At 44.4% G+C, this 57,671-nt stretch carries 48 protein-coding genes and 6 tRNA genes (2 of these 54 running past the window's edge); 23 read left to right on the top strand and 31 right to left on the bottom strand.

Going from position 1 to position 57,671, the window contains the following annotated elements; all coding sequences use genetic code 11:
• The 6 genes from RT034_RS02075 to RT034_RS02050 form a co-directional block, all read left to right on the top strand.
• On the top strand, window positions 1-1,559 hold the 3' portion of the coding sequence (locus RT034_RS02075) for a hypothetical protein (RefSeq protein ID WP_313013005.1). 118 nt of this gene lie to the left of the window's left edge; only the last 1,559 of its 1,677 coding nucleotides appear in the window; its start codon lies off the left edge, out of view; its stop codon occupies window positions 1,557-1,559.
• 18 nt (window positions 1,560-1,577) lie between these two features.
• Window positions 1,578-2,387, top strand: coding sequence for an NAD(+) diphosphatase (nudC, locus tag RT034_RS02070; protein WP_313013002.1), 810 nt, complete (start codon window positions 1,578-1,580; stop codon window positions 2,385-2,387).
• 126 nt (window positions 2,388-2,513) lie between these two features.
• Window positions 2,514-3,323, top strand: a complete 810-nt coding sequence (locus RT034_RS02065) for an RnfABCDGE type electron transport complex subunit B (RefSeq protein ID WP_313012999.1) — start codon at window positions 2,514-2,516, stop codon at window positions 3,321-3,323.
• A gap of 81 nt (window positions 3,324-3,404) precedes the next feature.
• The gene (gene nth / locus RT034_RS02060) at window positions 3,405-4,049 is read left to right on the top strand and encodes an endonuclease III (protein ID WP_313013341.1); all 645 of its coding nucleotides are present in this window, start codon (window positions 3,405-3,407) and stop codon (window positions 4,047-4,049) included.
• 212 nt (window positions 4,050-4,261) lie between these two features.
• Entirely contained in the window at window positions 4,262-4,795 is a 534-nt protein-coding gene (locus RT034_RS02055) for an inorganic diphosphatase (RefSeq protein ID WP_065252420.1), read from the top strand.
• A 132-nt stretch (window positions 4,796-4,927) separates the two neighbouring features.
• A complete protein-coding gene (locus RT034_RS02050; protein WP_313012995.1) occupies window positions 4,928-6,301 on the top strand; it encodes a 3-deoxy-D-manno-octulosonic acid transferase in 1,374 nt (457 codons plus the stop codon).
• 136 nt (window positions 6,302-6,437) lie between these two features.
• On the opposite strand, the gene RT034_RS02045 is transcribed toward RT034_RS02050, so the two are convergent.
• From RT034_RS02045 to RT034_RS02030, 4 genes are all read right to left on the bottom strand, one after another.
• Complete coding sequence (locus RT034_RS02045) at window positions 6,438-7,238, bottom strand: 3-hydroxybutyrate dehydrogenase (RefSeq protein ID WP_313012992.1); 801 nt, start codon at window positions 7,236-7,238, stop codon at window positions 6,438-6,440.
• A 66-nt stretch (window positions 7,239-7,304) separates the two neighbouring features.
• Window positions 7,305-8,087 carry an acetoacetate decarboxylase gene (locus tag RT034_RS02040; protein WP_313012990.1) on the bottom strand — a complete coding sequence of 261 codons (783 nt, stop codon included), beginning with the start codon at window positions 8,085-8,087 and terminating at the stop codon, window positions 7,305-7,307.
• A gap of 219 nt (window positions 8,088-8,306) precedes the next feature.
• On the bottom strand, window positions 8,307-9,023 hold the full coding sequence (locus RT034_RS02035) for a 16S rRNA (uracil(1498)-N(3))-methyltransferase (RefSeq protein ID WP_313012988.1): 717 nt from the start codon (window positions 9,021-9,023) through the stop codon (window positions 8,307-8,309).
• Between the two features lie 63 nt (window positions 9,024-9,086).
• A tRNA-Ser gene (locus RT034_RS02030) sits at window positions 9,087-9,176 on the bottom strand.
• A gap of 466 nt (window positions 9,177-9,642) precedes the next feature.
• Here RT034_RS02030 and RT034_RS02025 point away from each other — a divergent pair.
• Entirely contained in the window at window positions 9,643-10,980 is a 1,338-nt protein-coding gene (locus RT034_RS02025) for a dicarboxylate/amino acid:cation symporter (RefSeq protein ID WP_160002139.1), read from the top strand.
• 106 nt (window positions 10,981-11,086) lie between these two features.
• Here the strand turns inward: RT034_RS02025 and RT034_RS02020 are convergent, their stop codons facing one another.
• The 4 genes from RT034_RS02020 to RT034_RS02005 form a co-directional block, all read right to left on the bottom strand.
• Complete coding sequence (locus RT034_RS02020) at window positions 11,087-11,389, bottom strand: CopG family transcriptional regulator (RefSeq protein WP_313012985.1); 303 nt, start codon at window positions 11,387-11,389, stop codon at window positions 11,087-11,089.
• Between the two features lie 214 nt (window positions 11,390-11,603).
• Entirely contained in the window at window positions 11,604-12,092 is a 489-nt protein-coding gene (locus RT034_RS02015; RefSeq protein WP_313012983.1) for a hypothetical protein, read from the bottom strand.
• A 159-nt stretch (window positions 12,093-12,251) separates the two neighbouring features.
• Window positions 12,252-12,327 (bottom strand) — tRNA-Asn (locus RT034_RS02010).
• A 192-nt stretch (window positions 12,328-12,519) separates the two neighbouring features.
• Window positions 12,520-12,595, bottom strand: a tRNA-Asn gene (locus RT034_RS02005).
• Between the two features lie 394 nt (window positions 12,596-12,989).
• Here RT034_RS02005 and RT034_RS02000 point away from each other — a divergent pair.
• The 4 genes from RT034_RS02000 (at window position 12,990) to RT034_RS01985 (ending at window position 14,398) form a co-directional block, all read left to right on the top strand.
• Window positions 12,990-13,439, top strand: coding sequence for an acyl-CoA thioesterase (locus RT034_RS02000; RefSeq protein WP_313013336.1), 450 nt, complete (start codon window positions 12,990-12,992; stop codon window positions 13,437-13,439).
• A gap of 8 nt (window positions 13,440-13,447) precedes the next feature.
• Window positions 13,448-14,122, top strand: a complete 675-nt coding sequence (locus RT034_RS01995; RefSeq protein WP_313012981.1) for a DUF2059 domain-containing protein — start codon at window positions 13,448-13,450, stop codon at window positions 14,120-14,122.
• Window positions 14,123-14,209: 87 nt separating this feature from the next.
• Window positions 14,210-14,285 (top strand) — tRNA-Val (locus RT034_RS01990).
• Between the two features lie 36 nt (window positions 14,286-14,321).
• A tRNA-Asp gene (locus RT034_RS01985) sits at window positions 14,322-14,398 on the top strand.
• A 352-nt stretch (window positions 14,399-14,750) separates the two neighbouring features.
• Here RT034_RS01985 and RT034_RS01980 read toward each other — a convergent pair.
• The 7 genes from RT034_RS01980 to cydD form a co-directional block, all read right to left on the bottom strand.
• Window positions 14,751-15,455 (bottom strand): potassium channel family protein, encoded by a 705-nt coding sequence (locus RT034_RS01980; protein WP_065252425.1) that lies wholly within the window; start codon window positions 15,453-15,455, stop codon window positions 14,751-14,753.
• A 23-nt stretch (window positions 15,456-15,478) separates the two neighbouring features.
• Window positions 15,479-17,260 carry a TrkH family potassium uptake protein gene (locus RT034_RS01975; protein ID WP_313012978.1) on the bottom strand — a complete coding sequence of 594 codons (1,782 nt, stop codon included), beginning with the start codon at window positions 17,258-17,260 and terminating at the stop codon, window positions 15,479-15,481.
• 153 nt (window positions 17,261-17,413) lie between these two features.
• Window positions 17,414-19,270 (bottom strand): sensor histidine kinase, encoded by a 1,857-nt coding sequence (locus RT034_RS01970; RefSeq protein ID WP_313012976.1) that lies wholly within the window; start codon window positions 19,268-19,270, stop codon window positions 17,414-17,416.
• A 68-nt stretch (window positions 19,271-19,338) separates the two neighbouring features.
• Window positions 19,339-20,007, bottom strand: coding sequence for a response regulator (locus RT034_RS01965; RefSeq protein WP_313012973.1), 669 nt, complete (start codon window positions 20,005-20,007; stop codon window positions 19,339-19,341).
• A gap of 111 nt (window positions 20,008-20,118) precedes the next feature.
• Window positions 20,119-20,997 carry a PepSY domain-containing protein gene (locus tag RT034_RS01960; protein ID WP_313012972.1) on the bottom strand — a complete coding sequence of 293 codons (879 nt, stop codon included), beginning with the start codon at window positions 20,995-20,997 and terminating at the stop codon, window positions 20,119-20,121.
• A 221-nt stretch (window positions 20,998-21,218) separates the two neighbouring features.
• Window positions 21,219-23,030 carry an amino acid ABC transporter ATP-binding/permease protein gene (locus tag RT034_RS01955; protein WP_313012970.1) on the bottom strand — a complete coding sequence of 604 codons (1,812 nt, stop codon included), beginning with the start codon at window positions 23,028-23,030 and terminating at the stop codon, window positions 21,219-21,221.
• A gap of 4 nt (window positions 23,031-23,034) precedes the next feature.
• Window positions 23,035-24,732, bottom strand: a complete 1,698-nt coding sequence (cydD, locus tag RT034_RS01950) for a thiol reductant ABC exporter subunit CydD (protein ID WP_313012969.1) — start codon at window positions 24,730-24,732, stop codon at window positions 23,035-23,037.
• Between the two features lie 438 nt (window positions 24,733-25,170).
• Here cydD and RT034_RS01945 point away from each other — a divergent pair, with 438 nt between their 5' ends.
• The 6 genes from RT034_RS01945 (at window position 25,171) to RT034_RS01920 (ending at window position 31,406) form a co-directional block, all read left to right on the top strand.
• A complete protein-coding gene (locus tag RT034_RS01945; protein ID WP_313012968.1) occupies window positions 25,171-26,799 on the top strand; it encodes a cytochrome ubiquinol oxidase subunit I in 1,629 nt (542 codons plus the stop codon).
• Complete coding sequence (gene cydB / locus RT034_RS01940) at window positions 26,792-27,928, top strand: cytochrome d ubiquinol oxidase subunit II (protein ID WP_313013333.1); 1,137 nt, start codon at window positions 26,792-26,794, stop codon at window positions 27,926-27,928. Before RT034_RS01945 ends, cydB begins: the two co-directional genes overlap by 8 nt.
• 32 nt (window positions 27,929-27,960) lie before the next feature.
• Entirely contained in the window at window positions 27,961-28,173 is a 213-nt protein-coding gene (gene cydX / locus RT034_RS10835; RefSeq protein ID WP_082168233.1) for a cytochrome bd-I oxidase subunit CydX, read from the top strand.
• A 262-nt stretch (window positions 28,174-28,435) separates the two neighbouring features.
• A complete protein-coding gene (locus tag RT034_RS01930; RefSeq protein WP_219298979.1) occupies window positions 28,436-29,722 on the top strand; it encodes an ammonium transporter in 1,287 nt (428 codons plus the stop codon).
• A 106-nt stretch (window positions 29,723-29,828) separates the two neighbouring features.
• The gene (locus tag RT034_RS01925; protein WP_313012965.1) at window positions 29,829-30,581 is read left to right on the top strand and encodes a hypothetical protein; all 753 of its coding nucleotides are present in this window, start codon (window positions 29,829-29,831) and stop codon (window positions 30,579-30,581) included.
• A 252-nt stretch (window positions 30,582-30,833) separates the two neighbouring features.
• A complete protein-coding gene (locus tag RT034_RS01920) occupies window positions 30,834-31,406 on the top strand; it encodes a BLUF domain-containing protein (RefSeq protein WP_313012964.1) in 573 nt (190 codons plus the stop codon).
• Window positions 31,407-31,570: 164 nt separating this feature from the next.
• Here the strand turns inward: RT034_RS01920 and RT034_RS01915 are convergent, their stop codons facing one another.
• A complete protein-coding gene (locus RT034_RS01915) occupies window positions 31,571-32,146 on the bottom strand; it encodes a BLUF domain-containing protein (RefSeq protein ID WP_313012962.1) in 576 nt (191 codons plus the stop codon).
• A gap of 160 nt (window positions 32,147-32,306) precedes the next feature.
• Window positions 32,307-32,738 (bottom strand): BLUF domain-containing protein, encoded by a 432-nt coding sequence (locus RT034_RS01910; protein WP_313012960.1) that lies wholly within the window; start codon window positions 32,736-32,738, stop codon window positions 32,307-32,309.
• Between the two features lie 205 nt (window positions 32,739-32,943).
• Between RT034_RS01910 and RT034_RS01905 the strand changes: the two genes are divergently transcribed.
• Together RT034_RS01905 and RT034_RS01900 are read left to right on the top strand one after the other, a co-directional pair.
• The gene (locus RT034_RS01905) at window positions 32,944-33,888 is read left to right on the top strand and encodes an alpha/beta hydrolase (RefSeq protein WP_313012957.1); all 945 of its coding nucleotides are present in this window, start codon (window positions 32,944-32,946) and stop codon (window positions 33,886-33,888) included.
• Between the two features lie 340 nt (window positions 33,889-34,228).
• Window positions 34,229-35,683 (top strand): NAD-dependent succinate-semialdehyde dehydrogenase, encoded by a 1,455-nt coding sequence (locus tag RT034_RS01900; protein ID WP_313012955.1) that lies wholly within the window; start codon window positions 34,229-34,231, stop codon window positions 35,681-35,683.
• 103 nt (window positions 35,684-35,786) lie between these two features.
• On the opposite strand, the gene pncB is transcribed toward RT034_RS01900, so the two are convergent.
• The 4 genes from pncB to RT034_RS01880 all read right to left on the bottom strand — a co-directional run bounded on the left by pncB (window position 35,787) and on the right by RT034_RS01880 (window position 39,694).
• Entirely contained in the window at window positions 35,787-36,980 is a 1,194-nt protein-coding gene (gene pncB, locus RT034_RS01895) for a nicotinate phosphoribosyltransferase (RefSeq protein WP_313012953.1), read from the bottom strand.
• 91 nt (window positions 36,981-37,071) lie between these two features.
• Window positions 37,072-37,578 (bottom strand): flavin reductase, encoded by a 507-nt coding sequence (locus RT034_RS01890; RefSeq protein WP_313012950.1) that lies wholly within the window; start codon window positions 37,576-37,578, stop codon window positions 37,072-37,074.
• Between the two features lie 20 nt (window positions 37,579-37,598).
• Window positions 37,599-38,654: a methionine synthase gene (locus tag RT034_RS01885; protein WP_313012948.1), complete on the bottom strand. Its 1,056-nt coding sequence runs from the start codon at window positions 38,652-38,654 to the stop codon at window positions 37,599-37,601.
• Window positions 38,655-38,716: 62 nt separating this feature from the next.
• Window positions 38,717-39,694 carry a DUF1852 domain-containing protein gene (locus RT034_RS01880; RefSeq protein ID WP_313012945.1) on the bottom strand — a complete coding sequence of 326 codons (978 nt, stop codon included), beginning with the start codon at window positions 39,692-39,694 and terminating at the stop codon, window positions 38,717-38,719.
• A gap of 511 nt (window positions 39,695-40,205) precedes the next feature.
• On the opposite strand from RT034_RS01880, the gene RT034_RS01875 reads away from it, so the two are divergent.
• On the top strand, window positions 40,206-42,695 hold the full coding sequence (locus tag RT034_RS01875; RefSeq protein WP_409566274.1) for a glucose/quinate/shikimate family membrane-bound PQQ-dependent dehydrogenase: 2,490 nt from the start codon (window positions 40,206-40,208) through the stop codon (window positions 42,693-42,695).
• 134 nt (window positions 42,696-42,829) lie between these two features.
• Here the strand turns inward: RT034_RS01875 and RT034_RS01870 are convergent, their stop codons facing one another.
• A complete protein-coding gene (locus RT034_RS01870) occupies window positions 42,830-44,383 on the bottom strand; it encodes a cryptochrome/photolyase family protein (RefSeq protein WP_313012942.1) in 1,554 nt (517 codons plus the stop codon).
• 248 nt (window positions 44,384-44,631) lie between these two features.
• On the opposite strand from RT034_RS01870, the gene RT034_RS01865 reads away from it, so the two are divergent.
• Window positions 44,632-45,777 (top strand): energy transducer TonB, encoded by a 1,146-nt coding sequence (locus tag RT034_RS01865; protein WP_313012939.1) that lies wholly within the window; start codon window positions 44,632-44,634, stop codon window positions 45,775-45,777.
• Between the two features lie 134 nt (window positions 45,778-45,911).
• On the opposite strand, the gene RT034_RS01860 is transcribed toward RT034_RS01865, so the two are convergent.
• The 6 genes from RT034_RS01860 to RT034_RS01835 form a co-directional block, all read right to left on the bottom strand.
• Entirely contained in the window at window positions 45,912-47,426 is a 1,515-nt protein-coding gene (locus RT034_RS01860) for an OmpP1/FadL family transporter (RefSeq protein ID WP_313012937.1), read from the bottom strand.
• Window positions 47,427-47,671: 245 nt separating this feature from the next.
• A complete protein-coding gene (gene infA / locus RT034_RS01855) occupies window positions 47,672-47,893 on the bottom strand; it encodes a translation initiation factor IF-1 (RefSeq protein WP_007116282.1) in 222 nt (73 codons plus the stop codon).
• Window positions 47,894-48,020: 127 nt separating this feature from the next.
• Complete coding sequence (gene truA / locus RT034_RS01850) at window positions 48,021-48,827, bottom strand: tRNA pseudouridine(38-40) synthase TruA (protein ID WP_313012933.1); 807 nt, start codon at window positions 48,825-48,827, stop codon at window positions 48,021-48,023.
• A gap of 61 nt (window positions 48,828-48,888) precedes the next feature.
• Window positions 48,889-49,983: an asparaginase gene (locus RT034_RS01845; protein WP_313012930.1), complete on the bottom strand. Its 1,095-nt coding sequence runs from the start codon at window positions 49,981-49,983 to the stop codon at window positions 48,889-48,891.
• Window positions 49,984-49,991: 8 nt separating this feature from the next.
• Window positions 49,992-50,603 (bottom strand): rRNA maturation RNase YbeY, encoded by a 612-nt coding sequence (gene ybeY, locus RT034_RS01840; protein ID WP_313012928.1) that lies wholly within the window; start codon window positions 50,601-50,603, stop codon window positions 49,992-49,994.
• Window positions 50,604-50,606: 3 nt separating this feature from the next.
• Window positions 50,607-51,761, bottom strand: coding sequence for a PhoH family protein (locus tag RT034_RS01835; protein ID WP_313012925.1), 1,155 nt, complete (start codon window positions 51,759-51,761; stop codon window positions 50,607-50,609).
• A 346-nt stretch (window positions 51,762-52,107) separates the two neighbouring features.
• Here RT034_RS01835 and RT034_RS01830 point away from each other — a divergent pair.
• A tRNA-Met gene (locus RT034_RS01830) sits at window positions 52,108-52,184 on the top strand.
• Window positions 52,185-52,369: 185 nt separating this feature from the next.
• On the opposite strand, the gene putP is transcribed toward RT034_RS01830, so the two are convergent.
• Both putP and trmB read right to left on the bottom strand, forming a co-directional pair.
• Entirely contained in the window at window positions 52,370-53,857 is a 1,488-nt protein-coding gene (putP, locus tag RT034_RS01825; RefSeq protein WP_313012924.1) for a sodium/proline symporter PutP, read from the bottom strand.
• 209 nt (window positions 53,858-54,066) lie between these two features.
• Window positions 54,067-54,906 carry a tRNA (guanosine(46)-N7)-methyltransferase TrmB gene (gene trmB / locus RT034_RS01820; protein ID WP_313012922.1) on the bottom strand — a complete coding sequence of 280 codons (840 nt, stop codon included), beginning with the start codon at window positions 54,904-54,906 and terminating at the stop codon, window positions 54,067-54,069.
• Window positions 54,907-55,014: 108 nt separating this feature from the next.
• Here trmB and RT034_RS01815 point away from each other — a divergent pair, with 108 nt between their 5' ends.
• Window positions 55,015-55,962 (top strand): pilin, encoded by a 948-nt coding sequence (locus tag RT034_RS01815; RefSeq protein WP_313012921.1) that lies wholly within the window; start codon window positions 55,015-55,017, stop codon window positions 55,960-55,962.
• A gap of 138 nt (window positions 55,963-56,100) precedes the next feature.
• Here the strand turns inward: RT034_RS01815 and htpG are convergent, their stop codons facing one another.
• A protein-coding gene (htpG, locus tag RT034_RS01810; protein ID WP_313012919.1) for a molecular chaperone HtpG crosses the window boundary here: on the bottom strand, window positions 56,101-57,671 show its 3' portion. Its footprint extends 400 nt past the window's final position; only the last 1,571 of its 1,971 coding nucleotides appear in the window; its start codon lies off the right edge, out of view; it ends in the stop codon at window positions 56,101-56,103.

Below are 57,671 nucleotides of genomic sequence, written 5' to 3'. Positions count from 1 at the left end.
GTGAGTTTAATGACGATAGCAGTCAAGCGCCTTTGCTACTTGATTCCGTGGATACCTTGGCGCAATTGGCAAAAGTACTGCGGTTGATTCAATTAGAGGAAGGCTATGAACTTGCCAATAGTCTATCTGCAGGACTGCAAAAACTCTATGACGAGCGCGACCAACCCAATAATGACATGATGATGGATGTGTCAGAAGGTATCATGACGTTGGCGCGTTATATCGAGTTTGTATTACTTAAAGAGACCATTGAACCCTCGTTGTTGTTGCCGATTATCAATCAACTTCACAGCGATTTGAATCAGCCAGCGCTGCAGCTATCAGACCTAACTGCCAATAAAAACAGCAGTATCGTCATTGCCAATCCAGAACAAAATTACCAACCGTTAAAATCACTCGGCATTGACCCAAAAAAACTGGTGGAAGCTTATCGCGCAGGCCTAAGCGTGGCGCTCACCGCACAAAGCAATCAATTATCGCCTAAAGAGCGAGACAAACTCAAAGCCATGCAAGCTGCGTGTGAAATGGTTTCAAAACGTACCGATAGTTTGTTTTGGCATGCCGCTGATGCGGCGGTATCCGATTTGGCAGGGGCTTTACCGCTTAGTAACTTGCAAAAGCGCGCGCTGATTTTTGTTGAACAACAATTTAATGACTATCTGCCTGTCAATGATTCTCGTTTTGCTGATTTGGTGCAGTTTGCCAGCTCAAGAGATAGCCAGCTTGCCCTGCAAGTCCAACACAAATTCTCAGCCAATACCTTAAACGAAACCCAGTTAACAGCCATGCGTCGCTTCTTATTTGGACCTGACTGTGAAGCGACTAGTACGCTCAACCACATCATCCAGCAAGAAATCGATTTGATTAAATCTGCCAGTGACAGTTATGCCCGCCAAGTTAATCTCAATTCAAGTACAGATGAGATTGATAGCATGGCCCAGCGTTTGCATGATTTAAGTAATGTGTTTAAAACCTTAAATTTAAATGAGGTGAGTGCGGCGCTGAATCAACAAACTGGCAAAGTAAAAACTTGGACGCAGCCAACGCCTAATGATTTTGATGAATTGCTTGGCACTTTAATGATGGCGGAAAATGCGGCGATTAACCTGGCAAAATCACATACCCCGGGTGCGGTGATATTGCCTGTGTACAACCAAACAATTTCGCTACATCAAATCGAAACGGCTCACAACACGCTCGTCCAAGAAAGCCGTACCGCGATTACCACCATTGAAACTGCGCTCAATAATTATCTAAATGACGCCGACAAAGATATTCTACATATCACGCCTGTGCCTGATATCATGCGCGCTATCTCGGGTGCTTGCTTATTTTTAAACTTACCTCGACAAAGCCAACTGCTCAAACGCGCTGCCACAGTGCTACAAAACTTAATCGAGCAAAATGATTGCAGGTTGTCAGAGTATCAGCTTGCTAGCATTGCCGATATTGTGATGTCAGCAGATTATTATCTAGAAAGTCTTGAAACGAACAAACCCGCAGGCAACCATGCAATGTATGTCGGCTATCGCAGCTTACAACACATGCTTGTGGCCTAGGGTAATTTGGTAACCAACATGACCACATTACACCATGATTTACTTATATGTGATAACGATAAGTTCGCTTGTATAGGCGGACTTCCTTTTTTTTATCGTTGTGAGGACGTGCCTGCTCAGGCAGTTAAAGTAAATACCGATGAGGCAGGCAACAGTATTTATGCCATTGCCCATCAAGATATCGACTTGTCGCAATTGCCAGAAGCGATTACAGGGCAGATTGAGTTTCTGCGCTTTCGACATCTGATTGGCAGCCTTGATGCGCTACAAACCAGCCAATTAGCCAAAGCCATGCAGTTGTTACGCTGGCGTCAAGATCATCAATTTTGTAGCCGCTGCGGTACGCCCACGGAGTTACACCCCGTTGAAAATGCCACCGTTTGCCCTAGCTGCCATTATCACCAATATCCCAAAGTACAGCCTTGTATCATCACCGCCATCATCAAAACTACCGCGGATAAACCGCAGATTTTGTTAGCGCATCATCTACGGGCGACAGATAGCAAAATGTATACCGTGCTGGCAGGTTTTGTGGAAGTGGGTGAGAGCTTAGAGCAATGCGTGCATCGTGAAGTGATGGAAGAGGTAGGGTTATCTGTCAGCAATTTGCGCTATTTTGGCAGCCAACCGTGGCCTTTTCCCAGCAATTTAATGGTAGGCTTTATTGCAGATTACCAAAGTGGCGATATCATCATAGATAACAATGAGCTGATGGATGCCCAATTTTTTGATGTAGATAGCTTAGATGAAAACGGCCCTATCATCCCACCAAAAGGCACGATTGCTTACCAACTGATCGAATGGGTGAAACAGCATTACCAATCTTAAACGGATTGATTAAGTGACTTGTTTTCATCATTTGTCTTGATGATTTGTCTTGATAGGTTATGGGCGAAATAGGCATGAGCTATGCTAAAATATACACTGATGATTATAGTGAATAAAAATTGAGCCATGTCTGATAGCCAACCTGTTTTCAAGGTACCCAATCTATTTAATAATTTAAACCTAAATAGCCTAAGTGTCGAGCATCAACGATTAATACAACAAATCGACCAAGTCCTGCCGCAAACCCAATGCGGGCTATGTGGTCATCCTGAAGGCTGTCTGCCGTATGCCACATCCATTGTCACACTGGGCGAATCGCATAACCAATGCGTGCCCGGTGGGCAATCAGTCACCGACCAAATCGGCAAGTTGCTTGGGCGTATACCGCTGACGGCTGAAACCTCAAAATGGCAAACGGATCCCGCTACCAATCGTCCGATGGAAATGCGAGCCATCATTCGAGAAGAAGATTGCATTGGCTGTACCAAATGTATTCCTGCATGTCCTGTCGATGCCATTATTGGCTCAGGCAAACGTATGCACACCATTTTTACCGACCTATGCACAGGTTGTGAGCTGTGTTTGCCACCCTGTCCAGTGGACTGCATCGAGTTGGTGCCCTTCCCACGGTTGATGGATGACGCGACAAGACAAACCGAGCAAGACGGATTACGCGCGCGCTATTACGCCCACCTTGACCGTATCGAACGCCAAGTCAATGACAACACCAATGCCAAACCTGTGGTCAGTATGGTACAAGCCAAACTCAATGATATCAAAGTCGATATCGATGCAGCAGCGGCTAAAAACGCCATTGAAGCGGCAAAACTACGCACCCAAATCAAAAAATTAGAAAAACAACTTGCCGTACGCGCTGATGACAACAAACAAGCCTTGGTGCAAGCCTTGCAGCAGCAACTTGCGACACTGCCATAACTTAAAGAGTGCATAATGGTTGCCAACATCAAACCAAAAATCCAAGTGCCCAAAACCGCAGAGACGCCGCCCTCACGGCGCATGCCCAATAAAAACGTGTTGCCTTTTTTCCAAAAATTAGCCGCAGCCATTGAAAAACCAGAGACGGAACTGGAATATCAGAGTAACTTTGAATTGTTGATCGCGGTCATACTGTCGGCACAAGCCACCGATGTCAGTGTCAATCTGGCTACCCGTAAATTGTATGCCGTTGCCAATACCCCGCAAGCAATTTTGGATTTGGGTGAAGCGGGGCTAAAAAGCTATATCAAAACCATTGGGCTATATAATAGCAAAGCCAAAAATGTGATGAAATGCTGTCAAGACTTGGTGGATAAATTTGCTAGCGAAGTACCGCAAACCCGTCACGAGCTTGAAAGCCTAGCGGGGGTAGGGCGAAAAACTGCCAATGTGGTGCTCAACACCGCCTTTGGGCAGCCCACTATGGCAGTGGATACCCATATTTTTCGTGTCGGCAATCGCACAGGCTTGGCATCGGGTAAAAATGTGCGAGAAGTGGAAGATAAACTCATCGCGCGAATACCACAGGACTATATATTGGACGCGCACCATTATTTGATTTTGCATGGGCGTTATACTTGTAAAGCTAGAAGTCCCGAATGTGGCAAATGCCCAGTGTATGACGAATGTATGTTTAAAGACAAAGCCAAGTTTATTGAAAAATAAGTTGCTTTAAATAAAACCAGGAAATAAAACCAGAATATTAAACGACCAATTTTTTTAATTCCAAACTTGCCTATGGATATTCATAATTTCCTAGAAGTTGCGGCGGGAAAAAATAGAGAAAGCCAACAGACTTTGCTATAATCAACCCACTTTTAGGCTACTTTTTTACAAGCAGTTTTGTAAACAACTTTACTAACAAAAAGGAAAAACTCATGGCAGATTTTAACCAAATTCTTGATGCGGGTGATGTTGATGGCGGCGTGATTAACGTGGTTATCGAGATTCCAGCGGGTTCAAACAACAAAATCGAATGGAACCGTAAACTTGGCGTGATGCAACTTGACCGCGTAGAGCCACAATTATTTGCCAAACCAACCAACTATGGTTTTATCCCACAAACCCTTGATGAAGATGGCGATGAATTAGACGCACTGATCATCACTGACACCCCGTTACCAACAGGCATCTTTATGGAAGCCAAAGTCATTGGCGTGATGAAATTCGTGGATGATGGTGAAGTGGATGATAAAGTGGTCGTGGTACCTGCCGATGACCGCAACAACGGTAACGCTATCAATACCCTAGCAGATTTACCACAGCAACTAATTAAGCAAATCGAGTTCCATTTTAATCACTATAAAGATTTGAAAAAAGCGGGCACAACCAAAGTTGAAAGCTGGGGCGACATTGAAGAAGCCAAAGCGGTGATTAAAGAATCACAAAAACGCTGGACAGAACAAGCCTAATGGCTGGTCTTGAATGTAGCTAACGCTTAAGTTCAAAAACCCTACCCACAAAGTAGGGTTTTTTTATTGCTATTTTAGCCCTCGTTTTTTACAATGACGGCATTTTTTTATTAAGTTGTTTCAAGAGTCGTTATGCAAGCCACACCGTTATACTATCGTCTCGCCATGTCGCTGTTAAAGCCACTATACCGACTAAAACTTGCGAGCAAAACCACCTTGCCTAATGAAAAGCAGCAACGCTTCGGTAAAGTGTTTCCTGAGATTCACACCCATCAGCCGATGATTTGGTGTCATGCGGTGTCACTCGGTGAAACCAATACCGCCGAGCCGATTTTAAGAGATTTGCTCGCGCAAGGCTATGCACTGTGGGTGACCAATACCACCCATACAGGCTATAACCGCGTCGAGCAGTTGTTTGCGTCTGAGATAGCAGACGGCAAGGTGTACCATAGTTTTGTACCGGTTGATAGCAAAGCGGTGATTGATAAATTTTTGACCCATGTTCAACCCGTCGCCGCGTTATTTATCGAGACTGAGTTGTGGGGCACCACGCTTGCTGAACTGAACAATCGTCAAATTGCCACGATTTTGGTCAATGGTCGCTTGTCAGAAAAATCTTTTAAGGGCTATCAAAAAGCTACCAAGCTTAGCCAAAGTATGATGGAGAATTTAAGCCTTATCATTGCCCAAGACAGCGATTCTGCCAAACGCTTTCGCCAATTGGGCGCTACCAGTGACAAAATCCGCATTGCCAGCTCGCTTAAATGGTCTAGTAAAACCAACCCATTGATGCTAAGCCGTGCCGAAAAGTTACGAGAAAGTTGGCACTTGTCAGATCGCGCCTTGATTTTGGCAGCCAGCACCCATGAAGGCGAAGAATTGGCAATTTTAGACAGCTTTTTAACCGTAAAATCCCAGTATGCCAACCGTCATCCGCTGCTCATTATCGTACCACGTCATCCTGAGCGGTTTGATGATGTCGCTAAATTGATTGATTCCAAAAATTTGCCGGTGATTAGGCGTAGTCAAGATGGCGAACCTGCCAAAAATGAGAGCGTCTATCTGGCAGATAGTATGGGTGAGCTTGGCGTGTGGTATGCACTCTCGGACATTGCCATTGTCGGTGGGTCTTTGGTCAATATCGGGGGGCATAATCCGATTGAAGCAGCCATTGTCGGCAAGCCAATTATTATGGGTCAATATACCCAATCTTGCCAACTGATTGTAGATCAGTTAAAACACGCGGGTGCATTGGTGCAAGTCAATGGTAGTGATGAATTAACGCAGCAACTGGCTCACTGGCTTGCCAACCCAAAAGCTGCCCAAACCGCCGGTCACGTCGGGCAAATTTTAGCAGAAAAATATCAAGATGCGACCAAGCAACAACTTGCCATGATCATGCAATGTATCGCTGATAATAAGGAACAGCTTATAAAATCAGAAATTCAAAAAATTGACCATGAACCTGTGGCGAGTGATGGTCGAAAGTTCATTGACGATCTGTAATCTATGAATTAACCATTTATATAGATTGCAAATGCAAAAAAAAGGACTAGCCAAGCTAGTCCTTTTTTATCAGTCAATTTTGTAGTCTATTCTTGTACTTCGGTTTTGTACTTTGGTTTTATAAGCCAGTATTCGGCTATTTCATAAACCAGCCGTGACTTGCGATAAATGATTGACCTGTCATCGCATTGGTTGGGAAAGCCGTTAAAAATAAGGTCAATTGAGCGATATCATCGGTTGTGGTAAATTCACCATCAACGGTTTGACCTAGCATCACATTTTTCACCACTTCTTCTTCAGAAATGCCTTTTTCTTTGGCTTGTTCTGGGATTTGTTTTTCAACCAGTGGGGTTTTGACAAAGCCTGGACATACCACATATGAGCGCACGTTGTGGGCTGCGCCTTCTTTAGCCAATACGCGGGATAGACCTAACAGCGCGTGTTTGGCGGAGACGTACGGCGCTTTTAGGGCTGATGCTTCATGCGAGTGGACTGAACCCATATAAATGACGGTACCTACTTTATCATTCTGATACATGTATTTAAGTGCCGCTTTGGTAGTCAAAAAAGCACCATCTAGATGAATGGCAATCATTTTTTTCCAATCAGCGTAGCTAAATTGGTCGATGGGGTTGATGATTTGGATACCGGCATTGGACACCAAAATATCAATATCCCCAAATTCTTGTACCAGTTTATCCACGCCAGCATTTACCGCGTCTTCATTGGTCACATCCATTGCAATGGCGACTGCTTTACCGCCTGCGGCTTTGATTGCATCCACGGTTGCTTGCGCCGCATCTGGGTTGATATCTGCAATACCTACCGCAGCGCCTGCTTTGGCATAGGTTTCTGCGATATCGCGACCGATACCACTTGCAGAGCCAGTGACGAGTGCGACTTTACCGGTTAAATCAGTAGTGAGTTGGGTAGCCATATTTTTCTCCTTAAGTTTTTATGACAAATCGGTTTTATTATGACGGTTTTACTTATTGAAAATTAATTATTGAAAGTTACTATCGGGACGGGCTTGCGCATCGGCAATGTAGTCCACCGCTACTTCACCCAACGCAAGGGTGAGATTAGCAATAATATGAGAGGTTTTGACGATTTCTAGGACAGGTAATTTTGACACGGGTGCCATCACATGGTCAAATAACTGTAAGGTAGCAGGTCCTGTATAGGCTGCTTTAACTTCTACGTCGGTCAAATAATAGCGCACCAACTCGCAAATACGCGGCGTGCCATCGACATGGGGAATAAGTTTTAACAAATAATTGGGCGTTTTTTCCATATTGTCTTTGATAGTGGCTTTGTCCAGCTCATCATATTTATACGCCATAGTGCCTGTGGCCACACGTACACTACCATAGTCGAGGGTGCCAAGTAGCGTGTCGGTGTTGTCAACGGTTAATACAGGCGACGCCATTTTTTTGGGGAAACCCCACAGCTCACGCCCGCCCGCGGTAGGTCCAAAGTCATCTAAAAACATACAATGGGTATAATTGGCATGACGACCTTCGGCATCAATCACCTCAATCACTTGTCCCGATTCGGTATAATTGCCAAAACCTGTGCTGTTGGGCATACGGATAAACTCGTAACTCACCAGTGCGTCATCAGTGATTTGGAGTGGCTCAGGTACAATAGCGCGCAGTTTTTCGGGATCGGTGCGGTAGGTGATGATAAAGTATTCGCGGTCAAAAAATTCGTAAGGACCATTCGAACAAGGTGGGGCAGTAAAAGGCATAAACGTCGCGTTATCTAAGATATCACTAGCTTTCATCAGCTTTCCTTTTTATCTCGTTATGTTATCCATTCATGTTATCTAATTATGCAATATTATTTAATTTTATCGTTATGACATGAAGCAGGAAATATCATACACCTTTATGCAAAATCAATCCCAAGACAAAATTGTTATGATGTTGTAATGATTTTTTCACACCTGCATCCGCTTAACTTTGGCGATAGCAAGTTATCTGACGGCAAGGTAGGGCTGTTCTTATGGGCTAGTTAACAGTGCATGACCGCAGAGCACACTCACGGCATTCTCAGTGCGTAAGATGCGATTGCCAATATGCGCCACTTGGCAGCCAGCAATTTTGAATAATTCGACTTCATAATCGATCCAGCCCCCTTCAGCCCCAATCACTAGCACATGTGGCAGGGTATTGTCCCACACTTGGGTAAACTGCTCATTGGCATAAGGATGTGCCAAAATCGCCTGTTTATCCGCGATTAAAGCAGGTAGTTCATCTTCAATAAAGGGTTTTAAGCGTTTTTTGAGGCTCACGGTCGGGCTTACGGTATCGCAGGCTTGTTGTAGGCCTTCATGGATATAGTTATCGAGCTGAGTTAAAAATGGGGTTTGCCAGTAGCTCTTTTCACTACGGTAACTATTGACCAAGATAATATGCTGGACACCCATCGCCGTCATGTCCAAAAATAGACGACGCAATACCTTGGGGCGGGGAATTGCCAAAATAACAGTCAGTGGCAGTTTGGCAGGTGGCGCAATAGTACAGTGGATTTGCGATAAGTCGATACTTGAATCATGGATATTGCTCACAACGGCTGTGCCTAAATGCCCATTTTTGATACCGACTTTCACCGTATCGCCCAATGTCACTTTAAGCACCTGTTTTAAGTGCATCACGCTCGTTTTATCATCAATAATAGCGGTCGATGAGGTATTTTGCGGTAGAAGAATGATATTCATAAGGATAAATCTTAGACAATAAAAAACCCCAAAACTTAATTAAGTCAGGGGTTTTTTTAAATATGGCGGAAGCTGAGAGATTCGAACTCTCGAAGGGCTCGCACCCTTGCCGGTTTTCAAGACCGGTGCATTCAACCGCTCTGCCAAGCTTCCAAATTGTGGTGGCTATTATATACAAGTGAAATAACAATGCAAGCATTTTTTTACGTTAATGCAAAAAATATTAGCAAAAGAAAGCTAAATAGAAAGTTGGATAACTATGCTGTATACCTTGGCTTAATACCTGAGCTTCATACTTTGCACTGATGTTAAGGATAATATTGAAGCAAAAAACGCTCAAAAACCCACCAATCCTGCGGCTAAAAATATTGATACAACGGATTGTTTTAGTGCCTCCATGTGACCCATTGCAGCTTAACAATAATGTTGAAAATTACCTTGCTGATACGTTATCACATTGTTAATATACGCAGCACTGCAATCCATTAGATTTTCTAATGATTGCTGATAAAATTCTAAACGTTGTGCGACTATTTGGCTAAATTTGTTCCACAATTTTTATCGCAAATGTAACCTTATCCCAGTTTTAGGGTTCGTCAGATAAAGGAGTGTATCTGTCATGATACCTATCGATACCACGACACTCGTGGAACCCCCCAAACCCCGTAAATGGTACCAAATTCTGTATGTACAAGTGATTATCGCCATTGTACTGGGTATCTTGCTTGGCGTCTTTGCCCCAGAAGTGGGCGAGGCAATGAAACCACTGGGTGATGCATTTATTAAATTGGTTAAAATGATTATCGCCCCCGTTATTTTCTTGACAGTGGTGACGGGTATTGCTGGTATGAGCAATATGAAGCGAGTCGGTCGTGTTGCTGGTAAAGCGATGCTGTATTTCATTACCTTTTCAACCTTGGCATTGATCATCGGTCTTGTGGTTGCCAATGTGTTGCAACCTGGCGCGGGTCTCAATATTGATCCAGCCACACTGGCAACAGGGAAAGATGCGGCTAAAGTGTCTGAGTATGTTAGCAAAGCGCACGATAGTACCATTACCGGTTTTTTGATGAATATCATTCCGGAAACCATGGTAAGTCCACTGACAGAAGGAAATATCCTGCAAGTGTTATTTGTTTCAGTGCTGTTTGGTGTTTCGTTAGCATCCGTGGGTGATCGTGCTCGTCCCGTGTTAAACTTCTTTCAAGAGTTATCTGCGCCTGTGTTTAAAGCGGTTGAAATCTTGATGAAAGCTGCGCCAATTGGGGCGTTTGGTGCGATGGCATTTACCATTGGTAAGTATGGCGTGCACTCACTGGGTAACTTAGCCTTTTTGATAGCCTGTTTTTATATCACTTCATTGCTATTTGTGCTGGTAGTACTCGGTGCTGTGGCACGTTATAACGGCTTTTCAATCATCAAGATGATTAAATACATCAAAGATGAATTGCTATTGGTGCTAGGCACTAGTTCATCAGAAGCGGCACTACCAACCTTGATGCAAAAACTTGAACGCGCAGGCTGCGAAAAATCAGTGGTCGGTTTGGTGATTCCAACAGGGTATTCATTTAACCTAGATGGTACCAACATCTATATGACCATGGCAGCGTTATTCATCGCACAAGCCTGTAATATTGATTTGACTTTGACCCAAGAGATTACGTTATTATTAGTCGCAATGTTAAGCTCAAAAGGCGCGGCAGGTATCACGGGCGCTGGTTTTATCACCTTGGCTGCCACTTTGGCGGTGGTGCCAACTGTGCCAATCGAAGGGATGGCACTTATTTTAGGGATTGACCGCTTTATGTCAGAGTGCCGTGCATTGACCAACCTAACCGGTAATGCCTGTGCGACGATTGTCGTGTCACGTTGGGAAAATGCGCTAGACAAACAGCGCTTGGACGCAGCGCTCAATGGTCACCCATTACCACCTATTGAGCATCATCCCACTGTATGATTGTATAAAGAATAAGCCTAGAAAAGATAAGCGTATAAAAGCGTTGATTAATCGTAAAAAACCCAAAACAGTTGCGTTTTGGGTTTTTTTATGGCGCTAAAAATGCTTATTTTGCCGTATCGTTTGCTTTGGCTTCTGGCTCATTGGCTGTCTCCTCAATCGCTTCAAAAATCACCTCATCGGATACCCCTTGACGCTTCAGCTTTTCGATAAAACGGCTGTCTTTGGCGAGTGAGTAGCCGACATTCTCGGCATCGAGTCCCCGGCGAATATATAAGCGAATCAAGCCTTGAATACGTGGAAAACCATGATTTTTGGCAACTTGTGTCAACAAATCCCGCATTTCTTCAGTGATTTTGATATGGATAGGAACCATGACTTGTTGATTTTTTTTGATTTTAGTAATCATTTGCATGCCTCGCGTGTGATCAATTTTTAGCAATCAAGCTAGATATAACCAAATTATCAATTAGACGGAAAATTTAGCGCAATTAGATATCTTTAACCTAGTGTAATTATTTCATTGGCGATAAACAAGCAAGGCAAACGTAAAATTCCTACAAAAATCTTAGCCAAATGTTGCATTAGCTTAACGCTGGATGCGACAATCAAGCCAAATTTCTTTACAAAATTTGTTGTTCCCAATAGGTCTGTACCGATTTATCACATTGATAAACCTTCTCAACGATGCGATCGGCAGGGGCATTATTTACTTTTTTTACCAATTCAACCCACAGCTCAGGCGTACCGAATTCAATAATCACATTGAACAGGGGCGTCATATCGCGCTGCAACAACGATTGGTCAATCATATATGCCGCAAACACACACGCTTTCGGGTTTTTATCAGCCACGGCGCGATAAGCCATGCCATCAAGCAAGGCTGGCACGGTGATTTTGAATTCTGGTAAAAGCTGCATGGCCAAATGCGCGCTATCAGGCAGCTTGATTAGCTCGATAAATTGGGTGATTAAGCTTTCATAATAAGATTTATCATCTGACGACAGTTTACCTTGCTGATGATCGCTCACTAGCTGGGTGATGCGGTCTTTATTAATCGTTTGTTGTAGAGTCAAAAATTGAGATTGGGTAGGGGAAAACGACAGTGTCATAAGTAGTATCTTATCAATAGTACCTTATAGTACTTTAGCAAGTGAGATAATAGGATATTAAATAAAGGCGTATTAAATAGCAAATTGCTAAACTTTGCTCATAAAAAAACCCATTCACAAGGGAACGGGTTCAAAATATACAACAGAATTTGGCTTGATTGGCTCTCCAACCTGGGCTCGAACCAGGGACACATGGATTAACAGTCCATTGCTCTACCGACTGAGCTATTGGAGAACAGATAATCAAGTGGTGCGTATATTACTGAGATTTAAAAAATGAGTCAAGCATTTTTTAGCAAAAACATCAATAAAATTCATGATGCAAAATGACCCATAGCAATCAAAATGACTCATAGCAATAACGATAGATAAAAAATGCTACATAAAAAAAGACCTTTAACAAGCGTTGTTAAAGGTCTTTTTAATATGGCTCTCCAACCTGGGCTCGAACCAGGGACACATGGATTAACAGTCCATTGCTCTACCGACTGAGCTATTGGAGAATAAGCGGTAGAATTTTTTGTTAAACCTGCAAAAATCATCGCAGTGTTTAAGTGGTGCGTATTTTAGCAAATTAACCGTGACTGTCAAGCCCTAAATCAAAAAATTCTTTGGATATTTTTATTTTTGACCAGATTGTAGCTAGTAATCAGCCAGTTACTGATTGGCTATTGTGATGATAAGGCGAATTTGCTACTTTAGCGATTAAGGCATCGCCATATGGGTCAAGTTGGCTCACAGCATTGATTTACAGCTATGTTAGTTCACATCTGAGATGCCGAGGTTAATAATTTTTTATGCTAGTTGTTATATCAATTAAGAAGGATCTTCATTGTGGCTAATTCCGTTGAATTACAGCAAAATTTGCAAGTTGCCCCTTTACAAAACGAACTTACCATGTCTGTGCTGATGACGCCTGATTTGGCAAACTTCACTGGCAATGTGCATGGCGGCGATTTATTAAAGATGCTTGACCAAGTGGCTTATGCTTGTGCCAGTCGCTATAGCGGTAGCTACGTGGTGACGCTATCGGTGGATCAAGTGATTTTTCGTGAGCCGATTCATGTAGGGGAGTTAGTCACCTTTTTAGCAAGCGTCAATTATGTGGGTAAAACTTCGATGGAAGTGGGTATTCGAGTGCAGGCTGAAAATATCCAAAACCGTACGATACGCCATACCAACAGTTGTTACTTTACCATGGTAGCGGTGGATAAACATGGCAAGCCCACCCGTGTGCCACCCCTTGAAATCAAAGATAGCCCGCAAGAATGCCGCCAAAAAGCCGCACAGATGCGTAAAGCATTACGTTTTCAAAGTAACAACATTCCCCAATGTGATATCAAATAGGCAAAAAAATGCGTCATCAATATCCCGCTAAAAAAACCAACACACCGTTAATTCTATCAGGCTCATTAAATGCTAAAAAATTAGCCTTGCTAGCCTTGTTGACATCGACTGGTATTACGACGTTGGTTCATCCTGCTTACGCCGAATTAATCATTCAAAACAATCCAGTTAGTGCTCAAACACCAGTTACGACTATCAATGAATTGCAAACCCAGCCCACGGATGCATCGCTTGACAAGCTTATCAAGGTGCTACATATCGATAAAATGATTGATGAAATGATTGCCCAACGCCAGCAAGCGGCCTCTATGATGAAAGGGCTACCCCAAGAATTGCCTATGGATGAAAATGCGGGTATTTTTAGCCGTCATGCGCAGAAACAACTTAAAAATATCTTTGTTAAATATAGCACCGTCTTGGGACAGCAATTAGACCAACCCATCTCTAAACAGCAACTGCAACCAGCTTATCAAGCGATTGCCAAAAAAACCTATACCCAAGCTGAAGTCGATGCCCTCAACCAATTTTATGAGACCCCAATGGGACAACGCATCTTGAGCAAACAATCGCAAGTTTCCAGTGAGTTTGTGCAGGTGATGATGCCGACCCTGATAGGTGACACAACCCAATTAGAAAAAGCGATGCCAAGCTTGCAAAAAGATATCGAAAAAATCTTTAAATAACTAGTTGACAATCCATGACAAGTCTATATAATACGCGTCACTTCGATGATATTGAAGCAACTTGATTGGCTAATAGATTGCCTGTCAGGGTCGTTAGCTCAGTTGGTAGAGCGTCTGCCTTACACGCAGAATGTCGGCGGTTCGAATCCGTCACGACCCACCAATTTGACAAGTTTGGGTCATCGTCATCAGCTACCGTGCAGTGGTAGTTCAGTTGGTTAGAATACCGGCCTGTCACGCCGGGGGTCGCGGGTTCGAGTCCCGTCCGCTGCGCCACTTATTTTATAAGTGTTAAAAAACGAAATTTTCAAAGTTTTATGCCTCAAATCTCCCCTGATTTGAGGTTTTTTTTGGCTTAAATTTTATACTAAGTTATTGATTTTAAAAAATATATTATTTCATACATTTTTCTCTTGATGTAATTAGGAACATTGATTTTAATTGTTAAGTTGAAAAGATATATATTTCTAATATTTAAGTAAAACTAATGTGACCAAAACGTGACCATTTTGTGACCAAAAATTTTGGCTGACGGCTTGCAAGGTCGCAAGCCGTTGTTAAAACACAAGAAACCTAGCGAAAATCAAAAACATTGGCGACAACGACTAAATGCTTGGAGGGGCTATTGTTATGAATTCTGTGAGGCGTGCATATACTTGAACAGTCGTCTTAAGTCATTGGTTTCCCCAAATAATACTAAAACCGTATTAGGCTCAATGACAAAATCTGGATGCACAATGCCATCAATTTTAGATTGCGTTTGATTTCGACCAAAACCAAATTGGTTTTGGTGAAATGAAATGGTGGTTAACAGCATCACATTAAACTGATTGATTAAATCAAGCGCGTGAACTGTTTTACCGTAAAATGTAGGCGGTGTCTGTATTTGAACAATACTATAATCATTATCGAGTTCAAACGAATCAATTAAGCCATTTAGCGAGAGTTTTTTTGCCCAGTGCGTTGCCGCCTCGTTTTCAGGTTGGATGATATCATCAACCCCCAATGCTTGTAGCACTTTTTCATGCAGGGGGTTAATCGCTCGGCTAATGATATATTTGGCATTAAGATTTTTGAAGAGGGCAGTGACCATCACGTTTTGCCCTTGGTCTTCACCAATGGTAATGAGCACCACATCTGTTTGGGCGATGGGTAACCCCGAGACGGCGTTTTCACTGGTAGAATCGATACAAATCGTGTGCGAAATGGATTCTTTGTAGCGCTCAACTTTATCCATATCGATATCAATGCCAATGACCTCATGCCCTTGACTGGTGAGTTTGGTGGCAAGTGATGAGCCAAAATTGCCTAGACCGACGATGATGTATTTCATATCTATACCTTATCAATTTATCTTTAGGTGATAATAATCTCTTCGCTGGGATAGCGATAGCTTTGATGCCTTGGGCGATTTAATAATGCAATTAAGATGGTCAACGCCCCAACCCGCCCACAAAACATCAGCCCAATCAGGACAGATTTGCTAAACGCACTTAAATGCGGGGTGATACCTAAGCTTAGACCTGTGGTGGTATAAGCAGAAACACTTTCAAATAACACTTCTGTCATACTCATGTTGGGCTCTGCCCAGCGTATTAACGTACAACCAAACGCAATGATAATCACTGACAAACAGATAATCGCAAATGCCCGCTTCACTGAGATATCCGCAATTTCACGACGAAATACTTCGATACGAGAATAGCCGCGTGCCAGTGACACAATATTGAGCACAGCGACGGCAAAAGTCGTGGTTTTGATACCACCGCCTGTAGAGTTTGGGGATGCCCCGACCCACATCAATGCAATGGTAAGCATCACGGTCGGTGGCGCTAGCTGTGCCATGTCTACCACGTTGATTCCTGATGAGCGCGGTGCAGCTGCCACAAAAAACCCTGTCACAAGTTTGCCTATGACACTGGTATGCTCAGTTAAGGTGCCTTGCCACTCAAAGGCAAGCACACTGACAAAGGCAAGCACTAGCAAGGACACGGTCGTCACTAGACTAATGCGACTATTGATACTCAGTAACCACGGCTTGGCACCATATCGTGAGCGGTTAGGAAACAACAGGCGCATCACCTGATGGCGCAAATATTCCACGACATTGGCAACTATCGCAAACCCCAACCCCCCAAACAAAAACGTCACCGCCACAACCATTTGTAACGGATAATTAAAGCGCACTTGTAACTCATATAAGCTATCACTCATCGTTGAAAAACCTGCATTACAAAATGCAGAGATGGCATGAAAAACCGAAAAAAAGATGCGGCGATGGATACTCATAGGGACATCAAGCATACTGAGATAAATCGCTATGGCTGCCACGGACTCCACCGCAAAGGTGACCGCAAAAATTACTTTGAGCGTCTTTAGTACATCACTCATACGATTGGCTGAGGTCACATGCCCAATCTGTAGCTGTGTCTGATAACTGATGCGCCCTCGAAAAAAATAGCTAAAATAAGTGGCAAAAGTTAAAATCCCTAAGCCGCCCAATTGAAACAAACACATGATAATGATTTGACCCAATGGGGTAAAAAAAGCGCCTGTATCTTTTACCGCCAGACCTGTAATACACACCGCACTCGTGGCAGTAAATAAAGCATCGACAAATGCAATATGACCATAAGTGGCATTTGGCATCATCAGCAAAAACGTGCCGAGCAAAATAAGCAATAAAAAACTTAAAATAAACAACTGGGCAGGATGGGCAACGACTATCTTAAAGCTAAACTCCATCACCAATAACTGACGAATAAAAGAAACCAACAACGCAATTTTTATCAGCGATTTTTCAAACAAGAATTTGTATAAAAAAGAACTATTATCGGCAAAAAAATGTGTCACCAATAACGCAATAACTAATAAAGCAATTGACAAATCAAACGTTAGCACAAGCTTTGAGCGTATACCTTTTTGCACATATTGACTTAATAATTCGATAAAATTAAGCCCAAGCACGATTAAATAAAACGTCGAAGCCACGCCATGCAACCAAACTTTAAAATCAAACCCTGTCTCAATAATCGCAAGCAATACAGCGAATAAACCGCTATAAAATACCAGTTTATTAAACACACCCGATGGTTTGTCATGCATTGAGTCTAGCGCATTTTTTTTATTTTTTTTCAATATAAAATCAAACATCGTAAAGTTGACTTCCGTTTTACCCAAGCATAGTTGTTGTACTTTATACCGCAATTATACAGTTGAGAAAACTAGATTGAACAATGATTTAAAAAAAGCAGCGATGATTTGACAAAATTACGTTGTTTTTGAGCCAGGCTAAAACACCAAGGTTACCGTTAAGCCTTGGGTGGTGGCAGTGGTTTGGGCGTTATTCTCAACCACTTGCGTAGGACTGAGATAAATATCGATATTGGCTTGTTGGCAGATTTGATAAACAATCGATAAACCCAAGCCTGTACCGCCAATCACCGTGAAACCTGAATGGGCGCTTGTGTCTTTGGAGGAAAAAGATTTTTTGGCAGTATCGCTATGGGTTTGTGTGCTGCTTGTTTGTCCTTGTGCTAGTGACGCGCTCGACGCATTTTGATTGACGCGGTAGAAGGGTTGAAAGACGTCTTGATAATGGGCTGCATCAATGCCAATGCCGGTATCAGCAACTTGGACGATAAGTCGTTTTGCGTGGTGATTGAGTGCGTTGCTAGCGTTGTTCACCAACACAGGAGTCGGGGTCAATGCGTTGGCTAAGTTGGTATAGGTGGCATAGATGTCATGGGTCGAATCGGTGCTGCTTGACGTCTGTGTGAAGTCTTCGATAGTCATCTGGTCAATGACAACCGCGATATTGCCTGTGGTTGGGGTGTATAAAATCGCATTTTGCAGTAAATTTTTGAGGAGGATAAACAAGGCGGTTTCATCTACACTGACCTGCGTCGCTGACACACCCAGCGCGGTGAGATGGTTGTCAACCGACAGGGTTTGGTCTTTGTTATCGGCAATCGGAAATAGCAGTTTGATGGCTTCTCGTAGCACTGCGATTAAATCGGTAGGCGTGTTGGTACGCTCGGTCAGCTGTGATTGCTGGGCTTCCATACGGGCAAGGGTGAGTAACTGTTCCACCAAATGTTGATTGTGTTCCACTCTGACAGCGAGTTTATGAATGTTTTGTTTAAATTTTGCTTGCCTTGCAGGGTCGCTATACATCGCCGCGTCTTGACTGTATTTTTGCAGTTGTTGTACTTGCAGCGAGATTGCAGTCAATGGCGAGCGTAACTCATGCGCCGCATCCGCGATAAAGCGATTTTGGTTTTGGATATGCGTGTCAACCCGTTGTAACAACGCATTGATTTCAATGACCAAGGGCATGAGCTCGCTGGGCAGAATTGAGCGATGTTGGCTGTCAGTGGGTAGCTCGATCAAGCTGAGATCTTGACCATGACGTTTTGCCATTTGCTTAGCTAATATCTGAATCGGACGCAATACGCGCTTTAATACCCAAGGCAATAGTGCAAGCAGCAACAGGGTGGTTAGTAAAATTGGGATAATGGATTGCCAAGCCGATTTTAACGCAATTTTTTTCTGCCATTCGACAGGTTGACGCACGAAAATCACCCGCCTTGGGGTGTCTTTACGAAAGACTTTCCAGATTTCACCATCGAGGGTTAATTCACTAAAACCAATAGGGGTGTTAATTAATTGCGGGTGAGCCTTTGGCTCAATAAAATTGGTGTCAATTTTGCCAAAACGGGCTGGGAAAATATCAACTTGCACACCGTCTTTAACGCCTTGATACTGTAGTACGCTGCTTTCATCATTGGGCGAGAAAACAGTGGTCGGCGTGCTACTACTAGGGGCAGAAGCTATCATAGCTGCTATAGGTGGTCTAGGCGGTGGTAAGTCATGCGGTAAAAGATTATTATCTAGGTTTCGCCTATTGGGAATTAGTTCATGCGGGGGTGGCCGCACCGTTGAGCGAGAGCCGACCAACTCAGCAAGATAGCTAAGATTGGTTTCTTGTGAGGTATTAAACTCTTGATAGGTATAGCAAAATACCGCAATCTGTACCAAAATGCCAATCGATAGTAACGTGCCAAGTATCCAAACCAGCAATTGTTTTTGTAGTGATTTTTGCAACGATTTTTGCAAGGGTAGGGCGGTTTTTGTAGGGTTAGCCATGGTCATTTTCGTGGGTACTTGGCGGTCATTGTCTGGATATTTTTGAGCCTTTTTTCTATCGCTTTTTGTCAGTCTTGGGATTCGGCACTGATATACCAGCCTAACCCCCGGATGTTTTTAATCCGTTTTTGACCAATTTTTTTGCGCAGTCCATAGATTAAAAATTCAATGGCATTGCTCTCTATCCCAGCTTCCCAATTGTAGATAGAATTTTCCAATTCACTTTTTGAAAACACTTTATCGGGCGCGTTCATAAAAGTGGTGAGCAGCATGTATTCTTTGGCGGTAATATCGATTTCTATGCCGTCACGTTTGAGGCGTTTGGCATTGATATCAAGGGTTAAGTCGCCGACTTGTAGGGTGTTGTGGCTATTGCCTTGTGAGCGGCGCACCAATACACGCATACGAGCGAGTAATTCACTCATCGCAAACGGCTTAGTCATATAGTCATCTGCCCCAGCATCCAGCCCTTTCACGCGGTCTTTGATTTGGTCTCGGGCGGTCAGCACCAGTACAGGCGTGTCGATTTTGGCACTGCGAAGCGTCTCTAACACGCTCATGCCGTCAATTTCTGGCAAGCCCAAATCCAGCAAAATCACGTCATACGATTCGACTTTGAGGGTCAAAATCGCTTCTCGCCCATCTTTTGCCCAGTCTACTGCATAGGCTTCTTCTTCTAGACTATCAATCAGACTGTCGGCAATGAAGACGTCATCTTCGACGAGTAATACTCTCATTGGGTTACCTTTATACACGAATACTGTTAAACAAATAGACTATAACACAAAAAACCGCCATTCTAAGAATGACGGTGTTGCTCATAAGCAAGGTTGCCATTTGTCGCTCAATTATGGCTGAGTAGGCGCACGACGGTTGAGGTCGTTAAGTGATTTGACATCGCTCACAGCACCTGTTTGGGCATCAACTTTGACATGGTAGATTTCTTGACCTTTTACCACCTCAATTTGATAGCTTGGGGTTCTTGGTGGTTGATTTTGGGTAGGGTTTGGTGCAGGCGGCATGCCTGTATTGCCCATTTGTGGGTCTCTGTTAGGGCGGCGTTGACCGTCACGAGGACCATGACCCATTTTACCCGCTTTATCCCCACCCAAATGTGCGCCAATGGCTTCACCACCGACTTGGCTTGCTGCCAATTGCATGGCGCGCTCTAGGCTGATATTGGTGGCAGGCGGCGCAGGCGGTTGATTGTTGTTGGGGTTGCCCATGTTATTGGTGTTATTGGGTTGTGGCGGACGCGCTGGGCGTGATGGCCGTGATGGCATAGTTGCTTGGGTCACTTGACCATTAGACGCATTGACGATATAGAGTTGTGGCTGACCATTCGCACTAAGGGTCATGACCCGGTAGCCGACAATGTTGTCATCGGCGTTGTTGCCGCTACGGGCAGGATTTGGGTTGGGTCGGTTGCTATTGTCATGATATTGTACACCAACAATGCGTGTGTTCGCGGCTTGTTTTTGTACCAAGGCGACTGCTTGAGAGGCACTGATGCTGGCATTGGCGGCTGCTTGGGCGTTGGCCTGCATAGCTTGTAAGTGTTGCTCAAAATTCTTGGCATTGGCTGGATGGCGTTTTTGCATATTCTGCGCTTGTGGTGCCGCTGAGGTGCTCGCACAGGCGGTGAGTGTCGCACCTGTAACAACACTAAGCAGAGCTACACTAAGCCCAGTGGCTAAAAATGAGGGGTTAAATTTTGCTAAGTTCATAGGTTTTCCTGCGTTGTTAATATAGTTGTTGATAACCCTTGATTGGATAGTACTATCATACAAAAATTAAGACAGCAGAAACTTAGCGATAACGCAGAATCGGGCTAGGTAGGTTATAGCAATCGGATTAAAAAAATTTGCTTTAGATAAGCGCCTGCAGCAATGTTCAAAAATGTTTTTATCAATTTTTTTGCCTGTCAAATCAAACCTGACCCCACAGGTTAAATTAAAACATCAGGCTCAGGTAATTGCACGATATTAATTGGATGGTCAGTTTGCCAAAGATGGTGGGTGACAATGATTAAAATGCCTTGCTGCTGATGCTGTAGCAGCATTTGCCACAGTGCTTCACGGCTTTTTTTATCAAGTCCCGCAAACGGCTCATCAAGCAGCAAGATTTTTTTTGGGCTAAGTAATAGCCGTGCCAAGGCAATACGTCTGGCTTGACCACCGGAAATAGCTTGCCCGTATTCCCCTAGCGGGGTCTGTAATTGTAGCGGCTGACTGCGCGCCCAGTCTTTGAGTCCAACCTTACCCAGCACTTGCCAAAGCTGTTCATCACTGGCATCGGTGCTGCCCAATCTTAAATTGGTCGCCAAGGTCTGGTCAAAAATATCAATCTGTTGCCCCAAATAACCTGTGAGTGCGGGCGTATCGTGTAACGCTAGCCAATCCATCCCATTGAGCTCGATGTTGCCTTGTTGTGGTGCTAGTTCATGGGCTAGCACTTGTAACAGTGTTGATTTGCCTGTGCCCGAGCGCCCAGTAATCAATACAGGAATGCCTTGGGTGGCAGTCAAGCTGATAGCTTTGAAACCGACAATCGCTTGCGGCATTTTGGCAGCTAGTTGATTGATGGTGAGTGTGAGTGGCGCATTTAGGCGCGCAACATCAATGGGTAAAGAAGCTAAATCATGGTTTAAATGATGGGTTAAATCAGGCGTTAAATGATGGCTAGGTTGTAGCGAAGGATTGAGTAATTCATTGAGTTGATGTTTTGCTGCCAAACTATTGCCAAGGGCTAGCGAATGGGTGACTAACGGCGCTAGCAAGTCAGTCATGCCCATGATACCGAGGAATAGCGCAAGCAACATCGGCACACTGATGACAAGGGGCGTGTGATAAAAACCCACTAACAAGCCGACCAAAACCGCTGCAATCAGCCACTGCATGATCAGCATGACCAATGACTGGGCGCGCTGGATACGCTTTTGCTGATGCGTATGTTGAGTATCGACGCTGTTAAAAGCAGTCAATTCGGATTGCCAGCGCTGCCAAATCAATAAATGGGTAAGCGCCGATAGCGGATTGAGCAAACTGACACGCCTAGACTCTGCCAATGCCTGCTGAGCGCGGGCGTGCTTGATACTACGCCATGTCAGCATGGCAGGCAGCATCAAACCGGCGATTAAAAATATGGTAATCAGCATGGGGTTAATCTCATACTGATAAAGTAAGATGGCTACTAGCAAGCTAGCGGTGGTAGCGACTAGCCAAGGTGATATCACGCGCAGTGGCAACTCATTGAGCACCTCAATATCATGGGTTAAACGGTGCATGGCATGGGTAGATTGTAGGGTACTTGATAAGTTTGCCAGTGGCAGGCGTGCAAACTGGTTAAAAAACCGCACTCGCAGCCGCTGCAACAAACCAAACACCGCATGGTGGGACACCATCATTTCACCATAGCGTCCTGCGGTACGTACCATCGCCATCACACGGATAATCGCTGCCGGTACCAGATAATTAAAACTGTGTGAACCCAGCGCCAGCATCCCCGCCATTGCTGCCGCAGAAATAAACCACCCTGACGTCATCAATAGCCCAATCACGGATAACGCAGTCATCATGCCTAACAAGGCAGCAATGAGCCATTTATCTAGCTGCGTGCTAAATAGCTGGGTTAAATGAAAGGTTTGATGACTGTGTGCTTTTTTTTGCAGGTGAGTTTTGACAAGGCTATTTTCACCAATAAGTTTATTTTCACTAGCAAGTTTATTTTCACTATTGTTTTCACTAGTAAAGTCTGTCATACCGTTACGCCTTTGCCAAAGTAGATGCAATATCAAGGCTCATTTGCCGATCCAGCCAAGGCAGGTTTGTGGCATCGTGCGTCACCCATAACACGGTTTTCCCCCTCGTCACTTGTTGTAATAGCGCATTAATCTCGGCTGCGGTATCACTATCTAAATGCTCAGTGGGTTCATCGAGTAGCCAAAGCTGCGCGTCTTGCAACAGTAACTGGGCTATTGCCAGTCGTCGCTGCTGCCCACCGGACAAGCCGCTACCACGTTCACCCAACTGAGTATCTAGCTGATTTGGCAGTGCTTTTATCAAAGGTTTTAACCCCACTTGTGCAAGAATTTGCCATAATTTGTCATCACTGGCGGTTGGGTTTGGCAGGCGCAAATTATCGGCGATACTCATCGGCAGTAGCATGGTTTGCTGTGACAAATAGGCGATTTGGTGGCGAAATTGCGTGGAATTGATGGTGTTAAAATTTTGGTTATCAATAAAAATATCGCCTTGATAGGCACAAAAACCCAAAAAAATTTGCAATAGCGTGGATTTGCCGCTGCCACTTTGACCGACAATCGCCAACCGTTCCCCTGCGGCAATAGCAAAACTTAACGGCGCGAGCCGTATGCGCTGCTGATGATTGACCCAAATATTATCCGCGTCAATGGCAGGGGGGGCGGTTAACATAAAATGGTAAGCCTTTGTTTTTTCCGCTGATTCAAACGCTAACAACGGTGATAATTCAGCAATCGCACCTTCCGCTTGCGCTTTGACATGATAATCCGCGCCCAACTGACGTAGCGGGGCATAAAATTCGGGTGCCAACAGTAGTAAAAATAGCGCCGACTGGTAAGGCACAGGCACCGTGTTTTTTTGCCAAGGTAAAATACCGATTAAACCAAAACCCAAATACACGGCAAGTAGCGCAATCGACAGCGCAGCTAACAGCTCTAGCGCGGCGGTGTTTAAAAACGCAATTTTGAGTACCGACATGGTGCGCATACGGTAGGCTTCGGCTGAGGCATCGATGTCTTGACTCGCGTGCCCAACAGCATCCAGCCGTTGCAGTGTCGCCGTGCCACGCAACCAATCCAAAAATCGCCCGCTCAGCTGTGCCATCGCGGCAAATTGTTGCCGACTTTTACGGGCGGTGGCATGACCAATTAATACCATAAATACAGGAACTAGGGGTGCGGTCAGCAGTAAAATCAGCGTCGCTATCCAGCTTTGGGTCGCAGCGGCGACTAATAGCATGATAGGTGTGGTCACCACAATCAGTCGCTGCAGATAAAAACGGCTGACATAGCCCGTTAAGGCGTCACATTGCTCAATCACCATACTGGCAAGCCCGCCATCACTGCCATACTGATAGCGCGCTGCACCTACTTGTGCCAGTTTTTCAAGTAGCGTTTTTCGTAGGATGCTGGCTACTTGTAGCCCCGCGTCTAACGCCAGCTGGTCTTTGCAAAAATGCAGTAAAGGACGTAGCAACAGACATCCCATCAGCCACGGCAGATAATCAAAAAATACGTCAGTGGCAGGGCGGTGATGGGCGATTTGCGTTAACCAATTTGCAAAGATGACCGCAATCAGCCAAGACTGCACAATCAATACCAGCGTGGATACAACTGACAGTCCCCATGCCATATAAATCGGTCGCTTTGCCATAGCGGCATAGTGACGAAGGGTTTGGTTGACAGTAGAAGTTTCAGACATGGTTGGTTAATAGTAACGATAAAATCAATTGACACATCATAGCGTATCAAGCGCTTGTTAGATATGGCGTAATGCTCATCAATGCAATGAGACTAAAAAATGTAAACACATTGCCCACCGATAAGGGTTGATAAAACCTTGATAAAGGCATATAAGAGACAGTTAAATAAAGCGATGAACGACCGCGCCACTTTAAAATACTACCCATAAACTATCGCTTATCTATAGCATGATACCAGCAGATGGTAGCAGCAGCGCAATACGGCTCGTAGTATTTGCGCAAGATGGGTAGTCGTATTTGGTAGTCGGGTGCGACATTATGCCGCATGACAAATAATTTATAGATTTATATAATGTTTGTAAATAAAAAATTACCCTTTTTAAACCACGCATGAGGGTAATTGACATCTGAATTGGTTGTCAAACCAAGGAGTCAACATGATAACAGAACATCTCGTCGATATTTCCCGTCTGCAATTTGCAGTCACGGCGTTATATCATTTTTTATTTGTACCACTCACACTGGGCATGGTGTGGCTGCTGGTCATCATGGAATCCATGTACGTGATGACAGGCAAAGAAGTATGGAAAGACATGACGCGTTTTTGGGGCAAATTGTTTGGCATCAACTTTGCCTTGGGTGTCACCACCGGCATCACCATGGAATTCCAGTTTGGTACCAACTGGGCATATTACTCACAATATGTCGGCGATGTTTTTGGTGCGCCGCTTGCCATTGAAGGCTTGATGGCGTTTTTTTTAGAATCGACCATGGTCGGACTGTTTTTCTTTGGTTGGGATAGACTGTCACGCGGACAGCATTTACTGGTGACTATGTTGATGGCACTGGGTACCAATCTATCCGCGTTATGGATTTTAATTGCCAATGGGTGGATGCAAAATCCGGTTGGCGCAGAGTTTAGTTACCAAACCATGCGCATGGAAATGACCAATTTTGCGGCAGTATTATTTAACCCTGATGCGCAGAACAAATTCGTGCATACCGTCTCTGCCGGCTATACGGTGGGAGCGACCTTTGTGCTTGCCATCTCAGCGTGGTATCTGCTCAAAAAACGCGATGTCGAATTTGCCAAACGCAGCTTTCAAGTCGCGGCGGCATTTGGTTTTGCGTCGATTTGTAGCACCATTGTGCTGGGTGATGAGTCGGGTTATTCCATCGGCTTGGCACAGCAAACCAAAATGGCAGCGATAGAGGCGATGTGGGAAACCGAGCCTGCGCCTGCCAGTTTTAATTTGATTGCAGATATCAACCAAGCCGAGCAAAAAAACAACTGGGCAGTACAAATTCCGTATGTGATGGGCTTGATTGGGACGCGCTCACTAGATACCCCGATTTTGGGCATCCATGATATCAAAATCATCAATGAAAAACGTATCATCAATGGTCAAAAAGCGGTGGTGCTACTGGATCAATTACGCAGTGCGCCCCCGGGTTCAACCCCAAATCCTGTGACAGTGGCTGAATTTGAAAAGGTAAAAAAAGACTTGGGCTTTGGGTTATTGCTCAAACGCTATTCGCCTGATGTCAGTAAAGCCACGCCGGCAATGATTAAACAGGCCACCGATGCCACCATTCCACCTATTATTCCGATGTTCTGGTCATTTCGTGCCATGGTAGGCTTGGGCTTTTTATTGTTGGCATTGTTTACGATTAGTCTTTGGTCAAGTGTCAAAGGCAACTTTATCCAAAAACCTTGGCTGTTACGTTGGGCATTATTGATGCTCCCTGCGCCTTGGCTTGCTGCTGAATTTGGTTGGTTTGTTGCCGAGTATGGGCGTCAACCTTGGACGATTTATGGCATGTTACCAACCTATTTTTCAACCTCCAACATTAGCGTGGCGAATGTGTATGCCTCGCTGGCGGGATTTGTTGGTTTTTATACGGTGCTGCTGATGATTGAAATGTACTTGATGGTGAAATATGCCCGTAAAGGACCTGCAAGTCTAGGTACAGGCAAATACTACGGCGAAGATACTCACAAGGTTCATGTGAGTCCTTCATTAAATTTGCCCCATGATACAGCCGAGGTGAATCATGTTGTTTGATTATGAAACACTCAAAATTATTTGGTGGTTATTGGTCGGTGCGCTGCTCATTGGGTTTGCTATCATGGATGGGCATGATATGGGCGTGTGTTCGTTACTGCCTTTTGTCGGCAAAGATGATGAAGAGCGCCGGGTGATTATCAATACCATTGGTCCGCACTGGGAAGGTAACCAAGTATGGTTTATCACGGCAGGTGGCTCGATTTTTGCGGCATGGCCGATGGTGTACGCCACTGCCTTTAGCGGTTTTTATTGGGCGTTGATGGCAGTGTTGTGGGCGTTATTTTTCCGCCCGGTGGGGTTTAAATATCGCAGTATGATACACAATCCAGCCTGGCGCAAAGCGTGGGACTGGGGGTTGTTTGTCGGTTCATTTATCCCGGCTGTGGTGTTTGGCGTGGCATTTGGTAATTTGTTTTTAGGCGTGCCCTTTAGTTTTAATAATCATTTGGTATCGACTTACACAGGCTCATTTTGGGCATTACTTAATCCATTTGCCATACTGTGTGGCTTGATTAGTGCGTCTATGTTGATTATGCAAGGGGGAGCGTATTTGGCGCATCGCACAATTGACGAGGTACAAAATCGTACCCTTAACTACGCTGCTATCAGTAGTATGGTGATGGCGGTGTTGTTTGTGCTGGCAGGGGTATGGATACAATCGATTGACGGCTATCATATCACCAGCCACATTGACCCCCAAGCCTTGCCAAATGTGCTCAATAAAGAGGTGACGCGTCAAGCGGGCGCATGGATGGCAAATTATCATCAGTATCCGCTGGCATGGGCATTCCCTGCACTGGGTGTCATCATGCCGCTTGTCACAGCAATATTGCTAAAAGCACGTAAAACCTTGACCGCATTTATCGCCTCCAGTATTGCTGTGCTTAGTGTGATTATGACCGCAGGGGTGGCGTTATTTCCGTTTGTCATGCCATCCTCTAGCGATCCACGTTCAAGCTTGACGGTTTGGGACAGTGTATCGAGTCATCTTACCTTGATGATTATGTTGGTTGTCGTGGTGGTGTTATTACCGATGATTGTAGGCTACACCAGCTGGGCATATAACGTGATGCGCGGTAAAGTAACCAAGGCTTATGTTCGAGAGCAAGAGCATTCACTTTACTGACCCAAATGAAGGCAACTTAATAGGAGAACACAATGTGGTATTTTGCGTGGATATTAGGATTGGGGTTTGCGGTATTATTGGCGATTTTAAACGCGCTGTGGCTTGAAAATGCCGATGCGCGTAATAAAGCCTTTAATCCAAAAGCAAAGGGCGATAATCCCACCAATGATGGTACGGTGACAGAAGGCAATCCCACTGAAGATATCCATAAAACAGGTAAGACTTCAGATAACGAGTCATTATAGCCATCAACCTCAACCATTAGCGCTTTAAGTCATCACGGCTTAAAGCGCTTTTTTATGCGCTGTCAAAACCCGCTATTTTTTAATTATTTTCTTATTTGGTACACAATTTGCATTCCCTGTCTTGGCAAAACTGATTAATACTTGAGCGATAGTTTTTTATCGAGGGCATAAGGGCAAAAGTTTTATGAGAAAGTTAAACAATACGGTTCAACGGCATACGAGTAAACGGTTTAAGAAAGCCTATAAATGGCTATTATCCGTAATGGTTTTTTATCAACATTCCTCGGTGTACGCTGCGACGCCCACCAATGAGCAGCTGTATGACTACCAAAATGTGATGTGGGTGGTTATTGGCGGTTTGCTGGTGTTCTTTATGCAGGCGGGCTTTGCGCTCATTGAAGCAGGCTCAGTGCGCAGTAAAAATACCGTGAATGTGTTGATGAAAAACTACACCGACATGGCGATTGGCGGATTAATTTTTTATATCTTGGGTTATGGTTTGATGGCAGGCAACAACCCGACAGGTTACGTGGGCCAAAGCGAGTTTTTACCAGAGCAGCTTAGCAATATGCAATGGGCACATTTGTTTTTTCAGATGATGTTTGCTTCCACCGCCGCCACCATTGCCAGTGGTGCGATGGCGGAGCGCATTAAATTTTCAGGGTATCTGATTGGTACGTTGATGACTTGCGGACTGATTTATCCAGTCGTAGCAAGTTGGGCGTGGGGTGGCTATTATGGCGGTCAAGGCTGGCTTGCCCAGCTTGGATTTATTGATTTTGCCGGCTCTTCGGTGGTGCACTCTGTCGGTGGGTGGTTAGCGCTCGCAGGCATTATCGTCCTTGGACCGCGTATTGGTCGCTTTGCCCCTGATGGCACGCCGCGTTTGATTGCCGGTCATAATCTCACGCTTGTCACATTGGGCGGCTTTATTCTATGGTTAGCGTGGTTTGGATTTAACGCAGGTTCTACACTGACTAGTTCAGGCAATTTGGGCAAAATCATGCTAAATACCCACCTAGCAGGGGTGAGTGCGGTGACGGCTTATCTGCTAATTTCAGGGGTGATGCGTAAAGCAATTTTATTGAGTGATACGGTCAATATCAGCCTTGCAGGGTTGGTCGCCATTACCGCAGGCTGTGCGACCATGTCGCCTGTGTATGCGATTGTTACCGGTGTTGGTGCATGTTTGGCGTATTTGGCGGTGAAGCGGTTGTTGGATAATGTTCAAATGGATGATGCGGTGTATGCCGTTGCCGTGCATGTGGGCGGCGGTGTGTGGGGTACGCTGGCAGCAGGGCTGTTTTATGAAGGTGATTTATTCAGCACCCATCGTATCATCGTACAGCTGATGGGTATTGGGGCAATGTTTGTCTGGTCGTTTGGACTGGGTATGGTGGTGTATTTTGTGATAGAAAAAACCATCGGTCTTCGCGTACTTGCACAGCATGAGCAACGCGGACTTGACTTTACCGAACATGCCGAAGGGGCTTACCCTGAATTCCAAGATAGCTTATTTAGTCAGCAAACGCTAACTGAGCGGCACTAGTTTTAAATTTTGAGGTACATGTATGCTCTGTCGTCACAGGTATCCAATCAACTACAGTCATTTGCGTCAATTGTAATTTTATTAACTTTAAATATTTGGCACCGTCATGAACAAAGAAGCTACTATCAAATCTGCGTTAACACCGTTTTTAAAAGATGCTGATATACGTAAAGCCATGGACATCTTTCATAAAGATTATGCCGATATTACGCCTTACCAAATCCAGCGTTTTGTCCATGAAATTACGCAAGACAACGCAACCAAAGAATATCGCTCAAATATCCGTCGAAGTTTGATGAAAGCGCTGAGTGATTATCAAATGGGTGCAGCCAAATCCCAAACGATGACCCATGATATCCCTGATTTGGGGCAAAATAGCCTAGTAACTCACCCATCATCCAGTCAATTAGCTATCTCTAAGCAAAAACCTGACCCAATATCTAAACCAATATCTAGTCAAATAGCCGCCTTTGAGTTACTGATTGATAGTTTTATGGCGCAATTTTCACCATTATTGGGCAGCCAAATTTTAGACAGTGTCCGGCAGACGATTCATCAGCATCATAATTCATCAAAATCCCGTGGTTTTGGGCTATTAGCTCGCAAGGCAGAAACCAATCACGCGTTAACCTTAACCATGATTCACTTTTTTGATCAGTTTTTTGGTGGTGATAAACAAAGTGCATTGACAATGTCGTTGACCGATGCGGATACAGCAGGATTTAGAACTATCTTATCGTTATTTTATCAGCAAGCGTGTCAATGGGCGGGGCCTACTGATGCAGATATTGCTTTGGCGCAGGCAAACAAGATTACCAAAGCCAAGTTTGACGTATCTTTGGTTGAAAAATTTATGTAGAATGCCATTTATATAAATTACTACGGATTGACAGTATCATAGTACAATTTTTATGCAGACCTAAAGATGCTAAATGGCAAGTTCCCAGTTCATTTTATTTCCAGGTCCATTTTAGAGAGTTTAGCACTGAGCTTGATCCTGTATTCTAGCTTAATTTTATGAGTCCAATTCTAGGTGTCATAATGTTAAGCTTTTTTTAACCGATGAAAATTTATTGCAACTGCCTTCCCTTACAAATTTTCGGAAGATGTCATGAATCATCAAATTCAGTATTATGTCTACGCCAGTAAAATAAATTTGACCCAAATTTTTGACCATAATTTATTCACTGATATTCGCGAGCAAGCCCAGTCCAACAATCAACACCATCATATTACGGGGTTTTTATTGTTTAAGGATGGCAAATTTTTGCAGTATATTGAAGGTCAAAAAGCGGTATGTGAACAATTATTTAACACGATAAAGCAAGACCGACGACATAAAGAGATAGTGGTGTTAGACCAGGGACAGTTAGAAAAACGCTATTATCAGCAATGGCTGATGAATTGTTATAACATGGACGAAAAAACCCAAACCCTCGAACTGCTTAATCTTCCAGATATGGTGTACGACTTTGATATTTATCATTGGAGCCAAGCTCACGTACATGAAGTGATGTCACTAATGGCAAAAAACCATTTACTTGGCATTACCCCCCAAACAGGCAGTTTTTTCTCGGTGCTTTATCGCCGCTTTATGGGGCAGAATAAAAAATATTTAATCATTCAACTGCTGATATTAGGTATGTTTTTCATCAGTTTATTGTTCTTAAAAAGCAACTATTAATAGCAAACATTGATTAACGCGATAGGGTATAAACCGACAGTGACGAATACCAAATACCCAATAAATAAAGGCGGCGGAAAAGTCGAGTTTAAAACCGCGTCACTATCTTGCGCTTGCGTAAGCGTTTTATGGTTAGCCTTTTTTGCCATCAGATTGGCAAAAATTTATAAGTCAATTAACAGCATAAATATCACCAACCATGGAACCGTGATGACGGTGAGCCTGAAAAAAAGGTGTTTTTTGACATGGTGTTTGATGATGGCACCGATATAGCTTCCTGCTTTGACTTGGTAGGGCGCAATATCAGCAGCATCGCGCTCATAGAATGCGACCATGTCATTGAGTAATTGCTCGACCTGTTCGGTCTGCCATTGGTAGGTTTCAAACTTTGCTAACAGCTCGCTAATCACTGGGGTTGTATGGGATATGCCGGGTGTCACACATAGCATATCGCATTGCTTAAAGCGTTTAGCACGGGTCGTACCTTGATGGATAAGATGAATTTTGTGGTGGCGTTTATCATGGGTGATAGCGAGGTACAAATTCGCTATATACATTTCACTACCTTCCATAAAATGCAGAAAGCGACCATCTTTGAATAGGATAAAACCCATGATGCCTATTTTTTGATTATTATCTTTGGCACTTTGATAAATCTGGGTAAATGTGCTGGGCTTTAAAGCGGCTGACCAAGTAAGCGAACTGGTATAAGTCAGGTAGTAAGTAGGGGGAGATATCATCGTAGAACTCCTCAGCCATACTCTTTATATGTTACTTTGAGTGTAGCATAATAATTTTTAATGTTATTATTAATTTAGCATCATCTGTCTAAACTAAAGTATAACCCTTAATTCATACAAAAATAAATTAAAGTTTATAAATCTTTTTAGGTTAAAAAATTTAATTATTTTTATGATGCTGTGTTTGCATATCTGTGATTAGCTCGTTCACTTCCAATGATTGCCAATAGGTTGGGGTAAACGCTTGAAATAGTCGGCTAATTGATAAATTATTCACATCCTTATCAATGTCAATACAGTACATATCCCATTTTTTGAACCGCGGCTGATCCCGATGACCCTCGGTAATTATTTTTAACTGTTTATGGCGATAATCTTTCAGTAAATCTTGGTACAGGTGAGTGACTAATGCCTTATCCCCTTCCAAATATTGAAAAAAATGCCCATTTTTGAATAGCAAAAATCCCGTGATGTGTTGGGCATGATTGTTTTGCCTAGAAATCCGCTCGATAGTTTTGAAAGTAAACGGATTAATCGCGCCTAGTAGGGTGATTTTACTGGTGTAGGTTAAATAATAAATAGCATCACACATAAAGGATATCCAACATAAGGTTATCGCTGTTACCAATTCACTACAGCAGGCATTTGATTAACGCTTATAAGCGATTATACTTAACAAAAAGCCATTTTCTTACATAAATATTTAATCATTTCAAATTTAATATTCTGACTTAAAAACTTACTTATTTAAAAAAGCAAAAACCTTAAAAAGAGAAACCCTTAAAAAAGAGAAACCTATGCCAAATTCATTGACCTACGCTTCAAAAAACCCGTCATCCGCCACCGTCCGCTTGAATAAATACAAACTTGGAGCTGCTGCGGTTATAGCCCTTGTGGGGTTAAGTTTGACAGGCTGTCAGGCCATGGCGACAAAAAACGCACCAATAGCCGCAAAAGCTGATAGCATTAGCACAGTATCAAATGGTATTAAAACCGTCAAAAACATTGCCTATGGCACAGATGCCCGCCAACAACTCGATATTTATAACCCTGCAGACGGTCAGCGTCACCCTGTTTTGATATTTGTATACGGGGGCAGCTGGCAACATGGCAAACGTCAAACCTATGGCTTTGTCGGTAAGCAGTTTGCCAAGTCAGGCTACACCACAGTGGTGATTGATTATCGCTTAGCCCCTGCAAACGTATTCCCAGATTATGTGCTTGATACAGCCAGCGCCATGGGGTGGGTGTATCGCAATATCGCTCAATATGGCGGCAATCCTAATCAGCTGTTTGTCATGGGGCATTCTGCAGGGGCGTTTAATGTGGTATCTGCGGTGGATGATAACCGTTTTTGGAAAACCACCGGCATTCCCAACAAGGCAATATTAGGTGTGATTGGACTAGCAGGTCCGTATGATTATGATTTTCGTAGCGGTACTACTAAAGTTGCCTTTCCAGCCAATAGCACCCGCCAGCAAGTGATGCCTGTGTATCATATCCGCCAAGATGTACCCCCGCATTTGTTGGTCACAGGCAGTAAAGATATGATTGTGTACCCACAAAATGCTGATAGCTTACAAAAAGCGCTGACCCAAGCAGGCGGCAACGTGGAACGGGTGCAAGTCCCTGCCACTCATGCAGGCGTCGTCATTGGTCTGGCAGCACCGTTACAGTCGTTTTATCCCACCTTTAACAAGGTCAATGATTTTATGCGACGGCATTTGCCAACAGCGCAGTGAGAAAGATTTCCAAGAAAAATTTCCAAGAAAAACTTTTAAGCAGCGGCAATTTTCACAGACTCATGCAGTCAAAGGCATACCGCTGCTGAGCCAGTAGACTCAAATGCGATGAAAGAATCACAACCGAGTTGAGGTAACCGACTCGGTTTGCATTTTTATGCAATTATTTATGCCATTTGCTCTCCAATCTTCGCTGCAATTTTTACTGCATAGACAGCTGCTGCAACATAATGACGCTATTTCACACAGCGGCTATCCGCTTATAATAAATGGCATTGACCTGCTTATCATAAAAAAGTTCTCAATATCCTCATAACAACATAACGAACGGGACTTCCTGATGCTACCACTTAAAGACCCAACCTTACTCAAAACCCAATCCCTCATTGACAACCAATGGATAGATGCGACGGATGGTACTACCATTGATGTCACCAATCCATTTGACAACCAAGTGTTAGCCAGTGTGCCGAGTCTAGAAAAATCCCAAGTCATCGACGCCGTCGCCATTGCTCACGAAGCGCAAATAGACTGGGCACAAAAAACCGCCAACGAGCGCGCCGCTATTTTAAACAACTGGGCGGATTTAATCGACCAAAATAAAGAAGATTTGGCGACTATCATGACCGCTGAGCAAGGCAAACCAATCACCGAATCGCGCGGTGAAATCGGCTATGCCAATAGCTTTATCCGCTGGTTTGCCGAAGAAGGCAAGCGCATCTATGGCGACATCATCCCTAGCACCAACAAAGACCTACGCTACGTGGTGTTAAAACAACCGATTGGCGTATGCGCGGCGATTACCCCGTGGAATTTCCCCGCCGCCATGATTACACGTAAAGTGGCACCGGCATTAGCTGCTGGCTGTAGCATAATTGTCAAACCTGCCACAGAAACACCCTTGACCGCATTAGCACTGGGCGAACTTGCCATACGTGCAGGCTTACCTGCAGGCTTGCTACAAATCGTCACCGGTAAATCCTCAGTGATTGGTGAAGTGCTCATCCAAGATGAACGTATCCATAAACTATCCTTTACCGGCTCTACCGAAGTCGGTCGCACTTTGATGGCGCAGTGCGCCTCCACCGTCAAAAAACTCTCGATGGAGCTAGGGGGTAATGCCCCATTTATCGTATTTGATGATGCCGACTTAGAAAAAGCAGCAACCGGTCTTATCGCTTCCAAATACCGTAACGCGGGGCAAACCTGTGTCTGTGCAAACCGCGTCTATGTGCAATCAAGTATCAAAGACAAATTTTTAGCCATCTTTAAACAAAAAGTCGAAGCACTAAAAGTCGGTAACGGTATGACAGAGGGCGTAAATATCGGTCCACTCATCAACCAAGGTGCACTGGACAAAGTCGAGCAGTTACTTGCAGATGCGGTCAACAAAGGCGCGACCGTGGTCACCGGTGGAAAAAAACACAGCGCGTCAGATTTAAGCTTTGAACCGACCGTTATCACGGGAATTACCGATGACATGGACATTGCTACTCAAGAGATTTTCGGTCCAATTGCGCCCGTGTTTGTGTTTGATAGCGATGAGGAAGTGATTGCCCATGCCAATAATACGATTTATGGACTAGCGGCGTATTTTTATACCCAAAGCGTTGCGCGTTCGTGGAAAGTGTGTGAAGGACTAGAATACGGTATGGTCGCCCAAAACACCGGGCTGTTATCAACCGAAGTTGCACCGTTTGGGGGTGTGAAGCAATCAGGCTTTGGGCGTGAAGGCTCAAAGTATGGGATTGAAGATTATGTGACGACTAAGTATTGGTGTATTGATGTGCAATAATAGTTAAGTCTTCCAAATTCATGGCATACATTGCCATAATTGGGCGTGAGATTGAACGCGCTGATTTAGCTTATTGGTTTTTGCAATTAGCGCTTTAGGATTTTTACTCAGCGATATCAAATACTTGGCGCAGGTATGCCAAAAAGGTATCGTTATCGGTCATGGTTTTGCCGGGGCTGTCGGATATTTTGGCAACCGATTGCCCGTTACATTCAACCAGTTTAAGGACGATGTTGAGCGGTGTTTGCCCCATATCATTGGTCAAGTGAGTACCGATACCAAACCCAAGTTGAAAACGGTCATTAAAATGCAAGTACAGCGCCCACGCCTTCTGCAACGTCAGCCCATCGCTAAAATTTAACATTTTGGTTTTTGGGTTGATTTTGAGTTGTTGGTAGTGTGCGTAGGCTTTTTCGCCCCATTCATACGGGTCGCCACTGTCGTGACGCAGCCCATCAAATAGTTTGGCAAAATACAAGTCAAAATCGCGCAAAAAAGCGTCCATCCCGACCACGTCTGTCAATGCAATACCTAAGTCACCTCGATATTCTTGAACCCAAGCTTCGAGTGCCGCTTTTTGGAAATTACGCAAACGCACATCAAGCGCCTGAAAGGCTTGTAAAAATTCATGCGCCATTGTGCCAATTGGGGTGATACCGAACTGTTTGGCAAAATACACATTGCTCGTACCGCGAAATATTTCCGGCACTGCCATCAACCGCTCAATCACTTGCTCTTGCCAAGCAACACTATAACGTCGACGCGTACCAAAATCTGATACCAAAAACGGGACGTCATAAGCCGCCATTTGGCGACGATAGTCTTGTAACAGTAGCAGTTTATCGTTCAGCCGTTGTTCACCGACTTGCCAAGCCGATTGCTGGTCAAGGTGACTAAAATACAGTTCATTGACAATCGCCAACACAAAGATTTCAAACATCATTGCCTGAATCATCGGGCCTTCAATACGAATGTCTAACCGACCTTCGGCGTCAATGGTCGCTTTGATAAAACGCCGTTTGAGTTGAAATAATTCAAGATAATCAACAAAATCACTTTTGATAAAGCGTAGACCACGAAGATATTGCAGCTCATCGGCTGTAAACCGCAGTTCACAAAGCGCATCGAGTTCGCTATTGACTTCATCGAGTAGCGTTGATAGGGGATAGGCGGTGTCTTCAAGGTTGCGACAGCGAAACGCATATACGCTATGCGTCTGTGGAAACTTGTGTAGCACCACTTGTAGCATGGTAAATTTGTATAAATCCGTGTCCAACAAAGACTTAATAATCGCCATCACTCATCCTAAATTATCTACCTATTGATAAGAGTGACTACTTTAGCATTAAATCGCTTGGATTGTAGAAAATCTGACTCAGTGCTTGGCATTATAGTTGGCTGGGCGTTTCGACTTTAATTTTATTGACGGCATGGTATTCACGGTTAAAATACACCAAGCCTGTCTGGTCTTTGCCTTGTTGTATGGCTTCGATACGACAAATAAAAATCCCGTGTGTGCCGACTTCTTGGATTTGCTCGATTTGGCAATCAAAGCTCGCCAAGGCATTGTCCAAAATCGGTGATTGGGTCATCAAGGTATGCCATGTGCCATGCTCAAAGCGCGCTTGCGCTTCGAGTTTTGATGCAAAAACCGCAGATAATGGTGCGTGATGGTCGGCCAGCACATTCACCGCCAATACCTTGTTTTGCACGAAATATTCATACGAGCGTGAGGCGGTATTCATACATACAAGCAAGGTCGGTGGGGTATCGGTTACACTGCACACCGCCGATGCAGTAAAGCCATGACGACCCGCAGGGCCATCGGTAGTGACCACATTGACCGCAGCCGATAACATCGACATGGCATTTCTAAAATCAGTAACGTCAACCATTGTTTTTTCCAAATTACTTTTTAAATTATTAGGTCGTCCAATTGATGCGTGGCTAAATAGTCATTTCGGACGAGCTTGGCACCTTGTGCTAAGGCAGACAGCTTGCCTTGTGCCACATGACGGGGTAGCGGCGCCATCCCGCAATTGGTACAAGGGTACAAATTTTCGGCATCCACAAACTGCAAGGCTTTATGCAGTGTTTCTGCCACTTGTTCAGGTGTTTCTATCTGATGCGTCGCCACATCAATCGCGCCCACCATCACTTTTTTGCCACGAATCAATTCGATAAGTTCCATCGGTACGCGCGAATTGTGACATTCTAGCGACACCATATCAATCGCCGATTGCTGTATTTTGGGGAAGATGGCTTCATATTGTCGCCATTCACTGCCCAAGGTTTGTTTCCAATCGGTATTGGCTTTGATACCATAACCATAACAGATATGGACGGCAGTGTCACATTTCAACCCTTCAATGGCACGTTCGAGTGCCGCAATGCCCCAATCATTAACTTCATCAAAAAATACATTAAAGGCAGGCTCATCAAATTGAATAATATCAACCCCTGCCGCCTCCAGTTCTTTGGCTTCTTGGTTGAGTAGAGTGGCAAATTCCCACGCCAGTTTTTCGCGGCTGCCGTAGTATTGGTCACTGAGGGTATCAATCATAGTCATGGGTCCAGGTAGCGCCCATTTGATAGGTTTGTCCGTGTGCTGGCGTAAAAACTTGGCGTCCTCAGCAAATACCGATTGCGGGCGCGACACGGCACCCACCACAGTCGGCACACTGGCTTCATAGCGATTGCGAATTTTTACCGTAGCGCGATTGGCAAAATCAACCCCATCTAGATGCTCAATAAAGGTGGTGACAAAATGTTGGCGGGTTTGCTCGCCATCACTGACAATATCAATGCCTGCCGCTAGTTGCTGCTGCAATGATACTAATAAAGCGTCTTGTTTGCCTTGGACAAGCGCGCTGTCTGTCAGCTTCCAGGGCGACCAAAGTTGTTCAGGTTCAGCAAGCCAGCTTGGTTTAGGCAGGCTACCTGCCGTTGATGTTGGAAAAAGTGTCGTCATTGTTTTCTCTTTAATTGTTGGGCGTCAGCAAAAACTGCTTAAGCGACTTATTAAGCTACTTATTAAGCTACTTGGGAATTTAACCAGTTTTGTAACAAGGTTTGATAGGGTTTGATAAAGTGGGTTTCTGTGTATTGACCTTGTTGAATCGCTAGCTGACTGCGCTCTTCACGGTCATACTCGATTTTGGTCAGTGAATAATCTTGATGATTTAAACTGGGCCGATAGCTTTGACCTGCCACGCTATTGGCGTTATAAATCTCAGGACGATAAATTTTTTGGAACGTTTCCATCGTGCTAATCGCGCTAATCAGCTCAAGGTTGGTGTAGTCATTGAGCAGATCACCTTTAAAATAAAACGCAAAAGGTGCCACTGATTTTGGCGGCATAAAATAACGCACCGATAACCCCATTTTGCTAAAGTACTCATCCGTCAGCGAATACGCGTCTTGTACATATTCAGTGCCCAAAATCGGATGACAATTGGCAGTTCGGGTGTAGGTCTTAGTGGTTGACACACTGAGACAAATCACCGGTGGTTTGTTAAATTGCTCACGGTAGGCAGGCGAGTTCAGCACATAATCAAACAACTTACCATGCAAATCCCCAAACCGCTCGGGCACACTAAACGATGGCTGGTTTTTGTTATGCGTTAACAGCCATACACTAAAGTCATAATCGCGCACATAGGAAGAAAAACTGTTCCCCACAATGCCATCGATGCGTTGCTGGGTCTGGGTGTCAAAGATAACGGTTTTTAAAATCTCAATAGCCGGAAAGCTGTCTCCCGTACCAACAATCTCAAGATTAGCAGAGACAATCTCAAGCTCGACCTGATAGCGGTCGCCAGTCACATTGTCCCAATGTGCCAAGTCATTAAATCGACGGTTAATCATTTGCAGGGTATTTCGTAAGTTTTGCTCGCGGTGTTCACCCCGTGCCAGATTGGCAAAGTTGGTAGTCAGCCTAGTATCTTTGGCAGGTTGGTAGTTTTCATCAAATGCAATGGTTTTGATATGACAATCAATCGGTAAAGTCATGTCTGTAATCTCCGTAACAGTCGCGCAAAAAAAATTCTTTTAGCACCCTACGATTACTAAAAATCGTCACGGCTAAAAGTACAAAGACAGTTATACGCTAAAATTAAGATGAATAAAAACGAATTAAAATTTAAAAATGATGAATTTTATTCATTTTAGGTTTTTCCTTGAATAAAAAACGGCTAGAGAGTATCTAACCGTTTTTTATTGGCAGCGCTGAAATTTGATATTAGCGACTTCAAAATACTCCGGCATAGATTCAGCGAAGCTAGTGATGCTGTCTATTTTTTGAGGTTAACGAATATTAATTTTGTTAGGAGTTCTGAACATTCAATAAAAGTTGATAGTTAAAAAATAATTTATGCAACAAAATAATAAATTTTGTACATATAAAATAAGTAATTCGCCATCAGAAAGGTTAACTTACCAATTACCAACATTACGCTACAAGTCTGTAGCATTAAAGGGTGAATAGCCCGCTCTATAATCACGGGAAAATAAGGAGGGTGATATGACAATAAGCAATCATCAAAATATACCCTCGTCAGCAATCAATACGGTAAAACCACCTTATATCACGATGGCGATTTTTGCCATCATAGGCTTTGTATTATTGTTTGGCGGGATTTATCTCATTAGTTTGGGCGGCTCGTGGTACTACTTGGTAGCCGGTCTTTGGATATTAGTCACGGCGGTGTTACTTAAAAAACGTGCTGCATTGGCGCTGTGGTTGTTTGCTGCCTTATTGGTTGTGACAGCGGTATGGTCGCTATGGGAAGTGGGCAGCGATTTTTGGGCACTCGCACCTAGACTGGATATTTTAACCTTTATGGGGATTTGGCTATGGTTACCACATATCACCCGCTATGTTAAATCTCATCAGGCAATTAACCAGACGACTCCATCATCAACGCCTAAAGCAACGTTCTTTGATCATACTTGGCTAACGCCGGTTCGACATGGCTTAGGCTTAGTGATTCTATCAATTTTTGCATTGATGGGTTATGCCGCTTTTCATGACCCCCAAGAAATCAATGGTACCATCACCCGTGCGCAGCCTACGCCAAAACCACTGGCAGGCATTGCGCCTGGCGATTGGACCGATTATGGGCGTACGCCTGAAGGTACACGCTATTCGCCTTTGACCCAAATCAATGATAGCAATGTCAAAAATCTCAAAGAAGCCTGGACGTTTCGTACTGGCGACTTTAAAACCGCCAATGATTCTGGGGAAACCACCAACCAAGTCACCCCACTTAAAGTCAACAATACCTTATATTTTTGTACCGCGCATCAATTTTTGATTGCGCTTGACCCCGCTACAGGTAAACAAAAATGGCGGTTTGATCCGAAACTCAAATCAGATAAAACCTTCCAACATTTGACCTGCCGTGGGGTATCGTATCACGATGACGCCAATGTCAGTAAAAATGCTGCCAGTTTGCAAGCGCGCCAAACCAAATCGGCGCTTTGCCCGCGCAAAATTATTTTGCCGGTCAATGATGGTCGCTTAGTCGCCGTCAATGCCGATACGGGTCAACGTTGTAGCGATTTTGGTACCAATGGTGAAGTCAATCTGCAACAAGATATGCCATACCCATATCCCGGTGGCTACAACCCAACGTCACCGCCTGTAGTGACAGGTACGACGATTGTCATCGGTGGGTCTGTGACTGACAACCTCTCTACTAAAGAGCCTTCGGGCGTTATCCGTGGCTACGATGTTAATACCGGTAAATTAATGTGGGTATTTGACACAGGCGCTGAAGACCCCAACGCTATCCCAGCACCTGGGCAAAAATTTGTACACAACTCGCCAAATGCATGGGCGCCGCTTGCGTATGATAGCCAAGCCGACGTCGTATATGTGCCTGTTGGTGTTGGTACGCCAGATATTTGGGGCGGTAATCGTGACCGACTACAAGAGCGTTTTGCCAACTCGGTTGTCGCGCTCAATGGTACCACAGGTAAAGTGCTATGGAGCTTCCAGACCACGCATCACGACTTGTGGGATATGGACGTACCATCGCAGCCAACCATTGCAGAATTGACCGATCAAACTGGCAAAACCACGCCTGTGGTCTATGTCACCACCAAAACGGGTAATGTGTTTGTCCTTGACCGGCGTACTGGTAAACCTGTGGTACCGGTGACAGAACGCGCCGTGCCGCAAACTGTCAAACGCGGTAACCAAACCAAAGGTGAAAAATACTCTGCCACTCAGCCATTTTCTGAGTTAAACCTTGCGCCACCAAATCCGCTGCAGGATAAAGATATGTGGGGCGCGACCATGTTTGACCAGCTATATTGCCGTGCGTATTTTAAATCACTCAATTATGAGGGTATCTATACGCCACCGTCAGAAAACGGCACCTTGGTTTTCCCAGGCAATTTAGGGGTATTTGAATGGGGCGGTATTTCAGTCAATCCCGATCGCCAAGTCGCGGTGATGAATCCCTTAGCGCTACCTTTCGTAAGTACTTTGATCCCACAAGATCCTAACCGTCCACAAAAAGAAAAAGGCGCAGGCACTGAACAAGGCGTCCAGCCTATGTATGGTGCGCCTTATGGTGTTGAAATCAAACCTTTCTTATCGCCCGTCGGATTACCTTGTAAACAACCTGGCTGGGGCTATGTGGCAGGGGTGGACTTGACCACGCATCAAATCGTGTGGAAAAAACGTATCGGTACTATCCGCGATAGCTTGCCAAAACTGATGCAGTTACCGCCATTAAAAATCGGTGTGCCCGGACTGGGTGGTTCGATTTCGACCGCGGGAAATGTGATGTTTGTCGCGGCGACCCAAGATAATTATATCCGTGCCTTTAATGTCAGCAACGGCGATAAACTTTGGGAAGCGCGTTTGCCGGCTGGTGGGCAAGCCACGCCAATGACTTATGAGATTAATGGCAAACAGTATGTGGTCATCATGGCAGGCGGGCATGGTTCGTTTGGCACCAAGATGGGTGACTACATGGTTGCCTATGCGTTACCCGATTAGTCATTAAGACTTATTGAGGCTTTAAGAAAACCACGTTAACACCTTAACGTGGTTTTTTTTATGACACGAAGTTAAGTAGGCAGTATATTTATCATAATTTATACCAGCAATTAAAAAACACTTAACGATAGCAATTACTCAACTGGTTTTTTAAACGCCTCAATCGCCATCGCTCGTGAGATTTTTGTCGGGGTGTCAAGCTTTGGATAGGCGATGTGAGGATGTTGTGTTAGGTAGGTTTGCAGTTTTTGCTCATCGTTGATGATGTTAGCTGGCACTGTTGCAAGCTCGGGCACCCAGTATTGGATATAGCTTGCATCAGGGTCATGTGTTGCCGCCTGACTAAATGGATTCATCACCCGAAAATAAGGCTGAGCATCGGTACCGACGGAAGATGACCATTGCCATCCGCCATTATTACTGGCAAAATCACCATCTACCAAATGCTGCATAAAATAAGCCTCACCCCAACGCCAATCGATTAATAGGTTTTTGCTCAGATACATCGCCACCACCATACGCAGCCGATTGTGCATAAAACCTGTGCTGTTGAGACAGCGCATTGCTGCATCCACCAGCGGTACACCGGTCTTACCTTGATACCAGCTTTCAAAGTCGGCTAGGTCATAACGCCAAGCCACAGATTCATCCAAGGGGGTCAAAAACGCCTTGCCTTTAACGATATCTGGACGGTTAACCATAACGTCATAATAAAAATCGCGCCAAGCCAGTTCGCTAATCCAGCGCATGATGTCTTTCTCGCTTCCCAGTCCTGATTGACTGTTCAGCCTTTGTCTGGCTTTGAGATAGCATAATCTGGGCGATAGCATACCGATTGCCAAATAGGGCGATAAACGACTGGTCGCACCCAAACTATTATTCAAAGCAGGCACGTCTCTGGCTGTATTGTAATCAGCGATATGGTTTTTTAAAAAATCATCCAGTCGTGATTGGGCAGCCGCTTCACCGGCGGGGTATAACAATTGTGCTAACTTACCCACGTGATTGAGCTGTTTATCAAGCGCAGCAGTGGGGGTAAGATAAGCACGATAAAATGCATCAATCGTTATATAGTCATTGGTATTGGTATTGGTATTGGTATTGCGGCTGTCTTTGGCAAGTTGTGTAGTATTTATAGCCATGGCAGCAGGGGTGGGCGATAGGGTTAAACCCGCGGTTTCAATCATCGCAAGCCAACGCTTGTAAAAAGGGGTAAAGACTTTGTACGGCATACCTTTGTCGGTGACGATACGCTGAGGGGCAATCACCTGACTATCATCAAACCATTGAGTAACTATGCCCAACGACTGCGCCTGCTGGGCGATATACTGGTCGCGGGCAACTTCATTAACTGGGTACTCCAGATTGGCAAATAAATGGCTAATAAAAAGCTGCTGGCAAAGCTCAAGCACATCCGTCGCCTGCAAGGCAAAATCATCCACCACTCTGATGATAATACCAATATTTAACTGAGATAAACTCTGCTCAAGTGCGCGGATTTGCCGCAGTATCAAGTCAATTTGCCACAGCGATTTGCGGTGTGATTGCCATTGCTTGGGTGTCAAATAAACCACGGCTATGACGCCAGCATGGTTTTGCTGTGCATGCTCACAGCAAGCCGCAAAAGCGGTATTGTCAAAGGTGCGCAAATCTTGGCGAAACCACATCAAGTTCATTGTGCTGCTCATTATCTTTACCCCACTACAGAGATTTATCTTTAGGGTATTATGTCAACAAAGGCTTGGCTTCCCAAGACATTTTTGCAGGTTTATTGTGCTATCGTAACGGTAAAACACTACTCATGCCGTTGCAAAAATGTGCAATGACCTGCACCAAAAGTCGGGTAAACGTTGTGTTGGCTTTGCAATATACGCGCCTTAAATAGCAAACTAACTATTTGATTTATGGCACAATTATATTAAGATGACAATATCATATGCCATCATTCAAGCGTGTATCAAGCGATTTCCCTGTTATGCTATCTACCCCATCATCCGATAACAAATCGTCAAAACTATATATTAGGGTAGTGGTAGTTGGCATCGTTACCGCGCTGCATGGGCTGCTGCTATATCTATTTTTTCAGTACCAAACTCCCTTAAAAATCAAACCGCAAACGACACAGCCGCTCGAAATTAGCTTTATCCAGCTGAAGCCTCAACACCCCTCGCAGACTTACCATTCACAACCGCAGCCCGTCGCCATTAATCATGCGAACCCTGCCAAACAAGCTTATCCTAGCACTAACACCCAAGCGGCTGATATTAAGGAAAAACCATTATCAAAACCAAACCCTACACCCGCTAAACTGGTAAATGACCCAGCAAAAAATAGTAGCGACAAGCCAATTGAACTCAGACCAACGATAGATCATTTGACTAGCCAAAAAAAAGCCAGTCAACCTAAAACTTCGTTATCTACAGCAAGTCAAAGTCGAAGCCAAACTCAATCTCAAAAAAAATCACAAGATATTCCTAGCCAGCCATTACTGAACGCGCGTGAAAATAAAGCCAAATATGAACAACAGCAAGCGGCGCAAATAGAACGCAACATAAGTTCAAACACTAGCCAATCTCTTGCTCAACCCAAATCAGCTACTACCAACCAAAGCCATACCAATGCTGATTATGCTTTAAAAACTATAACTCACGATGAGCGTGCTAAATCATCTAAAGATACGATGCGTCCTCAAATACAAAAAATGCCAAATCAGCCCGTTAGCCCAGTTATTTCAGCTATCCCCGCTGTCCCAGCTAGTAATTCGTCACCAAAACCAGCAACACCCATCACCTTTGGCAATGCGGATGCAAGTTGGCAGAAAAGACCTAACACGCAGTTACCACCCAATTTGTCCCGTATTGTGACACTAAAGCAGCTATCAAGCCTGCAAGTAAAACTCAATGTCAATGCCCAAGGTGGCGTGGAAAAATGCAGGATTACGCAAACATCAGGTGATCAAGAGGTGGATAAATTTATTTGCCAACAAGTGCAAAAAGCCAGACTTTACCCAAGAAAAGCCAATGGCGTCACGGTACCAAGCATTGGCAATCTCACCATAGCACTGACCAATCTTGCAAATTAAACCCTACAATATGTCGCTGGAGCGGCACCCATGCAATAATCATGAAGGGCTTACTGTATCAACATTGATTAACTCCACACATAAAAAAAGCCAAGCTGATGAACAGATTGGCTTTCATGTTATTGAAAGTTAGCTTATTTCTTTTGGTAAGATAAACGTACACCGTATACCCAGCCATCATTGTCTTGGAAATCACCAACAATGCTACCATCGGGTAGTTTTGCTTTGGCATCACCAAACATCAAGTATTTAACGCCGCCTGAGATAGCCCATTCAGGTGTCAAATTGTATTTTGCTCCCAAGCCCACATTCCAGTTACCCTCCACAGGTCCTAGAGAAGTGGTTGGATTACCTGCACCTGAGTCATAACCCACAGCGCCCGAAATAGCTAATTTTGGTGATAGTTTCTTACCTAGACCGACTTCAGCAGTCCAAGCGTCATCGTCATAAGAAACTAAATTTAAACCGCTTGCATTACCATAGATTTTTGGTTTAATCGCAAAATCGCTCCAAGGTACCCAACGTGCTTTTGCGGTTAAAAGGGTTGTTGGATTGATACCTGTTTGGAAATCTAAGTTAACAGATTTTGGCGTGGTGATAGTAATCTCATTGGTGCCGACACCCGCTGCACCAAGTGCAGGAAGATTTTCCGTCATAGTGACGTCGTGGTCGATTTCAGAGCGATAAGTTAACGCGGCTTTGAGGGCAATTTCAGGTTTTAAATAAGCAATCCCAGCCATCCAGCCATAAGCCGTGTTACGAGCAATACTCGCATCATAGCCAGAGGCGGTTTTATAAGCGTTACCACGTAAGTGGACATCACCTTCTAAACGCTGAATCGTAGGACCGCCATAAATTTGAATGTTTTTCTTTTCACCCAGTTTTACCCCCAACAGTCCTGTGAAATTTTGGCTGCTGATAGAAACATTGGTGGCACCTGTGACTTTAGATAAATTTTGTGAAGCTGCTTGTGCGGTAGATAAAGTCTTAACTGCTTGTGTGCCAGCCTCGACTTGGGTAGTACCTGCAGCAATCCCTTGTTGAAGTGCAGTAATTTGTGGCGTTAAAACAGGTGCTAATGCAGGGTTAGCAGCCAAAGCAGCTTGGGCTCTCGCTAATTGAGTATTTGCTGCATCTAATCGCGCTTGCCCTGCAGTAACTTGATTTTGGATGGTTGAGATAGCGGTTTGCAGTTCTGTGGCATTAGTCACAGGCAGTGCAATACCTGCATTTTGCAATCCCGCTGCTGCTTGAGCATAGATACCATTCACTATAGAAGTTGGTGCACCAACAAAGTTGTTATCGCCAGAAAACTCAACATCTGCGCCCCAAGGTTGATCAAAAAATGCCCCTACGCTGATGGTATCATTGACATCGGCTTTTGCGCCAAAGTTTAAAAACTGGTAATCATCGGCCATATCAGGGACATTGCGACCAGCGGTAAAGTTTGCCTCAGTCGTCGCAACGTTTTTGTTGTCTTTGCCCTCGATTGTTGGATCGATGGTAATGTGCTCAACATAGGCAAAAGTACCTTGCTCGGTAAAAGCCCAGCTTGGTTGGGTAGAGCGGTCTAAACCGGCGGCGTTTGCGATAGAAACAGTAGAAAGCGTAGCAACGGCTAGCGCGAGAGAAGAAATTTTAAATGACATGTGAAGCTCCCTGTTTGATTTTAATCATCACGTCTAATAGCTAATTTAACAAAAACTTATCAGTAAATTAAAATTGACGTAATACCTTCCTTTGGTCAGTCAAAGAATAATCAAAATTTTAACAATTGACAACCGTATAATCACATTTTTGTAAGAATTTATTGACCTGAACAGTCACGAAAAAAAGAGGGGTTTAACTCATTGAGTTAAACCCCTCTTTTTACTGACTATATGTGGCTAAATAACTATCGACCGCGGTAAGTAATACGCCCTTTTGACAAGTCGTAAGGTGTCATTTCAACTTTAACTTTATCGCCTGTTAAGATACGAATATAGTTTTTACGCATTTTTCCAGAAATATGCGCAATAATTTCATGCCCATTTTCTAAACGCACTTTAAATAATGTGTTAGGTAAAGTATCGACCACTTCGCCTTCAAATTCAATTACATCGTCTTTTTTTGCCATAATACCTATATCTATGAGTCAAATGTATAAATGCAGATTATACGCTGATGCGTGTGTTATCGCAACTTTTAAGCCCTAAATCAATCAATTGAAAAAAATAGCTAAAAGATTTGCGCGCATCGCGACCTTATTCAGGCAAATTTAGCCAAATAGGGGATAGCCTTGTTACCGGTAACAGTGATTGAAATTGGGGTGGATATAGCGCATTGATAAAGTATAACCCATCGGCAGAAGCCGTCGCTGCCGCAAGTGACCGATTTTTGCTCAGCAACAGTGCTTCAATCCATGCGACTGGCTGTTCACCGCGCCCAATTTCAAATAACGTACCCATAATATTTCGCACCATGTGATGCAAAAAACCATCGGCTTGGATATCCAGTACCAATAGCTCACCATGCTGAATCAATTTGGCAAAATGGACATGGCGCACAGGCTGATTAGATTGGCAGGAAGCGGCACGAAAACTGGTGAAATCATGGGTGCCTTCGAGATAGGTCGCTGCCTGCTGCATCAGTTGGACATTAAGTGGGGCGTATTCATGGGTAATTTGCTGATTGAGTATCGCAGGTCGAAAGGGGTGGTTGAGGGTAATATAGCGGTAGCGTCGAGCAATCGCAGAAAAGCGCGCATGAAACTCAGCAGGCATCATTTGTATCCAGCGCACCGCGATATCATCAGGTAGTAGAGAATTTGCGGCACGCAGCCAATTATAGGGCTGACGCATGGCACTGGTTTGAAAATGGGCAATCATATTTGACGCATGGACGCCTGCATCAGTACGACCTGCAGCGATGACTTCTATGGGTTCATTGGCTATCTTTGATAACGCTGCTTCAACATGCTGCTGAATACTATCAACTTCTTGTTGGCGTTGCCAGCCGCGATAGCGAGTACCAATAAATTCGATGCTGATCGCATAAGTATTTACAGTCATAAAAAAGCCAATTTTGCCAAAACCTACGATAAAAAAGCCTAGTATAACAACTAATCAGTTATTAAGCGACGGTGTGGGTATCCTTTAGACAATGCGCCCAACGCTGACGGCGACGAGCAGGGGTATCATAATTGCCAATCAACCAAAGCAGACGCGCAAATATGGCAGGTAAGGTCAACCGTCCCGTCATCAAAACTTCACACTGAGCCAGCCATGCCCCCGCTTCATATGCTTGGCTGACGCCGCCATACGCGCATTGGGTCGTCACTGCAACCAGACAGCCTTGTTTTTTCGCCTGTAATAATTCGTTTTTGATGGATTCGGCATACGGCACATTGCCTGCACCAAATGCCAAAATAATGATGGCATCAGGTTTATCAGACAATAAATTACCCAAGCGAGCAGCGAGCAAATGCGTATCCACGGGCGTCAAATAGAGTGTGGCAACATTGGCATGGGACAAGCTGTCAAAGACTTGCGGCAATTGACTCAACCGATCTTCTAGCCAAAGTTGATGCTGAGCCTGAGTGATTTTTGAGGTATAGCTATTGGCGGGATAACCAGCACGGTGATGCCCCACAAACGCCATTAAATCATGGCTATGAATTTTTTGCACCGTTTGGGCAGGCCAATCTTCACCAGAAAAACAAACCCGCACCCCAGGCTCACCATGACGGGCTAATTTGCAAGCATCAAATAAATTCTGTGTGGCATCGCTCTGCGCGTCGATAAGGTAATCGGTTAACACATTGCTATCAAGCAAAGGTCTCATCGCCCCTGTCACCACAATACTGATATGACTACCCGCAAAACACTCTGCCAAAAAAGCCGCAAGGTAGCTGAGCGTATCCGTGCCTGTTAGCACCACAAATTGGCGAAGCCCTTGCGCAATGGCTTGTAGTATCAATTGATAAAAATGCGCGAAATCAGCAGGCGTTAACTGGCTACTGTCTTTAATGACATCATTATCCAATATCCGCCAATTCACAGGGTCGTGTGCATGGTTTGGGTAAGTGGCAAAATGGGTCTGTAAAATCTGTGATAACACAGGTAAAAAAATATCGGCATCTAAGCTAGCAAGCGGTTTACCATAACTGCCAAAAGTGCCGCCCGCGTAGATGATGCCAATACCTGATTTGGTGATAGATTTACTCAATTGAAATTTTACTCATAAGGGTTGGCAACGGATAACTTATCAAGGACAGCGATTTCAATCGCTTCCATTTCATCTTGCTCAGCTTGCCCAAGTTCATGGTCAAAACCCAGCAAATGCAGCATCCCATGCACCAGCAAATGGGTCAGATGCTGCTCTACTGTCTTGCCTTGCTCAGCGGCTTGACTGACCACCACCGCATGGCAAATTACTAGTTCACCTAGCGGCAGTGCGGGCAGTAATTCTAGCACAGCTTCCGGCAATTCACTGGCATAGGATAAAATATTGGTGGCGTAGTCTTTGCCACGCGCATCCAAATTGATGGCGCGAGCTTCCACAGGCTCCGTGACATAAATTTCTAATTCAATGATTTTTTGAAAGATAAATTCACCCAGTTGACTAGGTATTTCGGTAGTGTCGTGATGGGTTTGAAAATACTGCAGAACTTGCTGCAAAATAGCGACAATCTTGTCTTGTTGATAGAAGGCTTCAAGTTCGCCAAAATTTGGCAGCGCAATTAAGTCTTCAGCAAAACTAATTATCACTTGACTCATCGGCGCTTGCGGCACAGCGCCAGCTAAATCACCTGTTAAATCAATTTGGGTTGGCAAAGCTGATGACATAAGCTACTCCGCGATACCTATATCAATGGGTACGTTATCAATTGGAGCATTGTTATCCGTCACCGCGATAGCCGAACTTGCGGCTTGGGACTGTGCTTGGCTTTGTTCAAGTAGGCGCGATTGCTTTTTGGCTTCTTTAATCGCTTCTTGCGCTTCATCGTATTTATCATAGGCTTGCACGATTTTTTGAACCAATTGGTGGCGTACCACATCCTTGCTATCAAACCGCGTCACATGGATTTCTTCAATATCCGCCAAGATTTCTAGCGAATGCCGCAAGCCTGACTTGGTGCCGCGAGGTAAATCGACCTGTGACATATCGCCCGTGATGACCGCACGTGAGCCAAAACCCAAACGAGTCAAGAACATTTTCATCTGCTCAGGGGTGGTGTTTTGTGCTTCATCCAAAATCACAAACGAATTATTTAAGGTACGACCGCGCATGTAGGCGAGGGGGGCTACCTCAATGACTTGTTTTTCAATCAGTTTTGCCACTTTTTCAAACCCTAGCATTTCATATAAAGCATCATAAAGTGGGCGTAGGTAAGGGTCGATTTTTTGGGTCAAATCCCCTGGTAAAAAGCCCAGTTTTTCCCCTGCTTCTACCGCAGGGCGCACAAGCAAAATACGCTCAATCTCATTGCGCTCTAGCATATCCACCGCGCAAGCCACCGCCAAGTAAGTCTTACCCGTACCTGCAGGCCCTACGCCAAACGAGACATCAGAGAGTAAGATTTTTTTGACATATTGCTGTTGGTTGTAACCGCGGGGGATGATTTTTCCTTTACGGGTTCTCAAACTAATCGGGGTGAATTCATTGCTATCTGCGCGCTCGCTGCCATTTTCGCTAGCGGCATCATTTTCTAGCGCTAAATCGTGCTCACGGCTAAAACTCGTTTGCACGAGCAGGTGCAAATCTTCTGGCGAGATGACGTCGTTGCTTTGTGCTTCATCGGCAAGCTGTACCAAAATACGCTCAGCACGCGTGACTGAATCAAGCTCACCTGAAATCACAAAATCGGTTTTGCGTTGGTGAATGTGGACTGACAGACGATGTTCAAGGTACTTAATGTGGTTATTGTATTCGCCCAATAGGGTTTTGAGTTGATGGGCTTTTAGAGATGATAAATCGACCGTTCTGCTGATGGTATCGCTCAAGAGTGCTTCCTTTTATGGGTTTTTATAGTTGTGATAAATCATAAGGTTGAGAGATTAGGGAAGTATGACAGTAACCAATATAATATTTTGGCACGTTGATACTATTATGGTAAATATATGCAAAAATTCAAGTGACGTTCACGGGTTTTTGTCATTTCAAGTAATTTTGAAGCCAACAGTCAGGCAATGCTCAGCCACGACAGGCAAAAAATTAAATTTTGAGAAAATGAAAAAAAATGTGACAAAATGCTTGACGACATAGGGTTAAATACGCATAATATGCACCCCATGACAGGCAAGAAATACTTTCAAAATTCTGCCTAAATCTTGCAGATTTGCCAAACATGGCGATGTAGCTCAGCTGGTTAGAGCGCACGACTCATAATCGTGAGGTCAAGAGTTCAAGTCTCTTCATCGCCACCATTTGCAAATAACTTAACGCCCAGGATTTTGAAAAGTCCCGTATTTTAGTAAGCCAAGCATTTTGATGTTTGGCTTTTTTGTTGTTTTTCATTTGACAATAAAAATGAAAAAGAAAAACAAAAAAAGGGCGATAGCTGTATCGCCCTTTTTGTCATTTAAATTACTATTTAAATTGGCATCCAATATTATCGAGCTGCGTTAAAGGCTTTATTGGCATCATCAAAACGTGCCATGACTTTGTCAGATGCGGGCGTTAACAGTGACACCACATAGATGGCAATCATGCCTAAAATAAAACCTGGTACGATTTCATACAGACTGCTACCGGTTAATGGTTTCCAAGCGATGACTGTCAACGCGCCTACGAGCATGCCCGCCAACGCACCTGTACCAGTCATACGTCGCCAAAATAATGACATCAATACCACAGGACCAAACGCCGCGCCAAATCCTGCCCAAGCATAAGAGACCAATCCCAACACTTTGCTGTCTGGGTTTTGGGCAATGACAATGGCAATCGCTGAGACCAAAAGCACCATGAAGCGACCAATCCAAACCAGCTCTTTTTGAGTGGCAGTAGGGCGAATAAACCCTTTATAAAAATCTTCTGTAATCGCGCTTGAGCATACCAATAATTGACAGCTGAGGGTACTCATGACCGCCGCCAAAATAGCCGACAATACCACACCGACAATCCAAGGGTTAAATAATACTTGTGCCAAACCGATAAAGATGCGCTCGTTGTTATCTTTTAAAATAGCAGTTTGCTCAGGATGCACCGTCATATAGGCAAGCCCAAAATAACCGACCGCTACCGCACCTACTAGGCATAAAATCATCCAAGTCATACCAATACGACGGGCATTATTCAGTGATTTGACCGAATTTGCCGCCATAAAACGCGCCAAAATATGCGGCTGACCAAAATAACCCAAGCCCCACGCAGCTGCACTGATGATACCGACGAATGACGTACCAAACAGCAAGTTACCGTAGTTTTTGTTATTTGCCTGTGCCGCCATACTGACTGCCGCATGAATTTCACCCATACCGCCTAAGTTTAAATAAACCATGATGGGCGCAAATACCAGCGCAAAAATCATCAAACTTGCTTGAATAGTATCCGTCCAGCTTACTGCCAAAAATCCTCCAATAAAGGTATAGATAATGGTGGCAAATGCCCCTAGCCACATAGCCGTGGCATAGTCAATTTCAAACAAGCTTTCAAATAGTCGCGCACCTGCGACAATGCCTGAGGCGCAATAAATGGTAAAGAAAAACAAAATAATCGCCGCCGAAGCAATTTTAATCAATTTATTGTTGGCGCCAAAGCGGTGGTGAAAATATTCAGGCAAAGTCAGCGCATTGTTATTAAACTCAGTATGCACCCGCAGTCGACCTGCCACCAAAAGCCAGTTAAAATACGCACCAATCACCAAGCCAATCGCAATCCAAGATTCACTCAACCCCGATACATAAATCGCCCCAGGTAACCCCATCAGCAGCCATCCTGACATATCTGACGCACCCGCCGACATCGCGGTCACAAAACTGCCCAGACTACGGCCACCCAAAATATAGTCATCAAAGTTACGCGTGGCAAAATATGCCGCAAACCCGATGCCTAATACCAAAATCAAATACAACGTAAATGTAATATAAACGGGTGTCATCCCATCACTCCTAAGGTCATCCCGATTCAAGGTAATAAAACCACTAAAAATTGATAGCAGTCATAGAGATTTTACGTGGCATCACACGCTAATCGACATCTTGATAGATACCATCTAATAACGAAAAGTCACATTGTAGAAAAATTTTAGGCATAAAAAAAGGATAATCGCTGTGATTATCCTGTTTAGGGCATAAAATTGTCAACGCGCTAAACTTTGCGATACATAATATCGTAAATAGCGCGACCTTCCTCCATTCCGCGTTTTTCGAATTTAGTCAGTGGGCGAAAATCGGGACGCGGCAAAAAGTTACCTATACCTTCGCTGTTTTTGCCTTCGACATTTTCAAACGCGGTTAAACTATCCATGACTTCAATCATCCAATGGGCATAATGTTCCCAATCGGTGGCAGCATGAAATATGCCGCCTTTTTTAAGCACCCGTTCCACCACCCGCATACGATCAGCACTGACAAAACGGCGTTTGTAATGGCGCTTTTTTTGCCAAGGGTCTGGGAAATACAACTGCAGCGTGTCAATATGCGCCGCCGGTAATTGCTGCATCAGGGCAATCGCATCGCCACTGATGAGTTTGAGGTTATTTAGCCCCAGTTCCCCTGCCAAAAATGCACAGTTACCCAGTCCTGCCTCATGCACTTCAATGCCGACAAAGTTTCGTGTTGGGTCATTTTTTGCCATTTCCACCAAGCTTGTGCCCATACCAAAGCCAATTTCGAGTGTCAAAGGCGCATCAGGGTTTGAAAATAGCTCACGCAAATTGGTTATACCGCCGATATCCATCGCTTGTATTGCATCCAAATTGGGCTGGACAAAAAAATGGGCAAAGTCTGACTGTAACCCAGCTTCTGCCTTTTTGCCCACATGGGTTTTGCGCTTCATAAAAGTTTGAATGGCGCGATAGTGCAGGGATGAATCAGGGTTTTCATCATTCGGTTGAGGGCTAGTGGAGAGATTGGGAGAAAGCAATGGTGCATCGGTGCTAGCCGCATCGACTGTCTCAGAAGTTTGGGTATGTTGGGGTGTCATCATTTGCAAAAATCGTAGTTGGTGTGATAAAGGGTGGTTGTGATAAAATTCGGCTATTATAAGTGAAAACCCCATAAAGTGAAAACAACCAATGGATAATCCCTAATCGCCATGTTATTTCTTGAAAAAACATCACCGCCGCCATTTTGGCAGCCACAGCTAACTGATAAACAGCGTCTGATGTATGACAAAGCCTTTATCGGCAATCGTTCGCAGGCGTATTATCTCAAGCGTTTTGCCCAGTTTGATCAGGCAGGGCGATTGACGGCTAAGTGGCATTGGGCAGGGTTTTTGATGACGTTTCCTTGGCTGTTATACCGTAAGCGATTCTTAGATAGCATTGTCTATTCGGTGGCGGGATGGTCGTTTATTCAGCTTAATGTCACCATCATTTTGGTGGCGATAGAGTACTTATTGATACGCAATCTTGATGAAGCAATTCGTATGCCGCTACGTATTGGCATTGGGCTTGCGATTTGGCTGTTTTGGTCGGTAATGGTAGCACGTTGGAGCGATGCTTATTATTATCGGATGGCGCGCCGTGAAATCGCCGATGCCATTGAAATGTATCCGCGGGATGAGGAAAAACAGCTGGCGCATATCCGCAGGCACGGCGGGGTAAGTTTGCTGGGTTTGGCGCTGGCGTTTGGGTTTTATGCGTTTTCTTTGTTTGTGATTCAAGTGCAGTTTTTGCCGATTTATGCCAAACAAAAAGCCAATGCCACGCTGTTTGAGGTGCTTGATATCGTAGAAAGCGCACAGGGACGAGTCGATGCCATCTACAAAGCCACCGGTCAATGTCCTGTCAATACACCGCTAAGCACAGATAACCAAAAAGTGGTGTTAAAAGTGTTGACCCAAGCAGAAAGTATCCCAACTGACAGTCATTGCATGATTCAAGCGACAGTACGAGGCGTGCCGTTTCCCAATCGCTGGCTCAATGGTCAGACGCTGACCATGTACCGTATTGGTGATAGTAAAGTCGATGGTAGTTGGGGCTGTATCACCTCACTCAATCGCAGGCAAATCCCCAAACAATGTATGCTGGCAGAGCGCTGATGAAATAGTAGTGTTTACAACCACTAGCCGATGCGATGACGGTGGTTTTCAAAAAAAACCGAAACCTAAGCAACAGCCTAGGCTTCGGTATTTATTTATTTTTATTTATCGGCTTTATTTTGAAGCCAGCAAAATAACTTACTTCATCAACAACGCATTGACGCGTTTGAGATAAGCGGCTGGGTCTTCAAGCTGACCGCCTTCAGCAAGTAGTGCTTGGTCAAAAATCACTTGCGCGAGGTCATCGAACTGCTCCGCGCTTTCCAATTTTTGAATGAGTGGATGGTTTGGGTTGACTTCCAAAATTGGCTTGCTCTCTAGCACAGGTTGCCCCATCTGTTTGAGCATTTGCATCATCTGTGGTGATAGTTCACCATCCGCAGTCACTAGCAAAGCAGGGCTGTCGACAAGGCGATTTGACACGCGCACATCTTTAGCCCGGTTACCTAACACGCCTTTGAGTTTTTCTACCACAGGCTTGAAGGTTTCTTCTGCTTTTTTGGCTTCTTCTTTTTCGGCTTCATCGGTCAAATCACCCAAGTCTACCGCGCCTTTGGCGATGTTTTGTAGCGGTGTACCATCGTACTCAAACATAAAGTTCATTGCCCATTCATCAACGGGGTTGGTCATTAAGATGACTTCAATGCCTTTTTTCTTGAACACTTCAAGTTGCGGACTGGCTTTGGCGGCGGCAAGGTTTTCAGCTGTTAGATAATAAATCGCCTTTTGACCGTCTTTCATACGACCTTTATAGTCGTCAAAGCTTGTTACCACATTGTCATCAGTGGTAGTGGCATAGCGCAATAATTTGGCAATTTTATCCATATTGCTTTGGTCTTCACCCAAGCCTTCTTTTAAGACGTTACCAAATTCAGCATAAAACTGTTTGTATTTTTCTTGCTTTTCAGCTTCATCGCTATTGGCTAGGCTAGCTAGCACGGTCAATATACGGCGCGCGTTACCATCGCGGATAGATTTGACATCGCGAGACTCTTGCAGGATTTCACGGCTGACATTGAGCGGTAAATCAGCGGTATCAATCACCCCTTTGACAAAACGCAGATACATCGGCAATAACTGCTCGGCATCATCCATGATAAATACACGTTTGACGTACAGTTTTAGACCGTGTTTTTGCTCACGTTGGTACAGGTCAAACGGCGCTTTTTTAGGGATATATAGCAGCTGGGTATATTGTAGACGTCCTTCGACACGGTTGTGCGTCCAAGTTAGCGGCTCATCATAGTCATAGGTAAGATTTTTATAAAATTCTTTATACTCTTCGTCTTCAATTTCTGAAGGTGAGCGCGTCCATAGGGCATTGGCTTGGTTGATGGTTTCCCATTCGTCAGTGGTTATCATTTGACCTTGGGGCATCTCACCTTTGGCAGTTTCGCCCCCTGCTTCTGAATTAGCAGTTTTTTGCGCGTCAGTGAGTTCTTCTTCTTGCCAAACTTCTTTGCGCATTTGGATCGGCAAGCTGATATGGTCAGAGTATTTATTGACTAAAGATTTGATTTTGTGGCGGTCAAGGTATTCGCTGTGTTCATCGGTAACATGTAAAATCACTGTCGTGCCACGGGTAGGCTTTTCGATGGTTTCGGTGGTAAATTCACCGGTACCGTCTGAAACCCAGCGTACACCTTGGCTGGCAGGTTCACCTGCTTTACGAGATTCCACCGTGATGGTGTCCGCTACGATAAAACCTG

Origin of the sequence: Moraxella sp. CTOTU48841, from assembly GCF_032061225.1 — a bacterium.
GTDB classification, from domain to species: Bacteria; Pseudomonadota; Gammaproteobacteria; order Pseudomonadales; family Moraxellaceae; genus Faucicola; species Faucicola cinerea.
This window is presented reverse-complemented; position numbering and strand designations above follow the sequence as displayed.

Excerpts from the sequence above, each read along its gene's own strand:
- pncB (WP_313012953.1), bottom strand. The coding sequence starts at position 36,980 with ATGGCGATTATTAAGTCTTTGTTGGACACGGATTTATACAAATTTACC.
- nth (WP_313013341.1), top strand. The coding sequence starts at position 3,405 with ATGCCCAATAAAAACGTGTTGCCTTTTTTCCAAAAATTAGCCGCAGCC.
- RT034_RS01870 (WP_313012942.1), bottom strand. The coding sequence starts at position 44,383 with ATGAGCAGCACAATGAACTTGATGTGGTTTCGCCAAGATTTGCGCACC.
- RT034_RS01955 (WP_313012970.1), bottom strand. The coding sequence starts at position 23,030 with ATGACAGACTTTACTAGTGAAAACAATAGTGAAAATAAACTTGCTAGT.
- RT034_RS01910 (WP_313012960.1), bottom strand. The coding sequence starts at position 32,738 with ATGTGTGATGCTATTTATTATTTAACCTACACCAGTAAAATCACCCTA.
- RT034_RS02055 (WP_065252420.1), top strand. The coding sequence starts at position 4,262 with ATGGCAGATTTTAACCAAATTCTTGATGCGGGTGATGTTGATGGCGGC.
- RT034_RS01930 (WP_219298979.1), top strand. The coding sequence starts at position 28,436 with ATGGTTTTTTATCAACATTCCTCGGTGTACGCTGCGACGCCCACCAAT.
- RT034_RS02025 (WP_160002139.1), top strand. The coding sequence starts at position 9,643 with ATGATACCTATCGATACCACGACACTCGTGGAACCCCCCAAACCCCGT.
- RT034_RS01900 (WP_313012955.1), top strand. The coding sequence starts at position 34,229 with ATGCTACCACTTAAAGACCCAACCTTACTCAAAACCCAATCCCTCATT.
- RT034_RS02000 (WP_313013336.1), top strand. The coding sequence starts at position 12,990 with ATGTCTGTGCTGATGACGCCTGATTTGGCAAACTTCACTGGCAATGTG.
- RT034_RS02015 (WP_313012983.1), bottom strand. The coding sequence starts at position 12,092 with ATGACACTGTCGTTTTCCCCTACCCAATCTCAATTTTTGACTCTACAA.
- RT034_RS01865 (WP_313012939.1), top strand. The coding sequence starts at position 44,632 with ATGCCATCATTCAAGCGTGTATCAAGCGATTTCCCTGTTATGCTATCT.
- RT034_RS01915 (WP_313012962.1), bottom strand. The coding sequence starts at position 32,146 with ATGATATCTCCCCCTACTTACTACCTGACTTATACCAGTTCGCTTACT.
- RT034_RS01860 (WP_313012937.1), bottom strand. The coding sequence starts at position 47,426 with ATGTCATTTAAAATTTCTTCTCTCGCGCTAGCCGTTGCTACGCTTTCT.
- RT034_RS01925 (WP_313012965.1), top strand. The coding sequence starts at position 29,829 with ATGAACAAAGAAGCTACTATCAAATCTGCGTTAACACCGTTTTTAAAA.
- trmB (WP_313012922.1), bottom strand. The coding sequence starts at position 54,906 with ATGATGACACCCCAACATACCCAAACTTCTGAGACAGTCGATGCGGCT.
- RT034_RS02045 (WP_313012992.1), bottom strand. The coding sequence starts at position 7,238 with ATGGCTACCCAACTCACTACTGATTTAACCGGTAAAGTCGCACTCGTC.
- RT034_RS01885 (WP_313012948.1), bottom strand. The coding sequence starts at position 38,654 with ATGACGACACTTTTTCCAACATCAACGGCAGGTAGCCTGCCTAAACCA.
- RT034_RS02035 (WP_313012988.1), bottom strand. The coding sequence starts at position 9,023 with ATGAATATCATTCTTCTACCGCAAAATACCTCATCGACCGCTATTATT.
- infA (WP_007116282.1), bottom strand. The coding sequence starts at position 47,893 with ATGGCAAAAAAAGACGATGTAATTGAATTTGAAGGCGAAGTGGTCGAT.
- nudC (WP_313013002.1), top strand. The coding sequence starts at position 1,578 with ATGACCACATTACACCATGATTTACTTATATGTGATAACGATAAGTTC.
- cydX (WP_082168233.1), top strand. The coding sequence starts at position 27,961 with ATGTGGTATTTTGCGTGGATATTAGGATTGGGGTTTGCGGTATTATTG.
- RT034_RS02020 (WP_313012985.1), bottom strand. The coding sequence starts at position 11,389 with ATGATTACTAAAATCAAAAAAAATCAACAAGTCATGGTTCCTATCCAT.
- RT034_RS01980 (WP_065252425.1), bottom strand. The coding sequence starts at position 15,455 with ATGAAATACATCATCGTCGGTCTAGGCAATTTTGGCTCATCACTTGCC.
- RT034_RS01970 (WP_313012976.1), bottom strand. The coding sequence starts at position 19,270 with ATGGCTAACCCTACAAAAACCGCCCTACCCTTGCAAAAATCGTTGCAA.
- putP (WP_313012924.1), bottom strand. The coding sequence starts at position 53,857 with ATGACACCCGTTTATATTACATTTACGTTGTATTTGATTTTGGTATTA.
- RT034_RS01890 (WP_313012950.1), bottom strand. The coding sequence starts at position 37,578 with ATGGTTGACGTTACTGATTTTAGAAATGCCATGTCGATGTTATCGGCT.
- ybeY (WP_313012928.1), bottom strand. The coding sequence starts at position 50,603 with ATGTCATCAGCTTTGCCAACCCAAATTGATTTAACAGGTGATTTAGCT.
- RT034_RS01875 (WP_409566274.1), top strand. The coding sequence starts at position 40,206 with ATGACAATAAGCAATCATCAAAATATACCCTCGTCAGCAATCAATACG.
- RT034_RS01945 (WP_313012968.1), top strand. The coding sequence starts at position 25,171 with ATGATAACAGAACATCTCGTCGATATTTCCCGTCTGCAATTTGCAGTC.
- RT034_RS02065 (WP_313012999.1), top strand. The coding sequence starts at position 2,514 with ATGTCTGATAGCCAACCTGTTTTCAAGGTACCCAATCTATTTAATAAT.
- cydD (WP_313012969.1), bottom strand. The coding sequence starts at position 24,732 with ATGTCTGAAACTTCTACTGTCAACCAAACCCTTCGTCACTATGCCGCT.
- RT034_RS01815 (WP_313012921.1), top strand. The coding sequence starts at position 55,015 with ATGTTATTTCTTGAAAAAACATCACCGCCGCCATTTTGGCAGCCACAG.
- truA (WP_313012933.1), bottom strand. The coding sequence starts at position 48,827 with ATGACTGTAAATACTTATGCGATCAGCATCGAATTTATTGGTACTCGC.
- RT034_RS02040 (WP_313012990.1), bottom strand. The coding sequence starts at position 8,087 with ATGAAAGCTAGTGATATCTTAGATAACGCGACGTTTATGCCTTTTACT.
- RT034_RS01965 (WP_313012973.1), bottom strand. The coding sequence starts at position 20,007 with ATGAGAGTATTACTCGTCGAAGATGACGTCTTCATTGCCGACAGTCTG.
- RT034_RS01905 (WP_313012957.1), top strand. The coding sequence starts at position 32,944 with ATGCCAAATTCATTGACCTACGCTTCAAAAAACCCGTCATCCGCCACC.
- RT034_RS01960 (WP_313012972.1), bottom strand. The coding sequence starts at position 20,997 with ATGAACTTAGCAAAATTTAACCCCTCATTTTTAGCCACTGGGCTTAGT.
- RT034_RS01880 (WP_313012945.1), bottom strand. The coding sequence starts at position 39,694 with ATGACTTTACCGATTGATTGTCATATCAAAACCATTGCATTTGATGAA.
- RT034_RS02050 (WP_313012995.1), top strand. The coding sequence starts at position 4,928 with ATGCAAGCCACACCGTTATACTATCGTCTCGCCATGTCGCTGTTAAAG.
- RT034_RS01920 (WP_313012964.1), top strand. The coding sequence starts at position 30,834 with ATGAATCATCAAATTCAGTATTATGTCTACGCCAGTAAAATAAATTTG.
- RT034_RS01995 (WP_313012981.1), top strand. The coding sequence starts at position 13,448 with ATGCGTCATCAATATCCCGCTAAAAAAACCAACACACCGTTAATTCTA.